General features: G+C 60.1%; 49 protein-coding genes and 1 pseudogene. 25 read left to right on the top strand and 25 right to left on the bottom strand.

All coding sequences use genetic code 11. The annotated features are described in order from the left end of the window. The first annotated feature begins 83 nt into the window (after nt 1–83). The 6 genes from hutI to mdoH all read left to right on the top strand — a co-directional run bounded on the left by hutI (nt 84) and on the right by mdoH (nt 8,399). Nucleotides 84–1,289 carry an imidazolonepropionase gene (hutI, locus tag K5E40_RS14260; protein ID WP_221731334.1) on the top strand — a complete coding sequence of 402 codons (1,206 nt, stop codon included), beginning with the start codon at nt 84–86 and terminating at the stop codon, nt 1,287–1,289. A gap of 10 nt (nt 1,290–1,299) precedes the next feature. Next, entirely contained in the window at nt 1,300–2,103 is an 804-nt protein-coding gene (gene hutG, locus K5E40_RS14255; protein ID WP_221731333.1) for an N-formylglutamate deformylase, read from the top strand. A gap of 235 nt (nt 2,104–2,338) precedes the next feature. Beyond that, complete coding sequence (gene pip, locus K5E40_RS14250; RefSeq protein ID WP_221731332.1) at nt 2,339–3,310, top strand: prolyl aminopeptidase; 972 nt, start codon at nt 2,339–2,341, stop codon at nt 3,308–3,310. Then, on the top strand, nt 3,307–3,744 hold the full coding sequence (gene dtd / locus K5E40_RS14245; protein ID WP_221731331.1) for a D-aminoacyl-tRNA deacylase: 438 nt from the start codon (nt 3,307–3,309) through the stop codon (nt 3,742–3,744). Before pip ends, dtd begins: the two co-directional genes overlap by 4 nt. A gap of 277 nt (nt 3,745–4,021) precedes the next feature. Beyond that, nucleotides 4,022–5,836, top strand: a complete 1,815-nt coding sequence (locus tag K5E40_RS14240; RefSeq protein WP_221731330.1) for a glucan biosynthesis protein G — start codon at nt 4,022–4,024, stop codon at nt 5,834–5,836. Continuing rightward, nucleotides 5,829–8,399: a glucans biosynthesis glucosyltransferase MdoH gene (gene mdoH / locus K5E40_RS14235; protein WP_221731329.1), complete on the top strand. Its 2,571-nt coding sequence runs from the start codon at nt 5,829–5,831 to the stop codon at nt 8,397–8,399. Before K5E40_RS14240 ends, mdoH begins: the two co-directional genes overlap by 8 nt. A 174-nt stretch (nt 8,400–8,573) precedes the next feature. Here the strand turns inward: mdoH and K5E40_RS35630 are convergent, their stop codons facing one another. The 11 genes and pseudogenes from K5E40_RS35630 to ubiE all read right to left on the bottom strand — a co-directional run bounded on the left by K5E40_RS35630 (nt 8,574) and on the right by ubiE (nt 16,654). Continuing rightward, entirely contained in the window at nt 8,574–9,287 is a 714-nt protein-coding gene (locus K5E40_RS35630; RefSeq protein WP_401138693.1) for a methyl-accepting chemotaxis protein, read from the bottom strand. A gap of 141 nt (nt 9,288–9,428) precedes the next feature. Next, a pseudogene (locus K5E40_RS35625) lies at nt 9,429–10,373 on the bottom strand (methyl-accepting chemotaxis protein); the annotation flags it as partial. Nucleotides 10,374–10,592: 219 nt separating this feature from the next. Further along, a complete protein-coding gene (locus tag K5E40_RS14225; RefSeq protein WP_221731327.1) occupies nt 10,593–11,300 on the bottom strand; it encodes a 16S rRNA (uracil(1498)-N(3))-methyltransferase in 708 nt (235 codons plus the stop codon). Beyond that, nucleotides 11,297–12,085 (bottom strand): twin-arginine translocase subunit TatC, encoded by a 789-nt coding sequence (tatC, locus tag K5E40_RS14220; protein ID WP_260455779.1) that lies wholly within the window; start codon nt 12,083–12,085, stop codon nt 11,297–11,299. The genes K5E40_RS14225 and tatC overlap by 4 nt, the downstream gene beginning before the upstream one ends. Next, the gene (tatB, locus tag K5E40_RS14215) at nt 12,082–12,534 is read right to left on the bottom strand and encodes a Sec-independent protein translocase protein TatB (protein ID WP_221731326.1); all 453 of its coding nucleotides are present in this window, start codon (nt 12,532–12,534) and stop codon (nt 12,082–12,084) included. Before tatB ends, tatC begins: the two co-directional genes overlap by 4 nt. Nucleotides 12,535–12,544: 10 nt before the next feature. Continuing rightward, nucleotides 12,545–12,826: a twin-arginine translocase TatA/TatE family subunit gene (locus tag K5E40_RS14210; RefSeq protein WP_221731325.1), complete on the bottom strand. Its 282-nt coding sequence runs from the start codon at nt 12,824–12,826 to the stop codon at nt 12,545–12,547. 25 nt (nt 12,827–12,851) lie between these two features. Next, a complete protein-coding gene (locus tag K5E40_RS14205) occupies nt 12,852–13,184 on the bottom strand; it encodes a phosphoribosyl-ATP diphosphatase (RefSeq protein WP_007909355.1) in 333 nt (110 codons plus the stop codon). Next, nucleotides 13,177–13,578, bottom strand: coding sequence for a phosphoribosyl-AMP cyclohydrolase (hisI, locus tag K5E40_RS14200; RefSeq protein WP_123470722.1), 402 nt, complete (start codon nt 13,576–13,578; stop codon nt 13,177–13,179). Before hisI ends, K5E40_RS14205 begins: the two co-directional genes overlap by 8 nt. An 81-nt stretch (nt 13,579–13,659) precedes the next feature. Next, entirely contained in the window at nt 13,660–15,264 is a 1,605-nt protein-coding gene (ubiB, locus tag K5E40_RS14195; protein WP_221731324.1) for a ubiquinone biosynthesis regulatory protein kinase UbiB, read from the bottom strand. Continuing rightward, complete coding sequence (locus tag K5E40_RS14190) at nt 15,261–15,884, bottom strand: SCP2 domain-containing protein (protein WP_095187467.1); 624 nt, start codon at nt 15,882–15,884, stop codon at nt 15,261–15,263. The genes ubiB and K5E40_RS14190 overlap by 4 nt, the downstream gene beginning before the upstream one ends. After that, on the bottom strand, nt 15,884–16,654 hold the full coding sequence (gene ubiE, locus K5E40_RS14185; protein WP_221731323.1) for a bifunctional demethylmenaquinone methyltransferase/2-methoxy-6-polyprenyl-1,4-benzoquinol methylase UbiE: 771 nt from the start codon (nt 16,652–16,654) through the stop codon (nt 15,884–15,886). Before ubiE ends, K5E40_RS14190 begins: the two co-directional genes overlap by 1 nt. 154 nt (nt 16,655–16,808) lie before the next feature. Between ubiE and K5E40_RS14180 the strand changes: the two genes are divergently transcribed. The 3 genes from K5E40_RS14180 to K5E40_RS14170 all read left to right on the top strand — a co-directional run bounded on the left by K5E40_RS14180 (nt 16,809) and on the right by K5E40_RS14170 (nt 18,615). Next, nucleotides 16,809–17,084, top strand: a complete 276-nt coding sequence (locus tag K5E40_RS14180; RefSeq protein WP_221731322.1) for a polyhydroxyalkanoic acid system family protein — start codon at nt 16,809–16,811, stop codon at nt 17,082–17,084. Nucleotides 17,085–17,324: 240 nt separating this feature from the next. After that, on the top strand, nt 17,325–17,747 hold the full coding sequence (locus tag K5E40_RS14175; protein ID WP_221731321.1) for a phasin family protein: 423 nt from the start codon (nt 17,325–17,327) through the stop codon (nt 17,745–17,747). A 10-nt stretch (nt 17,748–17,757) separates the two neighbouring features. After that, a complete protein-coding gene (locus K5E40_RS14170) occupies nt 17,758–18,615 on the top strand; it encodes a phasin family protein (protein ID WP_221731320.1) in 858 nt (285 codons plus the stop codon). A gap of 192 nt (nt 18,616–18,807) precedes the next feature. Here the strand turns inward: K5E40_RS14170 and K5E40_RS14165 are convergent, their stop codons facing one another. From K5E40_RS14165 to K5E40_RS14120, 10 genes are all read right to left on the bottom strand, one after another. Then, nucleotides 18,808–19,428, bottom strand: a complete 621-nt coding sequence (locus K5E40_RS14165; protein WP_221731319.1) for a TetR/AcrR family transcriptional regulator — start codon at nt 19,426–19,428, stop codon at nt 18,808–18,810. Between the two features lie 30 nt (nt 19,429–19,458). After that, nucleotides 19,459–21,141 (bottom strand): class II poly(R)-hydroxyalkanoic acid synthase, encoded by a 1,683-nt coding sequence (phaC, locus tag K5E40_RS14160; protein ID WP_221731318.1) that lies wholly within the window; start codon nt 21,139–21,141, stop codon nt 19,459–19,461. A gap of 138 nt (nt 21,142–21,279) precedes the next feature. Next, nucleotides 21,280–22,134, bottom strand: coding sequence for a poly(3-hydroxyalkanoate) depolymerase (gene phaZ / locus K5E40_RS14155; protein WP_221731317.1), 855 nt, complete (start codon nt 22,132–22,134; stop codon nt 21,280–21,282). Nucleotides 22,135–22,287: 153 nt separating this feature from the next. Next, complete coding sequence (phaC, locus tag K5E40_RS14150; protein ID WP_221731316.1) at nt 22,288–23,967, bottom strand: class II poly(R)-hydroxyalkanoic acid synthase; 1,680 nt, start codon at nt 23,965–23,967, stop codon at nt 22,288–22,290. Nucleotides 23,968–24,225: 258 nt separating this feature from the next. Further along, a complete protein-coding gene (locus tag K5E40_RS14145; RefSeq protein ID WP_221731315.1) occupies nt 24,226–24,603 on the bottom strand; it encodes a gamma-butyrobetaine hydroxylase-like domain-containing protein in 378 nt (125 codons plus the stop codon). Between the two features lie 153 nt (nt 24,604–24,756). Then, nucleotides 24,757–26,094 (bottom strand): ATP-dependent protease ATPase subunit HslU, encoded by a 1,338-nt coding sequence (hslU, locus tag K5E40_RS14140; protein ID WP_221731314.1) that lies wholly within the window; start codon nt 26,092–26,094, stop codon nt 24,757–24,759. 48 nt (nt 26,095–26,142) lie between these two features. Continuing rightward, nucleotides 26,143–26,679 (bottom strand): ATP-dependent protease subunit HslV, encoded by a 537-nt coding sequence (gene hslV / locus K5E40_RS14135; RefSeq protein ID WP_003220875.1) that lies wholly within the window; start codon nt 26,677–26,679, stop codon nt 26,143–26,145. A gap of 232 nt (nt 26,680–26,911) precedes the next feature. After that, entirely contained in the window at nt 26,912–27,625 is a 714-nt protein-coding gene (locus tag K5E40_RS14130; RefSeq protein WP_221731313.1) for an SPOR domain-containing protein, read from the bottom strand. A 1-nt stretch (nt 27,626) separates the two neighbouring features. Continuing rightward, complete coding sequence (gene argS, locus K5E40_RS14125) at nt 27,627–29,363, bottom strand: arginine--tRNA ligase (protein WP_221731312.1); 1,737 nt, start codon at nt 29,361–29,363, stop codon at nt 27,627–27,629. 239 nt (nt 29,364–29,602) lie between these two features. Continuing rightward, nucleotides 29,603–31,822 (bottom strand): primosomal protein N', encoded by a 2,220-nt coding sequence (locus tag K5E40_RS14120; protein ID WP_221731311.1) that lies wholly within the window; start codon nt 31,820–31,822, stop codon nt 29,603–29,605. A gap of 285 nt (nt 31,823–32,107) precedes the next feature. Between K5E40_RS14120 and rpmE the strand changes: the two genes are divergently transcribed. From rpmE to K5E40_RS14105, 3 genes are all read left to right on the top strand, one after another. Then, nucleotides 32,108–32,335 (top strand): 50S ribosomal protein L31, encoded by a 228-nt coding sequence (rpmE, locus tag K5E40_RS14115; protein ID WP_123530569.1) that lies wholly within the window; start codon nt 32,108–32,110, stop codon nt 32,333–32,335. A 14-nt stretch (nt 32,336–32,349) separates the two neighbouring features. Then, nucleotides 32,350–33,150, top strand: coding sequence for a thermonuclease family protein (locus tag K5E40_RS14110; RefSeq protein ID WP_221731310.1), 801 nt, complete (start codon nt 32,350–32,352; stop codon nt 33,148–33,150). Nucleotides 33,151–33,333: 183 nt separating this feature from the next. Next, nucleotides 33,334–34,602 (top strand): malic enzyme-like NAD(P)-binding protein, encoded by a 1,269-nt coding sequence (locus K5E40_RS14105; RefSeq protein ID WP_221731309.1) that lies wholly within the window; start codon nt 33,334–33,336, stop codon nt 34,600–34,602. A gap of 239 nt (nt 34,603–34,841) precedes the next feature. Here the strand turns inward: K5E40_RS14105 and K5E40_RS14100 are convergent, their stop codons facing one another. After that, nucleotides 34,842–37,286: a penicillin-binding protein 1A gene (locus K5E40_RS14100; protein WP_409339137.1), complete on the bottom strand. Its 2,445-nt coding sequence runs from the start codon at nt 37,284–37,286 to the stop codon at nt 34,842–34,844. 219 nt (nt 37,287–37,505) lie between these two features. Between K5E40_RS14100 and K5E40_RS14095 the strand changes: the two genes are divergently transcribed. The 11 genes from K5E40_RS14095 (at nt 37,506) to hemE (ending at nt 53,313) form a co-directional block, all read left to right on the top strand. Then, the gene (locus K5E40_RS14095; protein WP_221731307.1) at nt 37,506–38,570 is read left to right on the top strand and encodes a pilus assembly protein PilM; all 1,065 of its coding nucleotides are present in this window, start codon (nt 37,506–37,508) and stop codon (nt 38,568–38,570) included. Further along, nucleotides 38,570–39,136: a PilN domain-containing protein gene (locus tag K5E40_RS14090; protein WP_221731306.1), complete on the top strand. Its 567-nt coding sequence runs from the start codon at nt 38,570–38,572 to the stop codon at nt 39,134–39,136. The genes K5E40_RS14095 and K5E40_RS14090 overlap by 1 nt, the downstream gene beginning before the upstream one ends. Further along, a complete protein-coding gene (gene pilO, locus K5E40_RS14085) occupies nt 39,133–39,756 on the top strand; it encodes a type 4a pilus biogenesis protein PilO (RefSeq protein ID WP_221731305.1) in 624 nt (207 codons plus the stop codon). The genes K5E40_RS14090 and pilO overlap by 4 nt, the downstream gene beginning before the upstream one ends. After that, entirely contained in the window at nt 39,753–40,280 is a 528-nt protein-coding gene (locus K5E40_RS14080; protein WP_221731304.1) for a pilus assembly protein PilP, read from the top strand. The genes pilO and K5E40_RS14080 overlap by 4 nt, the downstream gene beginning before the upstream one ends. Nucleotides 40,281–40,293: 13 nt before the next feature. Beyond that, the gene (pilQ, locus tag K5E40_RS14075; RefSeq protein WP_221731303.1) at nt 40,294–42,375 is read left to right on the top strand and encodes a type IV pilus secretin PilQ; all 2,082 of its coding nucleotides are present in this window, start codon (nt 40,294–40,296) and stop codon (nt 42,373–42,375) included. A gap of 4 nt (nt 42,376–42,379) precedes the next feature. Continuing rightward, the gene (aroK, locus tag K5E40_RS14070) at nt 42,380–42,898 is read left to right on the top strand and encodes a shikimate kinase AroK (protein WP_221731302.1); all 519 of its coding nucleotides are present in this window, start codon (nt 42,380–42,382) and stop codon (nt 42,896–42,898) included. A 152-nt stretch (nt 42,899–43,050) separates the two neighbouring features. Beyond that, a complete protein-coding gene (gene aroB / locus K5E40_RS14065) occupies nt 43,051–44,151 on the top strand; it encodes a 3-dehydroquinate synthase (RefSeq protein ID WP_221731301.1) in 1,101 nt (366 codons plus the stop codon). A gap of 10 nt (nt 44,152–44,161) precedes the next feature. Further along, nucleotides 44,162–45,730, top strand: coding sequence for an AAA family ATPase (locus K5E40_RS14060; protein ID WP_221731300.1), 1,569 nt, complete (start codon nt 44,162–44,164; stop codon nt 45,728–45,730). Between the two features lie 349 nt (nt 45,731–46,079). After that, a complete protein-coding gene (gltB, locus tag K5E40_RS14055; RefSeq protein ID WP_221731299.1) occupies nt 46,080–50,525 on the top strand; it encodes a glutamate synthase large subunit in 4,446 nt (1,481 codons plus the stop codon). A 33-nt stretch (nt 50,526–50,558) separates the two neighbouring features. Beyond that, entirely contained in the window at nt 50,559–51,977 is a 1,419-nt protein-coding gene (locus K5E40_RS14050) for an FAD-dependent oxidoreductase (protein ID WP_169428512.1), read from the top strand. Nucleotides 51,978–52,245: 268 nt separating this feature from the next. Further along, entirely contained in the window at nt 52,246–53,313 is a 1,068-nt protein-coding gene (gene hemE, locus K5E40_RS14045; protein ID WP_221731298.1) for a uroporphyrinogen decarboxylase, read from the top strand. 130 nt (nt 53,314–53,443) lie between these two features. Here hemE and K5E40_RS14040 read toward each other — a convergent pair whose 3' ends face one another. Continuing rightward, on the bottom strand, nt 53,444–54,718 hold the full coding sequence (locus K5E40_RS14040) for an MFS transporter (protein ID WP_221731297.1): 1,275 nt from the start codon (nt 54,716–54,718) through the stop codon (nt 53,444–53,446). Nucleotides 54,719–54,836: 118 nt separating this feature from the next. On the opposite strand from K5E40_RS14040, the gene K5E40_RS14035 reads away from it, so the two are divergent. Further along, the gene (locus K5E40_RS14035) at nt 54,837–55,739 is read left to right on the top strand and encodes a LysR family transcriptional regulator (RefSeq protein WP_221731296.1); all 903 of its coding nucleotides are present in this window, start codon (nt 54,837–54,839) and stop codon (nt 55,737–55,739) included. Nucleotides 55,740–55,841: 102 nt separating this feature from the next. Here the strand turns inward: K5E40_RS14035 and K5E40_RS14030 are convergent, their stop codons facing one another. Then, nucleotides 55,842–56,279, bottom strand: a complete 438-nt coding sequence (locus tag K5E40_RS14030; protein ID WP_221731295.1) for an excinuclease — start codon at nt 56,277–56,279, stop codon at nt 55,842–55,844. Between the two features lie 147 nt (nt 56,280–56,426). Here K5E40_RS14030 and K5E40_RS14025 point away from each other — a divergent pair, with 147 nt between their 5' ends. Next, nucleotides 56,427–56,714, top strand: a complete 288-nt coding sequence (locus tag K5E40_RS14025) for an addiction module antidote protein (RefSeq protein ID WP_221731294.1) — start codon at nt 56,427–56,429, stop codon at nt 56,712–56,714. 228 nt (nt 56,715–56,942) lie between these two features. Here the strand turns inward: K5E40_RS14025 and K5E40_RS14020 are convergent, their stop codons facing one another. Next, nucleotides 56,943–57,386 carry an excinuclease gene (locus tag K5E40_RS14020; protein WP_221731293.1) on the bottom strand — a complete coding sequence of 148 codons (444 nt, stop codon included), beginning with the start codon at nt 57,384–57,386 and terminating at the stop codon, nt 56,943–56,945. Between the last annotated feature and the right edge of the window lie 15 nt (nt 57,387–57,401).

Raw genomic sequence — 57,401 nt, 5'->3', positions numbered from 1 at the left:
AGCCCGCTCCCACAGGGGAACGCATTCCAAATGTGGGAGCGGGCTTGCTCGCGAATCGATTTTGAACAAGACGAGGACTTGGGATGAAAACCCTCTGGCAACACTGCCACGTCGCAACCATGGCGCAAGGCGTCTACTCGATCATCGAGGATGCGGCCATCGTGACGTCCGGTGCGCACATCGAGTGGATCGGCCCGCGCAATCAATTGCCATCCGGCGAATACCCGGCGGTCAATGACTTGCAAGGCGCGTGGGTCACCCCCGGCCTGATCGACTGCCACACCCACACGGTGTTCGGTGGCAACCGCAGCGGCGAGTTCGAAAAACGCCTGCAAGGCGTTAGCTACGCCGAGATCGCCGCGGCCGGCGGCGGCATCGCCAGCACCGTGCGTGCGACGCGCGAAGCGAGCGAAGACGAATTGTTCGCCAGTGCCGCCAAACGCTTGAAAAGCCTGATGCGTGACGGCGTGACCACGGTCGAGATGAAATCTGGCTACGGCCTCGATCTGGCCAATGAGCGCAAGATCCTGCGCGTGATTCGGCGTCTGGCTGCCGAACTGCCGATCAGCGTGCGCAGCACCTGTCTGGCCGCACATGCGCTACCGCCGGAATACAAGGATCGCGCTGACGATTACATCGATCTGGTCTGCACCCAGATGCTGCCAGCGTTGGCCGCCGAAGGTTTGGTTGATGCCGTGGATGCGTTTTGCGAATACCTGGCGTTCTCGCCGGAACAGGTTGAACGCGTGTTCATCGCTGCCCACAAACTGGGTCTGCCGGTGAAGCTGCACGCCGAGCAATTGTCCTCGCTGCACGGCTCCAGCCTGGCGGCGTGCTACCACGCGTTGTCGGCCGATCATCTGGAGTTCATGGACGAAGCCGACGCCATCGCCATGGCCGAATCCGACACGGTCGCGGTGCTGCTGCCGGGCGCGTTCTACTTCCTGCGTGAAACCCAACTGCCGCCGATGGAAGCCCTGCGCAAGCACAAGGTGAAGATCGCCATCGCCAGCGACCTCAACCCCGGCACTTCGCCAGCGCTGTCGTTGCGCCTGATGCTCAACATGGCCTGCACCTGTTTTCGCATGACACCGGAAGAAGCGCTGGCCGGCGCGACGATTCATGCCGCGCAAGCGCTGGGCATGGCTGACACCCACGGTTCGCTGGAAGTCGGCAAGGTCGCGGATTTCGTCGCCTGGCACATTGATCGTCCGGCGGATCTGGCCTATTGGCTCGGTGGTGATCTGGACAAACGCGTCGTGCGTCACGGCGTCGAATCAAGTCTGTAGGAGAACGGTTGTGGATAAGGTTCTGAATTTCAAACAAGGTCGTGTGCCGCTGTTGATCAGCATGCCTCACGCCGGTCTGCGCCTGACGCCTGCGGTCGAGGCTGGCCTGATCCCGGATGCGCAAAGCCTGCCGGACACTGACTGGCACATTCCGCAGCTCTATGACTTCGCCGAAGAACTCGGCGCCAGCACCCTGGCGGCCGAGTACTCGCGTTTCGTCATCGACCTGAACCGGCCGTCCGACGACAAACCGCTGTACGCCGGCGCCACCACCGGGCTGTATCCCGCGACTTTGTTCGATGGCATCCCGTTGTTCAAGGAAGGCCAGGAGCCTTCGAAAGAAGAGCGCGCGACTTACCTGGAGCAGATCTGGACGCCGTACCACCGCACCTTGCAGGAAGAACTGGCGCGGCTGAAGGCCGAGTTCGGTTACGCGTTGCTGTTCGACGCGCATTCGATCCGCTCGATCATCCCGCACCTGTTCGACGGCAAACTGCCGGACTTCAACCTCGGCACCTTCAATGGCGCCAGTTGTGATCGGCAACTGGCCACGGAACTGGAAGCGATCTGCGCTCGCCACGGCGAGTACAGCCACGTCCTGAACGGACGCTTCAAGGGCGGCCACATCACCCGCCATTACGGCAACCCGGCCGAGAACATCCACGCCGTGCAACTGGAACTGTGCCAGTGCACCTACATGGAAGAGTTCGAGCCGTTCCGCTATCGCGCCGACTTGGCCGAGCCGACGCGGGTGGTCCTCAAGGCGCTGCTGCAGCACTTTATTGCCTGGGGCCAGAAACACGCTCTCAAGTAACAACACCATCCCCTGTGAGAGCGGGCTTGCTCGCGAAGGCGTCGGAACAGTCAATATTGATGTCGACTGATACGGCCTCTTCGCGAGCAAGCCCGCTCCCACATGTTTTATATGCAGCAGAAAAATCGCGGTAGTGCACAGGCATGCTTATTGACGTAAATCGGGTTTATGATGCCCAACGGCAGAATAATAGAAGTCCCCCCAGGGATGACCTCGACCCCTTACGGAGCGCGCAATGCAGACTTTGTTCCCGCAGATCAAACCTTACGCCCGGCACGATCTGGCTGTCGATGACACGCATACGTTGTATGTCGACGAGAGCGGTTCACCGCAAGGCTTGCCGGTCGTGTTCATCCACGGCGGCCCTGGCGCCGGTTGCGACGCTCAGAGCCGACGCTATTTCGATCCGAACCTGTACCGCATCGTCACTTTCGACCAGCGCGGTTGCGGACGCTCCACCCCGCACGCCAGCCTGGAAAACAACACCACTTGGGAACTGGTCGCCGACCTTGAGCGCATCCGCCAGCACCTGGGCATCGAAAAATGGGTGCTGTTCGGTGGTTCGTGGGGTTCGACCCTGGCGCTGGCCTATGCACAAACTCACCCGGAGCGCGTGCATGGCTTGATCCTGCGCGGGATCTTTCTCTGCCGCCCGCAGGAAATCGAGTGGTTCTATCAGGCTGGCGCCAGCCGCCTGTTCCCCGATTACTGGCAGGACTACATCGCGCCGATTCCGCTGGACGAGCGCGATGATCTGCTCAGCGCCTTCCACAAACGCCTCACGGGTAACGACCAGATCGCCCAGATGCACGCGGCCAAAGCCTGGTCGACCTGGGAAGGGCGCACCGCGACCCTGCGGCCGAACCCGCTGGTGGTCGATCGCTTCTGCGAACCGCAACGCGCCTTGTCGATTGCGCGCATCGAGTGCCACTACTTCACCAACAATGCTTTCCTCGAACCGAACCAACTGATTCGCGACATGGGCAAGATTGCTCACTTGCCGGGCGTGATCATTCACGGTCGTTACGATGTGATCTGCCCACTGGATAACGCCTGGGAACTGCATCAGGCGTGGCCGAACAGCGAGTTGCAGGTGATTCGCGACGCCGGTCATGCCGCGTCCGAACCGGGCATCACCGACGCGCTGGTGCGTGCCGCCGGTCAAATGGCGCAGCGCCTGCTCGACCTGTCGCCCGAAGAAGCATGAAGGGCCTGTTACAGCGAGTGCGTGGCGCTCGAGTAGAGGTGGCGGGCGAGGTAGTGGGTGCGGTCGATCAGGGGTTGCTGGTCCTGGTGGCGATCGAACCAGACGACACGCGTGTCAGCGCCGACAAACTTCTGCATAAGCTGCTTAACTATCGGGTATTCAGTGACGCCGAGGGCAAGATGAATTTGTCCTTGGCGGACGTGGGTGGCGGGTTGCTGCTGGTCTCTCAGTTCACCCTGGCCGCCGACACCAAAAGCGGGTTGCGGCCGAGCTTTTCAACGGCGGCGCCACCGGCTCTGGGCGAGGAATTGTTCGACTATCTATTAAGCAAAGCGAAACAGGTGCATGGCACTGTGGCATCAGGTAGATTCGGCGCTGATATGCAGGTGCATTTGGTCAACGATGGCCCGGTTACCTTTTTGTTACAGACCTAAAAGCACCTGAAACACCTTCTTTAGGAAATTTCGACTGTTTTTAGGGTGTTTTCGCGATAAATACTTTGTTACCCCTGATGCGTTGTCATGCGGGCTACTAGATAATCGCGCGCTATGGGGATCAGCGTTCGTTGGTCCATTTTTGACTTAGGTAGAGACTTGTCTGGATCCGATTGGGGAATCATTTTGCCCCAGCGGAGTCGGAACAATGCTCGCCAACCTGGCATATAGATAGCTGGCCGTTGGTTTTTTGATCTGTTTTCGGCGAGGGTTGCTCGTGATTGTTAGTCCCTGTAATGCAGCAAAATTGTCTGCCAAACGCGTTCGAAGTGCTTTGGTAGCGGGCTCCGCGCTCCTGTGCCTGCTCAGCGCCGGTCAGCTTTGGGCGTTCAATCTTGACGATGTATCGGCCAAGGCTAAAGAGCTGGCCGGACAGAAGTTCGAAGCCCCCCGCAGCAACCTGCCGAACGAATTCCGCGACATGAAATTCGCGGACTATCAGAAAATCCGCTTCCTCACCGAAAAGGCTGAGTGGGCTGATCAGAAGACCCCGTTCAAACTGTCCTTCTATCACCAGGGTATGCACTTCGATACACCGGTGAAAATCAACGAAATAACGGCTAACACCGTCGAAGAGATCAAATACGACCCTTCGCGTTTCGATTTCGGCGATCTGAAATTCGATCCTAAGGCCACCGATAAACTGGGTTATGCCGGTTTCCGTGTGCTGTACCCGATCAACAAGGCCGACAAGCAAGACGAAATCATGACCATGCTGGGCGCGAGCTACTTCCGCGTCGTCGGCAAGGGTCACACCTACGGTCTTTCGGCTCGTGGCCTGGCCATCGATACCGCGTTGCCGTCGGGCGAAGAGTTTCCGCGTTTTCGCGAGTTCTGGATTGAACAGCCGAAGCCGGCTGACAAGCATCTGGTGATCTACGCCCTGCTGGATTCGCCGCGTGCCACCGGTGCCTATCGTCTGATCCTGCGTCCGGGCAGCGACACCATTGTCGACGTCAAGGCGCAGATGTTCCTGCGTGACAAGGTCGGCAAACTGGGCATCGCCCCGTTGACCAGCATGTTCCTGTTCGGCGCGAACCAGCCGTCCAAAGTCCTCAACTACCGCCGTGAACTGCACGACTCCAGCGGTCTGTCGATCCATGCCGGTAACGGCGAGTGGATCTGGCGTCCGCTGAACAACCCTAAACACCTGGCCGTGAGCAATTTCAGCGTCGACAACCTGCGCGGTTTCGGTCTGCTGCAACGTGGCCGTGACTTCAGCCACTACGAAGACCTCGACGACCGCTACGACAAGCGCCCAAGCGCCTGGATCGAGCCGAAGGGCGACTGGGGCAAGGGCACCGTTGATCTGGTAGAGATTCCGACCGCCGACGAAACCAACGACAACATCGTTGCGTTCTGGAGCCCGGAAAAAATGCCGGAGCCGGGTCAGCCGCTGGACTTCGCCTACCGCATGCACTGGACCATGGATGAAGCCGCGATTCACGCGCCGGACAGCGCCTGGGTTGCGCAGACGCTGCGTTCGACCGGTGACGTCAAGCAATCGAACCTGATCCGTCAGCCCGATGGCAGCGTTGCCTACCTGGTCGACTTTGAAGGTCCATCGCTGGCGGCGCTGGCCCCGGACGCTGACGTTCGCAGCCAGGTCAGCGTCGGTGACAACGCCGAACTGGTTGAAAACAGCGTGCGCTACAACCCTGAAACCAAGGGCTGGCGCTTGACCCTGCGGATGAAAATCAAGGATGCGAGCAAGTCGACCGAGATGCGTGCCGCACTGGTGCAGCCAGTGGTAACCGCTGATCTGGCCAAGTCTGCGGTGCCGACGTCTAACTCGTCCGTTGCCAAGGCCGACAAGATTGCCGCCAAGCAACAAGCGAAAGCCGACAAGGAAGCCAAGGCAGCCGAGGCCAAACAGGCAGATGCCAAGCCAGACGCAGAGGCCAAGGACAAGGCCAACAAAGACGCCAAGCAGCCAGCCGCTGCGGACGCGGCCCCAGCCACACCGGAATCGGCACCGACTGAAGAAGTCCTGACCGAGACCTGGAGCTATCAGTTGCCTGCCGATGAGTAACTCTCAAGTACAGCCAGAGACTCTGTCCGAGTATCTGGCGCATCTGCCGATGACCGACGAGCAGCGCGCGGAACTCGCGGGCTGCCAGTCGTTCAGCGAGCTGCATGAACGCCTATCGTCCTCGACGTTCGGCGCGCCGACCGAAGCCGCCCAGGCTTCGGTCGGCAAGCGCCTGACCCTGAGCACGGCCGAAGCGCTGGAAGATGCGCAAATGCTGGTGCTCGACGCCAGCGGCCGGGTCAGTCTCAAGGCCACGCCGCCGATTCGTCGCACCAAAGTCGTGCCGGAGCCTTGGCGTACCAATGTTCTGGTGCGTGGCTGGCGCCGCCTGACCGGCCGCACCAACCCGCCGCAACCGCCCAAAGACGAAAACGTGCTGCCGGCCGCGCGCTGGCGCACCGTCGGTTCGATCCGTCGCTACATTCTGTTGCTGCTGATGCTCGGCCAGACCATCGTCGCCGGCTGGTACATGAAAGGCATCATGCCGTACCAGGGCTGGTCGTTCGTCGACCTCGACGAAGTCCTGCACCAGCCGCTGCTGCAAACCGCCACGCAAGTGCTGCCGTATGCGCTGCAAACCAGCATCCTGATTCTGTTCGGGATTCTGTTCTGCTGGGTGTCGGCCGGTTTCTGGACCGCGTTGATGGGCTTCCTCGAGTTGCTCACCGGTCACGATAAATACCGCATCTCCGGCAAAAGCGCCGGCAACGAGCCGATTGCCAAAGACGCCCGTACCGCGCTGGTGATGCCGATCTGCAACGAAGACGTGCCCCGGGTATTTGCCGGTCTGCGCGCCACCTTCGAATCGGTTGCCGCCACCGGTGATCTGGATCGTTTCGACTTCTTCGTGCTCAGTGACAGTAACGACACCGACATCTGCGTGGCCGAGCAACAAGCCTGGCTGGACGTCTGCCGCGAAGCCAAAGGCTTCGGCAAGATCTTCTATCGCCGCCGTCGCCGTCGTGTGAAACGCAAGAGCGGCAACCTCGACGACTTCTGCCGTCGCTGGGGCGGTGACTACAAGTACATGGTCGTGCTCGACGCCGACTCGGTCATGAGCGGCGAGTGCCTGACCAGTCTGGTGCGCTTGATGGAAGCCACGCCGGACGCCGGGATTATCCAGACCGCGCCTCGTGCGTCGGGCATGGACACCCTGTATGCGCGCATGCAGCAGTTCGCGACCCGCGTGTATGGCCCGTTGTTCACTGCCGGTCTGCACTTCTGGCAGTTGGGTGAATCCCATTACTGGGGTCACAACGCGATCATCCGCATGAAGCCGTTCATCGACCACTGCGCCTTGGCGCCGTTGCCGGGCAAAGGTGCGTTCTCTGGGGCAATCCTGTCTCACGACTTCGTTGAAGCGGCGCTGATGCGTCGTGCCGGCTGGGGCGTGTGGATTGCCTACGACCTGCCGGGCAGCTACGAAGAGTTACCGCCCAACCTGCTCGACGAACTCAAACGTGACCGTCGCTGGTGCCACGGCAACCTGATGAACTTCCGACTGTTCCTGGTCAAGGGCATGCACCCGGTGCACCGTGCGGTGTTCCTGACGGGCGTGATGTCGTACCTGTCGGCACCGTTGTGGTTCTTCTTCCTGGTGCTGTCGACCGCGCTGCTGGCGGTGAACACGCTGATGGAACCTCAGTACTTCCTTGAACCGCGTCAGCTCTATCCGCTGTGGCCGCAATGGCACCCGGAAAAGGCAATCGCGTTGTTCTCGACCACCATCGTGCTGCTGTTCCTGCCGAAGTTGTTGAGCATCATCCTGATCTGGGCCAAGGGCGCGAAAGAGTTCGGCGGCAAGTTCAAGGTGACGCTGTCGATGCTGCTGGAAATGCTGTTCTCCATGCTGCTGGCGCCGGTGCGGATGATTTTCCACACCCGTTTTGTTCTGGCCGCGTTCCTGGGCTGGGCCGCCACCTGGAACTCGCCACAGCGTGACGACGACTCCACGCCATGGAGCGAGGCGGTCAAGCGCCACGGGCCGCAAACGCTGCTGGGTTTCTGCTGGGCGCTGTTGGTGATCTGGCTGAACCCAAGCTTCCTGTGGTGGCTGGTGCCTATCGTCGGTTCGCTGATGCTGTCGATCCCGGTGTCGGTGATTTCCAGTCGTGTGGGTCTGGGCTTGAAGTCCCGTGACGAGAGCCTGTTCCTCATCCCTGAGGAATACAATCCGCCACAGGCGCTGCTGGCCACCGATCAGTACACCCACGAAAACCGCTGGCACGCACTGAACGACGGCTTTGTCCGCGCCGTGGTCGACCCGCAGCAGAACGCTCTGGCGTGCTCGCTGGCGACGGCCCGTCACGGCCAGGCCGAGCCGATCGAGTGGCTGCGTCAGGAGCGTGTGCGTCACGCACTGAAGGTTGGCCCGGCGGCGCTGAGTAACCATGATCGCCTGCAACTGCTGAGCGATCCGGTCGCTTTGGCGCGTCTGCATGAGCAGGTCTGGGCCGACGGTCACGCCGAGTGGCTCAATGCCTGGCGCGCATCGGTGAAAGCCGATCCGCACGCCCCGCTGCTGCCGCTGCGACCGGTGAGTCTTCAGGCTCAGCCGGCCTGATGAGAAAACCCCGCGAAAGCGGGGTTTTTTATGGCACTGAAAAGTCCCACAGCCTAGGTAAGCCACAGCGAATGAGTCGAACACAACCGTTGTGGTCGACTCATTCACCTGTGGGCCGGCTTGCTATCGATAACATTACCTCGGCCCGAAGCGAGCCGAGGCAGATCAGTGACCTCAAACCTTGAATCGGCCCACCAGCATCTGCAAATGCGTGCCCAACCGCGCCAGTTCAACGCTGGACGCTGCTGTCTCTTCACTCGCCGCCGAGGTCTGATCCGACACATCACGCACGTTCAGCACGCTACGGTTGATCTCTTCGGCCACGGCGCTCTGCTGCTCGGCTGCTGCCGCGATCTGCTGGTTCATCGCCTGAATCGCCGATACGGTGCGGGTGATGCTTTCCAGTGAGCCACCGGCGCGGCGGGTCAGCTCCACGCTGCTGTCAGTCAGGCTGCGGCTGTTGTCCATGATCGTCGCCACTTGCTGGGTGCCGTTTTGCAGGCCTACGATCAGTTCTTCGATCTCTTCGGTGGACTTCTGCGTGCGCTGGGCAAGGCTGCGCACTTCGTCAGCAACCACCGCGAAGCCACGGCCGGCCTCGCCCGCACGCGCCGCTTCGATTGCCGCGTTGAGCGCCAGCAGGTTGGTTTGCTGGGCCACGGATTTGATCACGTCGAGCACGCTGCCGATCTTGTCGCTTTCGCGTTTAAGTTCGCCCATGGCTTCGGTGGAGTGGCCCACTTCAACGGCCAGGCGTTCGATCTGGGTGATCGCCTCACCCACCACCTTATCGCCTTCGCGGGCCTGCTGGTCGGCGGCAACGGCGGCTTCGGAAGCCTCTTCGGCGTTGCGCGCGACTTCCTGCACGGTGGCGGCCATTTCGTTCATGGCGGTGGCGACCTGGTCGGTCTCGATCTTCTGATTGTTGACCCCGGCGCTGGTCTGCTCGGTCACGGCCGACAGTTCTTCGGCAGCGCTGGCGATCTGGGTGACGCCTTCGCTGATGCCACCGATCAACTCGCGCAGGCCTTGGGTCATGCTCTGCATCGAGCGTTGCAATTGGCCCAGTTCATCGCGACGCAGCGAGACGAGGTTGTGGGTCAGATCGCCGGCCGCCACGCGTTCGGCGACCTGCAGGGTCTGATTCAACGGAATGATGATCTGTCGGGTGATCGCCCACGCAGCCAGCAGGCCGAAAGCTACCGCCAGCAGGGTGGCGATGATCAGCATGTTCTTGGCGTGTGCGGCATCGGTGTCGCGCACGATGGTCTGGGATTCGGTGAGTTTTTTGCTCACGTCGAGGAGGATGTCGCCCTGAGCCGACATGATTGCCTTGGCCTTGGCGGTGTTGATCTGGGAGTCGCGGAACTGGGCGACCGCTGCGCGATAGGCCTTGATTGAGTCAGTGGCCTGCTGCAGGTTGGCGATGTGCTGCTCCGGCAGCTTCGATGGCAGGCTCTCGAGATTTTTCAGCGCATTGTCGATGGCGTCCAGCGCCGGCTGCTCAGCATCGGCCTTGCCGCTGTAGGTGTAGCCGCGCACCTGATAGCGCGCCTGCTGCAGCAGTTTGCTCAGTTCGATCACGCTGTTGAATTGGGCGACGCTGTCGCCCTGCAGCATGGATTTTTCAACTTCCGAAATCTTCGCCACGGCGTTGTCGGCATTGGCGCCAAGCTTGCTGCGGGCGTCTTCGCGCTGAACGGTGGCCTGGGTCATGTCGGCAAAGGCGCGTTTGTATTCGGCGACGGCGGCCAGTTGCTGATCGACCATTGCCGCATCGGAGGGTTGCTCGATCAGGGTGCGAGCGGTTTGCAGGCCGCTGTCGAGTTTGCCAAGCAGTTCGTTGACTGTGCCGGGACCTTGTTCGCCACGACGGGCTTCATAGTCCAGGCGCGCCAGGCGCAGATCCTTGGTCAGCTCGTTTAGGCCGGAGATGAAACCAAGCTTGTCGCCACGGCTGATGATGCCGCTCATGCCGGTCCAGCCGGTGAAAGTGATCAACAGCGTCAGCAACAGCACCAGGCCGAAACCGATTCCCAGCTTGCGTTTGACGCTGACGTTTCCAAGACTCTCGGCTAACCAACGGTACATGCGACGACTCCCTCAGACCACTCATTGGACTTATGGGAACTGTATCGGCTGGGTGATGGCAATCTGTAACGCCATTTGTCCGCCACAGGGGATGTGGCGAATTTAGAACAGGCGGGCGAGCAGGGCGGTCACGGCGGTTTCAACCCGCAAAATGCGCTCACCCAGTTGCACTGGTTGCAGGCCGGATTTGGCCAGCAGATCGATTTCGTAAGGGATCCAGCCACCTTCGGGACCGATCGCCAGGGTCACCGGTTCGTTGAGTGCGCGTGGGCACGGCGGGTAGTTGCCGGGATGGCCGACCAGGCCGAGAGTGCCGTTGGTGATGGCTGGCAGACGGTCTTCGACAAATGGTTTGAAGCGTTTCTCGATGATGATGTGCGGCAGGACGGTATCCCGGGCCTGTTCGAGGCCGAGGATCAATTGTTCGCGGATCGCTTGCGGTTCAAGAAACGGCGTCTGCCAGAAGCTCTTTTCGACGCGGTAGCTGTTGACCAGAATCACTTTCGACACGCCCATGGTCGCCACGGTCTGGAACACCCGACGGAGCATTTTCGGGCGGGGCAGGGCCAGCACCAATGTCAGTGGCAGCTTGGCCGGTGGCGGTTGGTCGAGGGTGACGCGCAACTCAGCTTCACCCGCTTCCAGGCGCAACAACTCGGCCGAACCCATCAACCCGTCTATACGCCCGACCCGCAGGCTGTCACCGACTTCCGAGCGGTGAACTTCCTGCATATGGGTCAGGCGACGATCACGCAGCACCACACGGTCGGGCGCAATGAAATCGGCCTCTTCGAGCAGCAGCAGGTTCATGCCTGGGTCGCTGGCGGCGGGTCGTTGTGATCGTCGGCTGCTTCTTCCGGGCGTTCGCGCTTGCTGACCAGGCTGCCGAACAGAATGCCGATTTCAAATAGCATCCACATCGGCACGGCCAGCAGGGTCTGGGAGAAAATGTCCGGCGGGGTGAGGATCATGCCGACCACGAAGCAGCCGATGATCACGTACGGGCGGATCTTCTTCAGGTATTTGACGTCGACCACGCCGATCCACACCAGCAGCACCACGGCCACCGGGATTTCGAACGCCACGCCGAAGGCGAAGAACAGCGTCATGACGAAATCGAGATAGCTGGCGATGTCGGTCATCATTTCCACGCCGGCCGGGGTGGCGGCGGCGAAGAATTTGAAAATCAGCGGGAACACGAAGTAATAGGCGAAGGCCATGCCGGTGTAGAACAGCAGGATGCTGGAAACCAGCAGCGGTACGGCAATGCGCTTCTCATGCTTGTACAGGCCTGGCGCGATGAAGCCCCAGATCTGATGCAGAATCACCGGAATCGCGAGGAATAGCGAAACCATCATCGTCAGCTTCAACGGCGTCAGGAACGGCGACGACACGTCGGTGGCAATCATCGTCGCGCCCACCGGCAGGTACTGGCGCAGCGGCGTCGAGACGAAGGTGTAGATCTGCTGGGTGAACGCGAACAACCCGGCGAAGATGATGAAGATCGCCGCCACGCAACGCAGCAGACGGGTGCGCAACTCGGTGAGGTGCGAAACCAGCGGCATGTGCTGGTCGTTTTCGGGAAGATCGCTCATGGGGCTCGCGGCGGCAATGTGGGGTCGTGAGGGGCCAGCGCTACGGGCGCGGCGGCTGGAGCAACGTGTTCAACCGAGGTTTCTGCTGCAGCGGGCACCGTTTCTGCCTGTGTGGCAACGGGTGCAGGTGTCAGCGGAGCGACTGCGGCAGGGCTGTGAATCGTCTGCTCGCCCACATGTTCAACCGGTGTCGGTTCCTGCTGAACCGGCGTGAAGATCTTCCGCGCCTCCTGCTCCAGCGACAGAATGTGCTCGTTGTGCAGTTGCCGACGGATTTCGTCAGCGCCGATTTCACGTTCAACTTCCTGTTTGATCGCGTTGAAGCTGCGCTTCAGTCGCCCGACCCACAGGCCGGCGGTGCGTGCAGCGCCCGGCAGTCGCTCGGGGCCCAGCACCAGCAGGGCAACGAGGCCGACGAGCAGCAGTTCAGTGAAGCTGATACCAAACATTAGTCAGTGCTCACACGTCTTTGCGGATCGGCTCTTCAACTTTCTGTGCCTGCACGTCGATGGTGTGCGGCGCATTGGTCTGAGCGGTGGCTTGCGGCTGCACTGGTGGCACCGGTTGCGCAGGCGTCACGGTTGGATCGGCGGCTGGCTTCTCGTCGTCGTTCATGGCTTTGCGAAAGCCCTTGATCGACTCACCCACGTCGGTGCCGAGGTTTTTCAGTTTCTTGGTGCCGAACACCAGCACCACGACTACCAGAATGACGATCCAGTGTTTCCAGTCAAAAATGCCCATGTTGCAGTTCCTCTCTCAAAGTTGTTCAGGCGGACGGACGCGAGGCTTTCTCGACGTGTCCGGACAGACCGAAGCGACGATCCAGTTCATCGAGCACAGCCTGCGGATGCTGCCCCAGTTGGGCGAGCATGACCATGCTGTGGAACCACAGGTCGGCGGTCTCGTAAATCACGTCGCTGCAATCACCGCTGATGGCGGCGTCCTTGGCGGCAATAATGGTTTCGACCGACTCTTCGCCGACTTTCTCCAGAATCTTGTTCAGACCCTTGTGATACAGACTAGCCACATACGAGCTGTCGGCAGCGGCGCCTTTGCGCTCTTCGAGCACTTCGGCCAGACGGGTCAGGGTGTCACTCATGTTTGTGTCCTGCGCAATAGATGGCGTGCGGGTCTTTGAGTACCGGGTCGACTGTTTTCCAGTCGCCGTTTTCGAAGACACGGTAAAAGCAGCTTTGACGGCCGGTATGGCAAGCAATATCGCCGATCTGTTCAACCATCAGGATGATCACGTCGGCGTCACAGTCCAGACGCATTTCATGCAGGGTCTGTACGTGGCCGGACTCTTCGCCCTTGCGCCACAGCTTGCCACGGGAACGTGACCAGTAGATGGCACGGTTTTCCGCGGCTGTCAGTTCCAGCGCTTCGCGGTTCATCCAGGCCATCATCAGCACGCGTCCGGTCTTGTGATCCTGGGCAATCGCCGGCACCAGGCCATCAGCGTCCCACTTGATCTCGTCCAGCCAGTTTTTCATCTTCGACTCCGACAGCGAACCCGCACTTCTAATAGTCGGGTTCAGGCGTTGAAACAGTGTGCCAGCCGATCATGGAACTGGCTATCGGCGAACGACCAGATACAAGCCGACAGCCACCATGATCCCCGCAGGCCAATGCCCCAGCTCGTTCAGTGGGCCACCGGCGGCGAGGACCGTACCGCCCGCCAGATGGGCACTGCCAAGCAGGCGCAGGAACCAGTCGTCCTTGCGTTTGTGCCACGGTGGCGGTGGGTCGTTGGCATGTGGCTGGGACATGCGTTCGAGCAGGTCGCGGGCCATATTGGCCAGGTGCGGCAACTGTTCGAACTGGCTCTGCACGTTGCCGATCAAGGTTTTCGGGCTGACGCGCTCGCGCATCCAGCGTTCTAGGAACGGCTGCGCGGTGTTCCACAGATCCAGATCCGGGTACAGCTGACGGCCGAGGCCTTCGATGTTCAATAACGTCTTTTGCAGCAGCACCAACTGCGGCTGCACTTCCATGTTGAAGCGCCGCGCCGTCTGGAACAGGCGCATCAGCACCTGGCCAAATGAAATATCTTTTAATGGTTTTTCGAAGATCGGCTCGCACACGGTACGGATCGCCGCTTCGAATTCGTTGAGTTTGGTTTCTGCCGGCACCCAGCCCGAATCAATGTGCAGTTGCGCCACGCGGCGGTAGTCACGCTTGAAGAAGGCGAACAGGTTGCGTGCCAGGTAATCCTGATCCTCGGGGGTCAGGCTGCCGACGATGCCGCAGTCGATCGCGATGTACTGCGGGCTCCACGGGTTGACCGTGCTGACGAAGATGTTGCCCGGGTGCATGTCGGCGTGGAAGAAACTGTCGCGGAATACTTGGGTGAAGAAGATCTCCACGCCGCGTTCGGCGAGCATTTTCATGTCGGTGCGCTGGTCGGCGAGGGTCGCCAAATCCGTCACCTGAATTCCGTAGATACGCTCCATCACCAGCACTTTCGGCCGGCACCAGTCCCAATAGACTTGCGGCACGTAGAGCAACGGCGAGCCTTCGAAGTTGCGCTTCAACTGGCTGGCGTTGGCCGCCTCGCGCAGCAGATCGAGTTCGTCGTAGATGGTTTTTTCGTAATCCTGAACCACGTCCACCGGGTGCAGCAGACGGGCATCCGCCGATACTTTTTCGGCGGCGCGGGCGAGGATGAACAGCCATGCCAGATCCTGCGCGATCACCCGCTTCAGGCCCGGGCGGATGACTTTGACCACCACTTCTTCGCCGGTTTTCAGTTGCGCGGCATGTACCTGTGCGACCGAGGCCGAGGCCAGTGGTTTGACGTCGAAGCGGCTGAAGACTTCGTCGATCTTTCTGCCCAGTTGCTCTTCGATCAGCTTGATTGAAACCTGCGAATCGAATGGCGGCACGCGATCCTGCAGCAGCATCAGTTCATCGGCGATGTCTTCCGGCAGCAGGTCGCGACGGGTCGAGAGAATCTGCCCGAACTTGATGAAAATCGGCCCCAGATCCTGCAATGCCAGGCGTAAACGCGCACCCCGGCTCAGATCCAGCGGCTTGCGCGCAAACCAGCGCCACGGCAGCACAAAGCGCAGCGCCAGGAGGAACCAGGGCAGCGGCAGATCGAACAGCAGGTCATCGAGGCGGTAGCGGATCACGACGCGCTGGATGCGCAACAGACGGCGGACGGCAAGCAGCTTCATGCGTTATCGCTTGGGTCGAGGGATCGGGAAAGGCGCTCGAAACGCGCCTCGAGACGTTCCAGATCAAGTTTGATCCGGTCCAGTTCGCTGAACCGCGCTTCGGCTTCGCGCTGCCCGACGAGGGTGCGTGATTCTTCGGCGAGGTATTCGGCGAGGTTCTGGTTGAGACTGGCAAATCCTTGTTGATACCAGCGTGCGCGGCTGCGCAGATGTCCACCGACCAGTTGTGTGGCGACCGGGCCGAGCCAGCGCGAGAGTTCGTACTCCCAGTCCAGCTCGAGATCCTGCAACACACCGGCCAGTTCCAGCAGCACACCGCTGTCGCCATCGAGCTCGACTTGCGGGGCATGCAGCACCGCGGTCTTGTCTTTGCTCAGGGCCAGTTTCACCAGGCTTGAAGCCGGAGCGCGCAAGGTGCAATCGACGCCGGTTTCCCAGTGGGAGGCCAGCATCAGACCTTCATCACTCGGCAGGATGAACAGTTGCAGCGCCGGGCTGCGGCAATCGACGGCAATCACTTTGCCAGTCAAATGCGCCAGCCGCGGCAGCGCCGTGCTGTCGAGACGCAGCACCCGGTTCAGGCCGAGTTCGACGCTGGCCAGCAGCCCGGTGAGCAGCATCAGGGCTTGATGCCGCGGTGCAGGGCGACGATGCCCGAGGTCATGTTGTGATAGGTCACGCGGTCGAAACCGGCGTCGACCATCATCGATTTCAGGGTTTCCTGATTCGGGTGCATGCGGATCGACTCGGCCAGGTAGCGATAGCTCTCCGAATCGTTGGTGATCAGCTTGCCCATCAGTGGCATGAAAGCGAACGAGTAGGCGTCGTAGGCTTTGGACATCAGCGCGTTGGTCGGCTTGGAGAATTCCAGCACCAGCAGACGGCCGCCGGGCTTGAGCACGCGCAGCATCGAGCGCAGGGCGTCTTCTTTATGCGTCACGTTGCGCAGGCCGAAAGCGATGGTCACGCAGTCGAAATGGTTGTCGGGGAACGGCAGTTTTTCAGCGTCCGCCTGAACGAATTCGACGTTGCCGGCCACACCCAGATCCAGCAGGCGGTCACGGCCGACCTTGAGCATGGATTCGTTGATGTCAGCCAGCACAACCTGGCCGGTCGGGCCGACCAGATGGGAGAATTTTTTGGTCAGGTCGCCAGTGCCGCCGGCGATGTCCAGCACGCGATTACCGCTGCGCACGCCCGACAATTCGATCGCGAAACGTTTCCACAGACGGTGCATGCCGCCCGACAGAAGGTCGTTCATCAAGTCGTACTTGGCGGCTACGGAGTGGAACACCTCAGCGACTTTTTCCGCTTTCTGGCTTTCCGGAACGTTTTTGAAGCCGAAGTGAGTGGTGGGTTCGGCATCGCTGCCTTTGCGCTGATCAGTCATATCGCTGTCACCAAAAGAGAATGCGCGACATTCTAATCCCCAAGCCATGCTTTGTCTTGGAATGGCTAAAGGTAAGATGGGCAACCTTCGGGACGATTTGCCGCAGATGCGGTCAAGATTTACCGACAAGCATTCATAAAGCAGGAGTCATTCAATGGCCCGTATTAGTGTTGAGCGTGCCCACAACCTGGGTAAGGAAGCGGCCCGCGAGAAGGCCGACAAGCTGGCGCAGAAACTGTCCGATCAATATGGCCTGGAGCCGCAATGGTCGGGCGACACCTTGAACCTCAAGCGTTCGGGCGTTAAAGGTGCGGTGCATGTCGCCGACGATTCGATCAGGGTCGACGTGGAGCTGGGTCTGATGATGTCGGCCATGAGTGGCATGATCAAAGCCGAGATCGAGAAGGCGCTGGACAAAGCGCTGGTTTGATTTCTGCCTGAAATGAAATCCCCCGGTGGGGGCTTGCTCGCGAAAGCGGTCTGTCAGTTGATGAGTCTGTTGACTGATAAGAGGCTTTCGCGAGCAAGCGCGCTCCCACATTTGTTTCGTGGTGCTCCTGCTGTTTATGTCAGTTGTTAGGGTGCCGTTTCTAATTTTTCTGCCTACTTTGTGCCTGAGCCCGACACTTTCGCGGGCAGTTCCTCAAACCTTCTGCGCGTGAGGTGCACCATGGCCAAAGTAATTTTGAAGAAAAAAATCGACGCTTCGACTTCTGCTCTGAGCGACGTGAAATCCTATGCCCGCAAGATCTGGCTGGCAGGCCTGGGTGCCTATGCCAAGGTCGGCCAAGAGGGCAGCGACTACTTTCAAGAGTTGATCAAGGCTGGTCAAACGGTTGAAAAGAAAGGCAAAAAAGCCGTCACCGAAAAACTCGAAGCAGCCAACACCGAGATCGATGAAGTCAAGGGTGAGGTCAGCTCTTTCAAAGGTCGCGTCGAAGTTCAACTCGACAAGGTCGAGAAGGCGTTCGACTCCCGTGTTGCAAGCGCCTTGAATCGTATCGGCATTCCGTCTAAACATGACGTTGAGACACTCTCTGCTAAGCTCGATGAGCTGACGGCATTGCTCGAACGCGTCGCGCGTAAATCTTAAGGAGAACGGGATGGCTGGTAAAAAGAACACCGATAAAGAAGGCAGCTCGTGGATTGGGAAAGTCGAAGACTACTCCCGCAAAATCTGGCTGGCTGGTTTAGGCGTGTACTCGAAGATCGACACTGACGGCAGCAAACTCTTCGATACATTGGTCAAAGACGGCGAGAAAGCCGAGAAGCTCACCAAGTCTGTGGTTGGCAAAAAGGTCGATGCCGCCAAGGATTCTGCTTCTTCGGCCAAGTCGCGCATCAGTGGCGTTAAAGATCGCGCACTGGGCAAGTGGGACGAGCTGGAAGGGGCTTTCGACAAGCGCCTGAACAGCGCGATTTCGCGCCTGGGTGTTCCGAGCCGCAATGAAGTGAAAGCGCTGCACAGCAAGGTGGAAACCTTGACCAAGCAGATCGAAAAACTTACCGGGGAGAAAGCTCGCCCGGTAGCGGCGAAAACCGCTGCAGCCAAGCCAGCAGCCAAAACGGCGGCGGCCAAACCAGCAGCGAAAACCGCGGCCAAGCCACTGGCTAAAGCGGCTGCAAAACCTGCGACCAAACCGGTTGCTGCCAAAGCCGCTGCCAAGCCTGCTGCAAAAGCTGCGGCCAAACCAGCAGCTAAACCTGCCGCCAAGCCAGCAGCGAAAACCGCAGCCGCCAAACCTGCTGCCAAGCCAGCGGCCAAACCGGCTGCGGCGAAGAAACCGGCAGTGAAAAAACCGGCCGCACCGAAAGCCGCTGCGCCGAAACCGGCCGCTCCAGCGGCCAAGCCTGCCACTTCGGCAACCCCGGTGAGCACGTCGAACTCCGCCGCTGCACCGACTCCGGCGGCAACCCCGACGGTTGCATCGACCCCGTCGACGCCAACCAGTCAGTCCTGATTTTTCAGGAAGCAAGAAAACGCCCGGCCTGCGAAGGTCGGGCGTTTTTGTTTGTGTAGATAATCTCAAGACCACTGCGAACCCCTGTGTGGGCTTGCTCGCGAAGGCGGCATTCCTGTCACACAAGATGTAGCGGATGTACTGGCCTCTTCGCGAGCAAGTCCGCTCCCACAGGGTTCTTGGTGTTTGCGATCAATCGTGATCTTCCAGGTATTGCAGCGCCATCCGCTCCGTCGCCACCTTCACCGGCGGCAGCAAGTGCGGCGCCACCAGCATCATGATCTGGTAAACAACCAATCTGACCTCACCTTCGCGATCAAGAATTCGCTGATAGTCCAGTGAAAACAGCAGTGTCATGGTGATCTGCTCCACCAATTGCCCCAGCGCCTGCGTATCGCTGACCAACTGCCCTGCCGCCTTCAACCGCGCCAGCAACGATGCCAGTGTGCGTTTCAAGGCATTGAGCAAATGACGAATCCCCTTCGCCAGTTTCGGCAGGCGTCCGGCCAGGTTCGACAGGTCCTGAAACAGGAACCGATACTGCGCCAGTCGCTCAACGATCAGATGCAAGAACAGCCAGTAATCCTCCGGCGCCAACTCCACCTCCGGCGGCGGATCCAGCAGCGGCGCCAGTTCATTCTGGAAACGTTCGAACAGTCCGAGAATCAGTGGCTCCTTGCCGTGGAAGTGGTAGTAGAGGTTGCCGGGGCTGATCCCCATTTCATTGGCAACTTCCATGGTGGAAACGTTCGGCTCGCCCTTTTCGTTGAACAGTTGCAGAGCACATTCGAGAATCCGGTCGCGGGTTTTCATCCAGTCTTCTTAGAAAAAGTCGGTTAAGCGTCAGCGCACATGCACGTAAGTGCCGGGTGCTGCCTCCATCGGTGGATAGTTCGGGTTGCCGAGGGTCATCTGGGTTTCGTGCTGGGCGCCGGAGCGTTGCTGAATCCATTCCAGCCACTGGGGCCACCAACTGCCGTCGACGTGTTTGCCGTCGTAGTACCAGGCGCGCGGATCGCTGCTCATCTTGCCGTTATCGATGTAGGCGGCTTTCGGGTTGGTCGGTGGGTTGAGAATGCTCTGTACATGGCCGCTGTTGGACAGCACAAAACGTCGATCACCCCCCAACAGCAAGGTTGAGCGATACACCGCATCCCATGGGGTGATGTGGTCGTTCATGCCGGCGACGCTGAAACTGTCGACAGTGACTTTCTGCAGATCGATCGGCGTACCGCAGACCTCAAGACCACCGGGGTGGGTCAGCGGGTTGTGCTTGAAGAAGTCCAGCAGGTCGCCGTGAAACGCGGCGGGCAGGCGTGTGTTGTCGTTGTTCCAGTAAAGAATGTCGAAGGCTGGCGGCTCTTTGCCCAACAGGTAGTTGTTGACGAAGTAGCTCCAGATCAAATCGTTGGGGCGCATCCAGGCGAAAACCTTGGACATGTCGCGACCCTCCAGCACGCCCTTCTGATAGGAACGGCGTTTGGCGGCTTCAAGGGTTTGCTCGTCGGCAAATAGCGTGGCCGGGGTTTCGATCTGGCTGTCGAGCAGGCTGACCAGATAGGTCGCGCTGGAGACCCGCCGCAGTTGCCGTTTGGCTTGCAAATGCCCTTGCAGAGCGGCGATGGTCAGCCCGCCGGCGCAGGCGCCCATCAGATTGATCTCGCGGGCGCCGGTGATCGCCCGGCACACGTTCATCGCTTCTTCCACCGCTTCAACGTAAGTCGAAAGGCCCCATTCGCGGTGGCGCACATCGGGGTTGCGCCAACTGATCATGAAGGTTTGCAAGCCGTTTTTCAGGGCGTATTGGACGAAGCTGTTTTGCGGACTGAGGTCAAAAATGTAGTACTTGTTGATTTGCGGCGGTACTACCAGCAGTGGCTTGGCGTACTGTTTTTCGCTCATCGGTCGATACTGGATCAGCTCCAGCATCTCGTTGCGAAACACCACTGAACCGGTGGTGGTGGCGACGGTTTTGCCGACTTCGAATGCTTGCTTGGTGACCTGTCGAGGCAGGCCGTCGTTGTGCAGCAAATCATCAAACAGATGACTGAGGCCGCGCACCAGACTGTGGCCGCCGGAGTTGAACAACTCCTTGATCGCCAGCGGGTTGAGCAATGTATTGGACGGTGCTACTGCGTCGTTGAGCAGGGTGAAGGCAAACTGCGCGCGCGCGCGATCGTCCGGGCTCATGTTGCTCTCGTCGATCCAGCTTTTGACCTGTTTCTGCCAAGCCAGATACGCCTGCAGACTGCGCCGGTAAAACGGATTCAGGCTCCATGCCGGGTCGGCGAAGCGGCTGTCCTGTGGATTGGTCGGGTGCAGGGTTTCGCCCAGCAGCACGCGGCCCAATTGGCCGCCGAGTTTCAACGCGTGCTTCGCACTGTGGATCGGGTTGCGCAAGCCATGGGCGGCCACACTGCGCAGGGTCGAGATCAGGTCTCGGCCTCGCAGCCCGGCGATCGCACTTTGTGCATTGATGAACACGGCGGAGCTGGGTACAACGCCCTTTGCTGGTTTTTCGCGCATGTATCAACACTCCTTCGTCTTCAGGCCAAAAACAAACTCACCGAACCAGAACACCATAGTCGCTGTTGCGGGTTGCTGCCTGCGCGGCGTCCTGCCACGCACTGTGTATAAAGCACTGCATAAAGCCTGCCGCTGCGGTCAGCCGCCCAGCGGTGTCGGGTGCGGGTGCATCACCGCGCGCTGACGTTCCTCCTCGAGGAATTTCATGATGATCGGCGCCACGGCTTCGGCGCGGGTAATCAGGAACAGGTGACCGTCATCGATGATGTGCAACTGCGCGTTGGGAATGCGCCAGGCGAGCATGCGCATGTTGACCAACGGGATCAGTGGATCGTCATCGCCGGCCAGCACCAGCGTCGGCTGGTGGATCTTGTGCAGCCAGTGAATGCTGGTCCAGCCCAGACCGGCGAATAGTTGCCAGTAGTAACCGAGCTTGCCCGCCGAGCGCACTTTTGCTGCGTGGCTGGCGGCCAGGGTCGGGTCACGGCGGAACGAACCGCCGTAGATCAACGGTGCGATACGGATGACATGGGACGGCTGAATGTAGCGCCGGGGGCTGGCCATCATCCACAGCACTTTCGGTTTGCCCGGCACCATCACCGCACCGGCAGCGGTTGCCGCCAGCACCAGTTTCTTGCAGCGCTCGGGGTAGTCGTAGGCGAACTGCTGCGCGAGCGCGCCGCCCCACGACACACCGATCACGTTGACCTGACCATAGTCGAGATAATCGAGCATCCGTGACGTCAGCTTGGCCAGGCCGGGAAAGCGATACGGTCGGTTCGGCGTCGAGGAGCCACCGACACCGGGCACGTCGAAGGCGATCACTTCCAGATCCGGGTCCAGCGCCGCGACAAACGGAAACACCAGCTCCAGGTTGGCGCCGATGCCGTTGAAAATCAGCAAGGGCGTCAAGTGAGGCTTGCCGGGGCGCACCGCCGTGCGAATGGTCTGGCCATCCAGATCGACGGTACGGAATATGAACGGTTGCGGCATGCTTCAGGCCCTGTGGGTCGATCTCAATATCACCCTGAACCCTTGTGGGAGCGGGCTTGCCCGCGAAGGCGTCATGTCAGTCAATATCGATACTGGCTGAACGATCGCTTTCGCGAGCAGGCTCGCTCCCACATTGGGGATGAGGTGTGTCAGTTACCGCTCATGTACATAAGTGCCCGGCGATGCTTCGCCTGCCGGATGTGCCTTGTTGCCCAGTTTCAGTGGAGCCTTTTTCAGATTGCCCGAGCGCTCGGCCTGCCACGCCTGCCAGTACAGCCACCAGGAATCAGTGTGCTTGGTCGAGTTCTCTTGCCAGTCATCGGCGTTGGCGGCCATCCCTTCGCTGGTCATGTAGCGCGATTTCGGATTACCCGGCGGGTTCAGAATGCTCTGGATGTGGCCGCTGCTCGACAATACGAATTCAACCTTGCCACCAAACAACTGCGCCGACTTGTAGCAGGACTTCCACGGGGTAATGTGGTCGTTGGTGCCGGCCAGCGAAAAGATATCGGCGGTGACTTGCTTGAGGTCGATCGGCGTGCCGCACACTTCCAGTGCATTGGGGCGGATCAGTGGATTGTTTTTGAACATCTCGATCAGGTCGCCGTGGAACGCGGCCGGCAACCTTGTGGTGTCGTTGTTCCAGAACAGAATGTCGAACACCGGCGGCTCATTGCCAAGCAGGTAGTTGTTGACCCAGTAGTTCCAGATCAAGTCGTTGGGACGCATCCACGCGAAAACCTTGGCCATGTCTTTGCCTTCGAGCACGCCGGCCTGATACGAGTGACGCTTGGCGGTCTCCAGGGTCTGCTCGTCGACGAACAGGGCAACGTCGCTGTCCAGGGTGGTATCGAGCACGCTGACCAGCAGTGTCAGGGCGTTGACCTTGTTCTGGCCAAGGGCTGCGTAGTGGCCGAGCAGGGCGGTGCAGGTGATGCCACCGGAGCAGGCGCCGAGCATGTTGATGTCTTTGCTGCCGGTGATCGCGGTCACCACATCGACCGCTTCTTTCAGCGCATCGATGTAGGTCGACAGACCCCACTCGCGCTGGGCCTTGGTCGGGTTGCGCCAGCTGACGATGAACGTCTGCACGTTATTGCGCAGGCAAAAACGCGCCAGGCTCTTGTCCGGGCTCAGATCGAATACGTAGAACTTGTTGATTTGCGGCGGCACGACGAGCAACGGACGCTCGTGGACTTGCTCGGTGATCGGCTTGTACTGGATCAGTTCCAGCACGTCGTTGCGAAACACCACCGCGCCTTCGGTCACGCCCAGGCTCTTGCCGACCTCGAATGCGCCCATGTTGACCTGGCTCGGCATACCGCCGTTGTGCACCAGATCCTTGGCCAGATGCGAGAGGCCGTCGAGCAGGCTTTTGCCGCCGGTCTCGAAGAAGCGTTTGACCGCCGCCGGGTTGGCTGCCGTGTTGGTCGGGGCCATGGCTTCGGTCATCAGATTGATCACGAAATGGCCGCGAGCGATGTCTTTGGGTGACAGGCTGCTGTCGTCGATCCAGGCGTGGAGTTCCTTGCGCCACGCCAGGTAAGTTTGCAGATAACGTTTGTAGAGCGGGTTCTGGCTCCACGCAGGATCGGCGAAACGACGGTCATCGCCTGCCGGTTGCAGTTCGGATTTGCCGAACAACACGTTCTTCAGTTCGAGACCGAAATGGGTGACGTGCTTGACGCTATGGATCGGTTGTCTGATGGCCTGTTTCAGCACCATACGAGCAGAGGCCAGCAGATCCTTTCCGCGCAGCCCAACGACGGGGTTAAGCCCCAGAGTGTTTTCCGAGGCTTGATACTTCAGGTCATCGTTATTCTTGTTACTCATCTACGACGCTCCATTGTCCTGAGACGAGTACCCGGTTTTCTGCTGTGCAGTTCCACAGCCAATGCCAGGTACTACTGCTCGGGTGACCGTTAATTCTGCATAGCTGCTTTACAGTCGTAGAGCACTGCAGGGAACTTGCCAGCTCCATTGGTTACCCGAGTTTAATTTTTTTCGCAAGCGGGCCGATCCTCGACGCCGCAGCAGAGCATTCAAACAGATGAATTTAGAAAATGCCCTCTAAAGAGCAAGACGCTGGGACTAGAGCATCAGCTTGACGATCGACTGATCCGGATCGCGGGTTTTTCCGGCCGCTTTGAGCTCAGCCAGATAATCGGCCCAGAGTGCGTCATGACGTCGCCCCAGCTCATAGAGATATTCCCAAGTGAACAAGCCGCTGTCGTGGCCGTCGTCGAAGGTCAGTTTCAGTGCGTAGTGACCGGCCGGTTCCAGCTTGCTCAAGCCAACGTTGAGCTTGCCGAATTGCAGGATGGGTTTGCCATGGCCCTGGACCTCGGCGGAGGGGGAATGCACACGCAGGAATTCGGCGGGCAGGGTGAATTCCTCGCCGGACGCGTAGGTGAGCGTCAGGGTTTTCGAGGCTTTGTGCAGTTTGATGTCGGTGGGAATTGAGGTCATGGTCTGGCGTCCGTTGTGTGGGCGACCCTGATTCAAATGTGGGAGCGGGCTTGCTCGCGAAAGCGGTGTGTCAGCCAATATTGATGTCGACTGCCACGGCCTCTTCTCGAGCAAGCCCGCTCCCACAGGGTCCGCTACCGCTGTAAGTATGGCTTACAGGATATAACGGGACAGGTCTTCGTTCTGCGCCAATTCGCCGAGGTGGCTGTTGACGTACGCCGCGTCGATCAGGATCGGCTTTTCATCATGGGTGCTGGCCATATCGCCGGCACTGAACGACACCTCTTCGAGCAGACGCTCAAGCAGCGTGTGCAGACGACGGGCACCGATGTTTTCGGTCTTCTCGTTGACCTGCCAGGCGATCTCGGCGATGCGCTTGATGCCTTCGGGCTGGAACTCGATGTTCAGGCCTTCGGTTTTCAGCAGCGCGCAGTATTGCTCGGTGAGCGAGGCATGCGGTTCGCTGAGGATGCGCTCGAAATCTTCCGGGCTCAGGGCCTTGAGTTCGACGCGGATCGGCAGACGACCTTGCAGCTCGGGCACCAGATCGCTCGGTTTGCTCAGGTGGAATGCGCCGGAGGCGATGAACAGGATGTGATCGGTCTTGACCATGCCCAGCTTGGTGTTGACGGTGCAGCCTTCGATCAGCGGCAGCAGGTCGCGCTGCACACCTTCACGGGAGACATCGGCGCCGCCGACATTGCCGCGCTTGGCCACCTTATCGATCTCGTCGATGAACACGATGCCGTGCTGCTCAACGGCTTCCAGAGCCTTGGCCTTCAACTCTTCTTCGTTGACCAGGCGCCCGGCTTCTTCGTCGCGTACCAGTTTCAGCGCTTCTTTGACCTTGAGCTTGCGGGACTTCTTCTTGCCCTTGCCCATGTTGGCGAACAGGGACTGCAACTGGTTGGTCATTTCTTCCATGCCTGGCGGCGTGGCGATCTCGATGCCGGCCACTTCGGCGACTTCGATTTCGATTTCCTTGTCATCCAGTTGGCCTTCGCGCAGACGCTTGCGGAACAGCTGACGGGTGTTGGAATCGGAGCTAGGCGCTTCTTCGTTGCTGAAGCCCATGCGCGCCGGTGGCAACAAGGCATCGAGGATGCGGTCCTCGGCGGCGTCTTCAGCGCGGTGGCGCACGCGGGTCATTTCCTGCTCGCGCAGCATCTTGATCGCCGCGTCAGCCAGGTCGCGGATGATCGATTCGACGTCGCGGCCGACATAGCCAACTTCGGTGAACTTGGTCGCTTCGACCTTGATGAACGGCGCGTTGGCCAGTTTCGCCAAGCGACGGGCGATCTCGGTTTTACCGACGCCGGTCGGGCCGATCATCAGGATGTTCTTCGGTGTCACTTCAACACGCAGCTCTTCAGGCAACTGCATCCGACGCCAGCGGTTGCGCAGGGCAATCGCGACGGCGCGCTTGGCATCGTCCTGGCCGATGATGTGGCGGTTGAGTTCGTGGACGATTTCGCGGGGAGTCATGGACATAATAATTGGCGGTCCTCAAGCAAAAAAAGCCGTGGCACAGGGGCCGTATCAGGCTTCTTCAGCGAGATCCTGCTCCTCAATGGTCTGAGTGTGGTTGGTGAATACACAGATGTCGGCGGCGATACCCAAAGCGGTTTCGACGATTTCACGGGCCGACAGGTCGGTCTTTTTCAGCAGCGCGCTGGCCGCAGCCTGGGCGTAACCGCCACCGGAACCCATGGCGATGAGGCCATTTTCAGGTTCGACCACGTCACCGTTACCGGTGATGATCAACGAGGCATCCTTGTTGGCGACCGCGAGCATGGCTTCGAGGCGGCTGAGGGAGCGGTCGGTGCGCCATTCTTTGGCAAGTTCGACGGCGGCGCGGATCAGGTGGCCCTGATGTTTCTCAAGCTGGCCTTCGAAACGTTCAAAGAGGGTAAAGGCGTCAGCGGTGGCACCGGCAAAACCGGCGATGACCTGGCCGTGGTACAGGCGACGAACTTTCTTGGCGTTGCCTTTCATCACGGTGTTGCCGAGAGAAACCTGGCCGTCGCCGCCCATGACGACTTTGCCGTGGCGGCGGACTGAAACGATGGTGGTCAAGGGAAGAGTCTCCACACTGCGGGGCGAAAATGCCTTATGCCCATTCATATGGGGGTGGTGAAGCGGATTTCAACCGGGGAGGGCGCAGGGGGACGAACGGCGAGGGCGTATCAGGATTATGGGGTGTCAGCCATGACACCTTCGCGAGCAAGCCCGCTCCCACAGGGTTAGCGCAGATCCTGTGGAAGCGGGCTTGCTCGCGAAGAGTGATGACGCGGTACCGCTGATGGGATCAGCGGTTCTGGCGTTGTTGTAACAACAGGTTGCTAAAGCCAGCGCCGGCCAGTTGCTTCTGGGCCGTGGTCAGTTGTTCGCGGTTGCTGAACGGACCGACCAATACGCGATACCAGGTTTCATCCTTCACGGTGCCGGACTCAACGGCCACCGACTGACCCAGCAGGATGATTTGCGCGCGCACCTTGTCCGCATCGGTTTCCTTGCGGAACGAACCGGCCTGCAGGAAGAACTTGGTCACCGGCGCCGCTTTGCTCACGGGGGGGGCTGGCGGCGGGGTAATCCCGGCCAGCGCTGCCTGAGCTCGTGCTGTGTCGATCTTCGCCGCTTCGGCAGGTGTTACCGGCGTCGTCGGGATGGTCGGCACTTGTGGCGTCGGCAGGGTTTTCTCCGGCACGGCGTCGGGCGGTACGATCACTTCCGATTCCGGCAGCAGGGTGTAGAAGTCGTACTTCGGCTTCACGGGCTGCGTCGGGCTCGGCGGGGTCTTGTTGGCCTCGGCGATTTTCGACGCTCTCTGCTGCTGTTGTTCGACCTTCTCACGCTTGACCGTGTCGCTGCCCTTGCCCGGTTCAAGTTTCATCAGGAACACGATGAACGCACCGACCGTCAGGCCGATGGCCATCCACAGCCAGCCCGGAATCGGTTGCTTCGCAGGGGCTTGGTAACGGCTGGCGCCACGCTTGGGTGCAGGTTTTTTCTTGGCAGCCAACTTACATACGCTCCAGAGTTTCCAGACCCAACAGCTCCAGGCCTTGCTTGAGGGTGCGGCCCGTCAGCGCGGCCAGACGCAGACGGCTCTGCATCTGTGCTGGCGTCTCGGCAGCGAGGATCGGGCAGTTCTCGTAGAAGCTGGAGAACAGGCCGGCAACGTCGTACAGGTAGGTGCAGAGAATGTGCGGCGTGCCTTTGTCGGACACGTTGTTCAGCACTTCGCCGAACTGCGCCAGCTTCGCCGCCAGCTCTTGCTCGTGCGCCGCTTCCAGAACGATCTGACCGTCGACTTCGCTGAAGTCCTTGCCCAGTTTGCGGAACACGCCGGCCACGCGGGTGTAGGCGTACAGCAGGTATGGCGCGGTGTTGCCTTCGAAATTGAGCATCAAGTCGAAGTTGAAGCTGTAGTCGCTGGTGCGGTGCTTCGACAGGTCGGCGTATTTCACCGCGCCGATGCCGACCACTTTGGCGATGTTGCGCAACTCGTCTTCGGCCAGCGTCGGGTTCTTCTCTTTGACCAGGCTGTAGGCGCGTTCCTGGGCTTCGGTCAGCAGATCGATCAGCTTCACGGTGCCGCCGTCACGGGTCTTGAACGGACGGCCATCGGCGCCGTTCATGGTGCCGAAGCCCATGTGTTCCATCTCCATCGGATGGGTCACGAAACCGGCCTTGCGCGCCACGGCAAACACTTGCTGGAAGTGCAGGGCCTGACGCTGGTCGACGAAGTACAGCGCGCGATCAGCCTTCAATTTGCCACTGCGGTAGCGCACGGCCGCCAGGTCAGTGGTGGCGTACAGGTAACCGCCGTCGGCCTTGACGATGATCACCGGCAGCGGCTCGCCGTCGGCGTTCTTGAATTCGTCGAGGAACACGCACTGAGCGCCGTTACTCTCGACCAGCATGCCGGCGGCTTTCAGGTCGTTGACCACGTTGATCAGGTCGTCGTTGTAGGCGCTTTCGCCCATCACGTCGGCCATGGTCAGTTTGACGTTGAGCAGTTCGTAGATCTTCTGGCAGTGCGACAGCGAGATGTCCTTGAACTTGGTCCACAGCGCCAGGCACTCGGCATCGCCGGCCTGCAACTTGACCACTAGGCCACGGGCGCGGTCGGCGAACGCTTCGGATTCATCGAAACGCTGCTTGGCGGCGCGGTAGAAGTTTTCCAGATCCGACAGCTCATCGCTGGTGATCGGGTTTTCTTGCAAGTAAGCCATCAGCATGCCGAACTGGGTGCCCCAGTCGCCTACGTGGTTCTGACGGATCACGTCGTCGCCAAGGAACTCAAGAACACGGGCCACACCGTCGCCGATGATGGTCGAGCGCAAGTGGCCGACGTGCATTTCCTTGGCGAGGTTGGGTGCCGACAGGTCGACCACGGTGCGCTGCGCAGTGCCGGCCTTGCGCACGCCAACATGGGCGTCAGCCAGCGCGGCGTCGAGGCGGTTGGCCAGGGCCTGAGTGTTCTGGAAGAAGTTGATGAAGCCGGGGCCGGCGATTTCCGCTTTGGTGACGTTCTCGTCGGCCGGCAGCGCGGCGATGATTTTTTCCGCCAGGTCGCGTGGCTTCATGCCCGCTGGCTTGGCCAGCATCATGGCGATGTTGCTGGCGAAGTCGCCGTGGGTCTTGTCGCGGGCGTTCTCCACCTGAATCGCCGGCGTCAGGCCTTCAGGCAACACACCTTCGTTGACGAGTTGGGTGAGGGCTTGTTGGATCAGCTGGCGGATGGTGTCTTTCATGGTCTTCTCTTTCGACCGCAAGCGCGGCGGCGCATCGATGCGCGGGTGGAAAAACTGGGCATTATCCGTTGCGAAGACGGGCTTGCCAACCTTAGCAGGCAGCTTATGGATATGTGGTGACAATTCGGGCCTTTTCGCGAGCAAGCCCGCTCCCGCAAGGGATCGGTGCCAGACACATAATGTATGAACGCCGCAGATCCAATGTGGGAGCGAGCCTGCTCGCGAAGGCGATCTTCAGGTCAATACAGATCCACGGGATCGACATCCAGCGACCAGCGCACCGCCCGCCCACTCGGCATCTGCTCCAGCACCAGCAACCAACTGGCGAGCAACCGATGCAGTGGCCCCCTCGCTGTCGCCTGTAAAAGTAGTTGCGCACGGTAGCGCCCCGCCCGCCGTTCCATCGGTGCCGGCACCGGCCCGAGCAATTCGATCCCGCTCAGATTCTGCTCAGCCAACAAACGTTCGGCCTCGCTGCATGCCTCATCGAGAAAGCCTTCGGCCTGCCCCGGCTTATGCGCTTCGGCGCGCAACAGCGCCAAATGCGCAAACGGCGGTAAGCCGGCGGCGCGGCGCTCGCTCAACGCCTGTTCGGCGAAAGCGAAGTAACCCTGCTCGGTCAGTTGCACTAATAAAGGATGGTCGGCCAAGTGCGTCTGGATGATCACTTTGCCTGGCTCTTCCGCTCGTCCGGCACGCCCGGCAACCTGAACGATCAACTGCGCCATTCGCTCGCTGGCGCGGAAGTCGCCGGAGAACAGCCCGCCGTCGGCATCGAGGATCGACACCAGCGTTACTCGCGGAAAGTGGTGCCCCTTGGCCAGCATCTGCGTGCCGACCAGAATGCACGGCTGGCCCTTCTGAATCGTCGCAAATAACTGATTCATCGCGTCCTTGCGCGAAGTGCTGTCGCGGTCAACGCGCAGCACCGGGTAATCGGGGAACAGAATCGCCAGCCGTTCTTCAGCACGCTCGGTACCGGCACCTACGGGGCGCAGATCAACCTTGTTGCACTTGGGGCACTGGCGCGGCACGCGTTCGACGTAACCGCAATGGTGGCAGCGCAGTTCGCCGTGACGCTGGTGCACGGTCATCCGCGCGTCGCACCGAGAACATTCGGACATCCAGCCGCAATCGTGACAGAGCAGCGTCGGCGCAAAACCTCGACGGTTGAGGAACACCAATACCTGCTGGCCATTGGCGAGCGTCTGGCCGATAGCTTGCTGCATCGGGCCGGAAATGCCGCTGTCCAGCGGACGACTTTTTACATCCAGGCGCAGGAAGCGTGGCTGCTTGGCACCGCCGGCGCGCTCATTCAGTCGTAGGAGGCCGTACCGACCGGTGTAGGCGTTGTGCAGACTTTCCAGCGAAGGCGTGGCCGAACCCAGGACGATCGGAATGTTTTCCTGTCGCGCGCGCACCAGCGCCAGGTCGCGGGCGTGATAGCGCAGGCCTTCCTGCTGTTTATAAGAACCGTCATGCTCCTCGTCGATGATGATCAGGCCCGGGTTTTTCATCGGGGTGAACAGCGCCGAACGGGTGCCGATAATAATGTCGGCCTCGCCATCGCGGGCGGCAAGCCAGGCGTCGAGGCGCTCGCGATCATTGACCGCCGAATGCAGCAGGGCGATGCGCGCATTGAAGCGCTGCTCGAACCGCGCCAGGGTTTGCGGGCCGAGGTTGATCTCCGGGATCAGCACCAGCGCCTGCTTGCCAGCTTCGAGGGTTTCGCGGATCAGTTGCAAATAGACTTCGGTCTTGCCGCTGCCGGTGACACCGGCCAGCAGAAACGCGTGATAACTGTCAAAACCTGCGCGAATCGCTTCATACGCGGCGCGTTGCTCAGTGTTGAGCGGTAATTCCGGCTGCGCGAGCCAGTGCTCGTGGCGTGCACCGGGTGCATGCCGGCGGATTTCGACTTGCACCAGATTCTTGTCCAGCAACAAATCGAGGCTGTCCTTGCTCAGCATCAGCTTGCTCAGCAACTGATGGGAAACGCCGTGCGGGTGTTGGGCCAGGGTGGCCAGTGCCTCACGTTGGCGCGGGGCGCGTGCGACACGCGGATCATCGAGGCTGGCGCCGGGGGTGATCGACCAGAAGCGTTCCTGTCGGGCTTCGGCCAGTTCGCCCTGACGCAACAGCACCGGCAACGCCCAGCTCAGAGTGTCGCCAAGGCTGTGCTGATAATACTGCGACGTCCACAGGCACAGCTTGAACAGCGCCGGTGGCAGTGGCGGCGTGGTATCGAGCAGGGCCAATGCCGGTTTGAGTTTTTCCACCGGTACTTCGCTGGTGTCAGTGACCTCGACCAGAATCCCGATCATCTCCCGCCGGCCGAACGGCACCCGCAGACGCATGCCCGGTTGTAACTGGGCGCGCAGCACGCCGGCCGGGGCTCGATAGTCGAACAGGCGGCGCAAGGGCGAAGGCAGGGCGAGGCGCAGAATGGCGTCGGGCACGCGGGGGGTCTCTATCAGCACAAAAGAAGGGCGAGCGCAGATCAATTGTGGGAGCGGGCTTGCTCGCGAAGGCGGTGTGTCAGGCGCCGTAATATTGGGTGAGACGCCGTCTTCGCGAGCAAGCCCGCTCCCGCAGGAGAATGTGTTCGAGGCCGGGAGCCTAGCAGACGGTCGGTCTAAGGGACAGCTTGCACGATTGACATTGTCTGTTAGAATCCGCGGCCTAATTACGTGCGGTATTCAACAATAGTGTTGGATGGCGGCACGCTAGCTGAGGAAGACACCATGAAAGCTGATATCCACCCGAACTACCCAGAAATCGCTGTTACCTGCAGCTGCGGCAACAAATTCGAAACTCGTTCGACCTTCGGCAAGGCCCTGTCGATCGACGTTTGCAACGAATGCCACCCGTTCTACACCGGTAAGCAAAAGACTCTGGACACTGGCGGCCGCGTTCAGCGCTTCGCCGACCGTTTCGGTGCTTTCGGCAAGAAACCTGCTGCTGCAGAGTAAGGTTGAAGAGCCCGGTGGGCTGTTCCTCACTGCTGAAAAAGGCGTCCCTCGCGGGCGCCTTTTTTGTGTCCGCGATTTGGCTGTCCGCAGCGCAAGCCTTCTGTCCTGCGCCCTCGGGGCTGACTACCGTGGCAGTGCAGCGCGTGGTCGATGGCGATACCGTGCGCCTGAGCGACGGGCGCAGCGTACGCATGATTGGTCTCAACACGCCTGAACTGGGTAGGCAGGGTCGCAGCGACGAACCGTTAGCCGTGGCGGCACGCAAGCGCCTCGAAGCGTTGGTGGCTGGCAGTGGCGGACGTGTCGGTTTGCTCCCCGGCAAGCAAGCGAAAGACCATTACGGTCGTACGCTCGCTCACCTCTATAGTGTCAGCGGCGCCAATCTTGAAGCGCAAATGCTCGCCGACGGCCTCGGTTTTCAGGTCGCCGTGGCACCGAATGTCGATCTGGTGGCCTGTCAGCAAGCCGCCGAGCGCAGCGCGCGACAGGCTGGGCGAGGCCTCTGGCGGCAATCACCTGTACTGAAAGCGGAGCAGATCCAGCGCTCGGGTTTCACGGTGGTCAGTGGTCGTGTGAGCAAGGTGCAACGCAATCGAGGCGGAATCTGGATCGAGTTGCAGGGCGCAGTTGTATTGCGCGTTGCACCCAATCTGGTCGGACAATTTGACAACGCTCGCCTGCAAGCGCTGAAGGGCAAGCAGATCGAAGCTCGTGGCTGGATGGTTGATCGTTCGCGTCGCGGTGGGTTGCAACCGGGTCAGCCGCGTTGGCTACTGCCACTGACCGATCCGTCGATGTTGCAACGCGTTCGCTGAGTAAAGTTGTAGACATTTTTTCTGCTGATTGTGAACAGTCAAGCCCTTGCCCGCCGTGGCTCTTGGCCCAAAGTCGTAGTGCCGGGCGCTTGACAGGGGTGACTGCTCAGTCTTGTGGGGACTTTGCGAGGCGCGTATCCTCGCTGACCAGTCTGTCCAACAGTAAAAAAGCGGAATGCCAAAATGTCTGATCTGAAAACTGCCGCTCTCGAATATCATGCCAATCCTCGTCCGGGGAAGCTGAGTGTCGAGCTCACCAAGGCCACTGCTACCGCCCGCGACCTGTCGCTGGCCTACAGCCCCGGCGTAGCTGAACCAGTGCGTGAGATCGCTCGCGATCCTGAACTGGCCTACAAGTACACCGGCAAGGGCAACCTGGTTGCAGTCATTTCCGATGGCACCGCGATTCTCGGCCTGGGCAACCTCGGCCCATTGGCTTCCAAGCCTGTAATGGAAGGTAAAGGCGTACTGTTCAAGCGCTTCGCTGGCATCGACGTTTTCGACATCGAAGTCGACTCCGAAAGCCCGCAAGCCTTCATCGACACCGTCAAGCGCATCTCCATCACCTTCGGTGGCATCAACCTGGAAGACATCAAGGCACCCGAGTGCTTTGAGATCGAACGCGCTCTGATCGAGCAGTGCGACATTCCGGTGTTCCACGATGACCAGCACGGCACTGCAATCGTGACCGCTGCAGGCATGATCAACGCCCTGGAAATCGCTGGCAAAACCCTGGCTGACGCCAAGATCGTCTGCCTGGGCGCTGGTGCTGCTGCCATCTCCTGCATGAAGTTGCTGGTGAGCATGGGCGCAAGCATCGAAAACATCTTCATGGTTGACCGTACTGGCGTGATTCACTCCGGCCGTGACGACCTGAACCAGTACAAAGCCGTGTTCGCCCACGCCACCGAGAAGCGCACCCTGGCTGACGCTCTGAAAGGCGCTGATGTGTTCGTTGGTCTGTCCGGCCCGAACCTGCTGAGCGCTGAAGGCCTGCTGTCGATGGCGGCCAACCCGATCGTGTTCGCGTGCTCGAACCCGGATCCGGAAATCTCCCCGGAACTGGCTCACGCCACCCGTAACGACGTGATCATGGCCACCGGCCGTTCGGACTACCCGAACCAGGTCAACAACGTACTGGGCTTCCCGTTCATCTTCCGTGGTGCCCTGGACGTTCGCGCCAAGCGCATCAACGAAGAAATGAAAGTGGCTGCTGCCAACGCCCTGCGTGAACTGGCCAAACTGCCAGTCCCTCAAGACGTGTGCGATGCCTACGGTGGTGCCCCGCTGACATTCGGTCGTGAGTACATCATTCCGAAGCCAATGGACCAGCGCCTGATCACCCTGATCTCCGATGCCGTGGCCAAAGCTGCCATCGAGACCGGTGTGGCAACCCTGCCGTATCCGAAGAACTACCCGCTGAAAAGCGTCGATGACGTGTTCAACGGCTAAGTCGTTGTAGCGCTTCAACCAAAAGCCCCGGCTCGTGAGAGTCGGGGCTTTTTTATGTCTGGCGGTTTTGTGATGTGGCTCAGTGCCTCTTCGCGAGCAGGCTCGTTCCCACCTTGAAATGCATTCCCCTGTGGGAGCGAGCCTGCTCGCGAAGGCGTCAGCGCAGCCAATATCTCAGATGGCAGGCAATAAAAAGCCCCGCATCTCAATCGAAGGCGGGGCTTTTTGGCAGATCAGGATCAGAACAGGTCGATCGGCGCCTGCTCATCCGCCGGCAACGGGCTGCCCGGCGCAGTGCCATTGCCCAGCTCATTCACCGACGGCGGTGTGTCTTCAGCCTTGAACAGCTCGAAGTACGCCCCAGGCGTGCTCGGCGTAGCCGCACGGCCGCTGACCGGATCAACCCGCAGGCTTAGAATGCCTTCCGGCTCAGGCTGCACATGCGGCGGCTTGTCCTTCAGCGCAGCTGACATGTAGTTCATCCAGATTGGCAGCGCCACCGTGCCACCGAATTCACGGCGGCCGAGGCTTTCCGGCTGATCGAAGCCTGTCCAGACCGTGGTCACGTAATCGGCGTTGTAGCCAGAGAACCAGGCATCTTTCGATTCGTTGGTCGTACCGGTTTTACCGGCGATGTCGCTGCGACCCATGGCCAGTGCGCGACGGCCGGTGCCGAGCTTGATCACGTCCTGCAACATGCTGTTGAGGATGTAAGTAGTACGACCATCGACGATCCGCTCGGCCACTGCCGGCACTTGCGGTGCTGCTGCGTTGTCTGCGGACTCGCCCGGAACCGGCGCCGTGTTGACGGTGAGCGGTTGAGTGGCCGGCGCCGCGATGCCGTCCGTGGCCGAGCCGCCCTGCGGCACGGTTGGCGGGTTGGCGACGAATAGCGTGTCGCCATTGCGGCTCTCAATCTTGTCGATGAGATACGGAGTGATCTTGTAGCCACCGTTGGCGAACGTGCTCCAACCGGTAGCGATCTCCATCGGCGTCAGGGTTGCGGTGCCCAGCGCCAGAGACAGGTTCGGCGGCAGATCCTGCTTGTTGAAGCCGAAGCGGGTGATGTAGTCAATGGTCTTGCCGACGCCCATCGCCTGCAGCAAACGGATCGACACGAGGTTGCGTGACTTGTACAACCCCTCGCGCAGACGGATCGGACCCAGGAACGTGTTGTTGTCGTTCTTTGGTCGCCAGACCTTGTCCATGTATTCGTCGACGAAAACGATCGGTGCGTCGTTCACCAGGCTGGCGGCGGTATAACCGCTATCCAGCGCCGCACTGTAGACGAACGGCTTGAAGCTTGACCCTGGCTGACGCTTGGCCTGCATAGCGCGGTTGTAGTTGCTCTGCTCGAAGGCGAAACCACCGACCAGGGAGCGAATCGCACCGTTCTGTGGATCCAGCGACACCAGCGCACCTTGCGCTTGCGGAATCTGGCTGAATTTCAGCGAATTGTCCTTCTGGCGCTGTACGCGAACCAGATCACCGACCTGCGCGACATCCGACGGCTGACGCGGGTTGGCGCCCATGCTGTTGGTGTTGAGGAACGGCCGCGCCCATTTCATGGTGTCCCAAGCGACATGTTCTTCACCGGTACGGGTCAGCACTTGCAGGCCATTCTTGTCGACCTGGGTGACGATCGCAGGTTCCAGGCTGCTGATGGTGCGCTGCTTGGTCAGTTCGTTGGCCCACGCCTCATGGGTCTTGCCCGGCAGGCGCGATTCAGGCCCGCGGTAACCATGACGCTGGTCGTAGGTCATCAAACCTTCGTGCAGCGCAGTATTGGCCATTTCCTGCAGGTTGCTTGGCACCGTGGTGGTGACGCGGAAGCCTTCGGTGTAGGCGTCGCTCCCATAGCGGCCGACCATTTCGGCGCGGGCCATTTCGGCGATGTACGGCGCGTTCACTTCTGGCGTCGGCACGTGATAGCTGGCGTTCAGCGGTTCATTGATCGCGGCGGTGTAGTCCGCCTCGCTGATCTTGCCGAGTTTGTACATGCGCCCCAGGATCCAGTCGCGGCGTTCTTTGCTGCGCACCGGGTTCGCCAGCGGGTTGAAGCGCGACGGGGCTTTCGGCAGGCCGGCGATCATTGCCATTTGCGCCAGGCTGATGTCGCGGATCGACTTGCCGTAATACACCTGCGCCGCCGCCTCGATGCCGTAGGCGCGGTTGCCCAGATAGATCTTGTTCACATACAGCTCAAGAATCTCGTCCTTGGTCAGCTGTCGTTCGATTTGCAGGGCCAGCAAGATCTCGGTGGTTTTGCGCGAGAAGCTGCGTTCGCTGCTCAGGAAGAAGTTCTTCGCCACCTGCATGGTGATGGTGCTGCCGCCGGACTGAATGTGGCCGCTTTTGACCAATTGCGTCGCGGCGCGCATCAGGCTGCTCGGATCGACACCGTAGTGATTGGCGAAATTGTCGTCTTCAGCACTTAGTAACGCATTAATGAAGTTGGGGGGAATGTCGGCGAAACGGATCGGAGTCCGGCGCATTTCGCCAAATTCTGCGATCAACTTGTTATCGCTGCTGTAGACCCGGAGTGGAATCTGCAACTGAATGCTTCTCAGCGCCTCCACAGATGGCAAACCCGGACTAAGGTAAAGATACGCGCCGCTGAGACCTAATAGCAGTCCGCAGAAAACGGCGACGATGGACCAACCGAAAAATTTCAGCAGACGAATCAAGGCTTTTGGACATCCAGGGCAAAGAATGAATTTGGCGACGGGGTTCCGGCTATACACAGAACGGCCCGCGCGGGCAGTAAAAAGCGGAAAAAATCGCTGGGCATTATAAGCACTTTTCTGCCGGAGGCGTCATTGGCGCTTCTGTCAAGACGGGGTGAAGGAACGCAATGCGTATTACAGAGTCCGTAACTCACGGAAAGTCATAGGGAATTGGTAGTGCTGGGACTCTTCAATAAAAAGGCCAATACGTTACTGGGGATCGACATCAGCTCCACGTCGGTGAAGCTGCTGGAATTGAGCCGTCAGGGTGACCGCTACCGGGTCGAGGCATACGCGGTGGAGCCGTTGCCAGCTAACGCTGTGGTCGAGAAAAACATCGCCGAGCTCGAAGGTGTCGGCCAGGCGCTGAGCCGAGTGCTGGTCAAGGCGCGCACCAGCAACAAGAGCGTGGCGGTGGCGGTGGCCGGTTCCGCGGTCATCACCAAAATCATCGAAATGGACGCCGGACTGTCAGACGACGAGCTGGAAAACCAGCTGAAGATCGAAGCTGACCAATACATTCCCTATCCGCTGGACGAGGTTGCTATCGACTTTGAAGTCCAGGGCGTGTCGCCGCGCAACCCCGAGCGAGTCAATGTGTTGCTCGCCGCCTGCCGAAAGGAGAACGTCGAAGTCCGTGAAGCAGCCCTCGCGCTCGCTGGGCTGACGGCTCGCGTGGTGGACGTCGAGGCGTATGCGTTGGAGCGCTCGTTCGGCCTGCTCGCGACGCAACTGGCCGTCTCTCAGGAGCGCCTGACCGTGGCGGTGGTCGACATCGGCGCAACCATGACCACCCTCAGCGTTCTGTACAACGGCAAGATCATCTACACCCGTGAGCAATTGTTCGGCGGTCGTCAACTGACCGAGGAAATCCAGCGTCGCTATGGCCTGACCGTCGAGCAGGCGGGGCTGGCGAAGAAACAGGGTGGCCTTCCCGACGACTATGTCAGCGAAGTGTTGCAGCCGTTTCGTGAAGCGCTGGTGCAGCAGGTTTCGCGTTCGTTGCAGTTCTTCTTCGCCTCAGGGCAGTACAACGCGGTCGATCACATTCTGCTGGCCGGCGGCACCGCATCGGTGTCGGGTCTGGATAGATTGATCGAGCAGCGCCTCGATACGCCGACTCAGGTGGCCAACCCGTTTTCCGACATGGCCTTGAGCAGCAAGGTCAACGCCGGGGCCCTGGCCAGTGACGCGCCGGCCCTGATGATTGCCTGCGGGCTCGCGCTCAGGAGTTTCGACTGATGGCGCGGATCAACCTTTTACCCTGGCGTGAGGAGCGCCGCGAAGCGCAGCGCAAACGTTTCCTGCTGGTGCTGACGGGCGTGTTGGTCGGCTCTGTGGGCGCAGTGTTTATCGCTGATCAGATCATCAATACTGCCATCGCCCGGCAAATGGCCCGTAACGACTACATCGGCAAACAGATTGCCTTAGTCGACGAGCGGATCAAGCAAATCAGCGAGCTTAAGGCCCATCGCCAGCAATTGCTCGAGCGCATGAACATCATCCAGGACTTGCAGGGCAATCGGCAGGTCATCGGGCGGATTTTCGATCAACTGGCGCGCACTTTGCCCGATGGCGTGTATTTCACTGACGTGAAAATGGCTGGTAAAACCCTGTCGATCAGTGGGGCGGCGGAGTCGAACAATCGTGTTTCCGAGTTGATGCGCAATCTGGAGGCGTCCGATTGGTTCGAAGCGCCGAGTCTGAACGAAGTGAAGGCAGCTTCAGCCGACCAGGTGGAACAGGCCAACGTCTTTCAACTGACAGTTCGTCAGACCCAGCCGAAGACGCTGGAGGGCGAGCAATGAAGCCGTCCGAATGGCTGGAGAGTCTGCGCAACGTCGATTTCAACGATCTGGACACCAGCAACATCGGTTCCTGGCCGGCCGCGGTGAAGGCTATCGCCGGCGCGCTGTTGATGGTTCTTGTATTGGCGTTTGGCTATAACTTTTTCATCAGCGACATGGAAAACCAACTCGAAGCCAAGCGCCTGGAGGAGGCCGCGCTCAAGGAGCAGTTCGCCAGCAAGGCGCATCTTTCGGCCAATCTCGAGTTGTACATCCAACAGATGAAGGAAATGGAAAACTCCTTCGGCGTGTTGTTGCGGCAATTGCCGAGTGACACTGAGGTGCCGGGTTTACTGGAAGACATCACCCGCACGGGATTGGGTAGCGGCCTGGAGTTCGAGGAGATCAAGCTGCTGCCGGAAGTCACTCAGCCGTTCTACATCGAACTGCCGATCCAGATTACCGTCACGGGCTCCTATCACGATCTTGCCACTTTCGTCAGCGGAGTGGCCGGGTTGCCGCGCATTGTCACTCTGCATGATTTCGAACTGGCGCCGGCCAATAAGGAAGGTGTGTCGAAGTTGCGCATGAGCATTCTCGCCAAGACTTACCGCTATAACGACAAGGGGCTGCAGAAATGACCCTGACTCGTTATCTCGCGCTGTCGGCGGCGCTGCTGGCATTGAGCGGGTGTGGCGGCAGCGAAGGTTTCAGTGACCTCGACGCCTATATGAATGAAGTGCGTCTGCGCCCGGCGGGCAAGATTGAACCCACGCCGACATTCCGCACTTACCCGAAATTCACGTATAGCGCTGCCAATCTGCGCAGTCCGTTCTCACGTCAGGTGCGTGTCGATCTGGCCGGCCAGAAGCACGGTTCGCGCAACGTCAAACCGGACCCGAACCGGGTCAGGCAATACCTCGAAGGCTTCAACATCGAGCAGTTTGAAATGGTCGGCACGATCTCCAATGCCAACCGCGCCTTTGCGCTATTGCGTGGGGCGGGCGGGGTGCATCGCTTGAAGGTCGGCGATTACCTGGGGCGCAACGACGGGCGCATCGTTGCCATCAGTGCCACTCAGGTCGATGTGATCGAAATCGTGCCCGACGGCGAAGGCGCCTGGCTGGAGCGTCCACGCACCATTCCTTTGAAAGAGCACTCATAGTGGAAGTCGAATAATGAACAGGATTTTCTCCACCGTCGGTTTTTCGCTATGGATAGCGCTGATGTCGCCGATGGTACTCGCGGCCAATCTGAAGACGCTGGACGTGGCGGCATTGCCGGGTGATCGCATCGAATTGAAGCTGTCGTTCGACGGCCCTCCACCGCAACCCAAGGGCTACACCACCGAATCCCCGGCGCGGATCGCCCTGGATTTGCCCGGTGTAGCCAGCCAGTTGGCCAAAAAGAATCTCGATCTGGGCCGCGGCAATGCGCGTACGGCCACGGTGGTTGAAGCCAAGGATCGCACGCGGCTGATCGTCAGCCTGACGCAGCTTTCGCCTTACAGTACGCGGGTCGAGGGTGACAATCTGTTCGTGCTGGTAGGTCAGGGTGCTCCAGCGGCCATGCCGCGTCCCGCAGCTGTTGCAGCGCCGCGTGTGACCACGGCGGCGCCTCCCGCCACGGCGTTCGTCGCCAAGGCCCGAGCCATTCGCGGGGTTGATTTCCAGCGCGGTACCGCAGGCGAGGGCAACGTGGTCATAGACCTGTCTGACCCGACCATCGCCCCGGATATTCAGGAGCATGATGGCAAAGTCATCCTCAGCTTCGCCCGCACCCAGTTACCCGACAAGTTGCGGGTGCGCCTCGACGTCAAGGATTTCGCCACGCCTGTGCAGTTCGTCAATGCTGTCGCGACCGGCGATCGCGCAATCATCACCATCGAGCCCAGCGGCACTTTCGATTACTCCACATTCCAGACCGACAACAAGCTGACCGTCAGCATTCGTCCGATGACGATGGACGATCTGCAAAAACGCAACGCCGACCGTCAGGCCTACACCGGCGAAAAACTCTCGCTGAATTTTCAGGACATCGATGTGCGTTCGGTGCTGCAACTGATCGCTGATTTCACCAACCTCAATCTCGTGGCCAGCGATACGGTGCAGGGCGGCATCACCTTGCGCCTGCAAAATGTGCCGTGGGACCAGGCACTGGATCTGGTGTTGAAAACCAAAGGGCTGGATAAACGCAAGATCGGCAATGTGCTGCTGGTGGCGCCGGCCGATGAGATCGCCGCCCGTGAGCGCCAAGAGCTGGAATCGCAGAGGCAGATCGCCGAATTGGCACCGTTGCGCCGTGAACTGCTACAGGTGAACTACGCCAAGGCCGCGGACATCGCCAAGCTGTTCCAGTCGGTGACCAGCGCCGAAGCGAAAATCGACGAGCGCGGTTCGATCACCGTCGATGAACGCACCAATAACATCATTGCCTACCAGACTCAGGATCGTCTTGATGAACTGCGGCGGATCGTGGCGCAACTGGATATTCCGGTGCGGCAGGTGATGATCGAGGCGCGAATCGTTGAGGCCAACGTCGATTACGACAAAAGCCTGGGCGTGCGCTGGGGCGGCTCCATCCAGAACAAGGGCAACTGGAACACGTCTGGTGTGAGCAACGGATCTTCCACCACCATCGGAACGCCGGGCAGCACCAGCACCAACTCGCCGTTCGTCGACATGGGCACCGTCAACAACACGTCCGGGATTGGTATCGCTTTTATTACTGACAACGTGTTGCTCGATCTTGAGCTGACGGCCATGGAAAAAACCGGCAACGGCGAAATCGTCTCGCAACCGAAAGTCGTCACCTCCGACAAGGAAACCGCCAAGATCCTCAAAGGCACCGAAATTCCCTACCAGGAAGCCAGCTCCAGCGGCGCTACCTCGGTGTCGTTCAAGGAGGCTTCGCTGTCGCTGGAGGTGACGCCACAGATCACGCCGGACAACCGCATCATCATGGAGGTCAAGGTCACCAAGGACGAACCGGACTACCTGAACAAAGTGCAGGATGTACCGCCAATCAAAAAGAACGAGGTCAACGCCAAAGTGCTGGTCAATGACGGCGAAACCATCGTGATTGGGGGCGTTTTCTCAAATACTCAAAGCAAGGTCGTAGATAAGGTGCCATTTCTTGGCGATGTGCCGTATCTTGGCCGCCTTTTCCGGCGTGATGTGGTTTCGGAGAAAAAATCCGAGCTGCTGGTATTTCTCACTCCGCGTATCATGAATAACCAGGCGATTGCTGTGAGTCGTTGATTCTGTGCGAAATTTGATTCTTGTAGGACCGATGGGCGCTGGAAAAAGCACCATCGGCCGGTTGCTGGCCAAAGAGCTGCGCCTGCCGTTCAAAGATTCCGACAAGGAAATTGAACTGCGCACGGGCGCCAATATCCCGTGGATCTTCGACAAGGAAGGCGAGCCGGGCTTTCGCGACCGTGAGCAGGCGATGATTGCCGAACTGTGCGGGTTCGATGGCGTGGTGTTGGCGACCGGCGGTGGCGCAGTCATGCGCGATGCCAATCGCAAGGCCCTCCATGACGGCGGGCGTGTGGTGTATTTGCACGCCTCTGTCGAACAGCAGGTTGGCCGCACCTCCCGCGATCGCAATCGGCCGTTGCTGCGCACCGCTGATCCGGCGAAAACCCTGCGAGACCTGCTCGCGATCCGTGATCCTCTTTATCGGGAAATCGCCGATCTGGTGGTGGAAACCGACGAACGGCCGCCACGCATGGTGGTGCTCGACATTCTCGATCGCCTGGCGCAGCTTCCACCCCGTTAAAGCATCGCCCGAAATGCGCTATCCTCGGCGTCCTGTCACAGCCCGTCGAGGTTGTGGCGGATGGCGTGCGAGCGGCGTCATACCCGCTATAGGCCGCAGACAACCAATAATTCAGGGCAGGACGCCTGCTTCCATCTTCACTGTGGGGACACATGCAGACACTCAAGGTCGATCTAGGCGAGCGCAGCTACCCGATTCATATTGGCGAAGGTTTGTTGGATCAGCCGCAACTGCTGGCTCCGCATATTCACGGGCGGCAGGTGGCAATCATCTCCAATGAGACCGTTGCGCCGCTCTATCTCGAACGTCTGACCCGCAGCCTGGCGCAGTTCTCGGTAATTTCCGTGGTGTTGCCCGACGGCGAAGCCTTCAAGAACTGGGAAACCCTGCAACTGATCTTCGACGGCCTGCTAACCGCCCGTCATGACCGCCGCACGACCGTTATCGCTCTTGGCGGCGGTGTGATCGGCGACATGGCCGGTTTCGCCGCTGCCTGCTATCAGCGCGGTGTCGATTTCATCCAGATTCCCACCACTTTGCTGTCCCAGGTCGATTCGTCGGTGGGCGGCAAGACCGGTATCAATCATCCGCTGGGCAAGAACATGGTTGGCGCGTTCTATCAGCCGAACGTGGTGCTGATCGATACCGCTTCCCTGAAGACGCTGCCCGAGCGCGAATTGTCGGCGGGGCTGGCGGAAGTCATCAAGTACGGCCTGATTTGCGACGAGCCGTTTCTGACCTGGCTCGAAGACAATGTAGACGCCCTGCGCGCGCTGGATCAAAAAGCCCTGACCTACGCTATCGAGCGTTCCTGCGCAGCCAAGGCTGCGGTGGTCGGCGCCGACGAGAAGGAAACCGGGGTGCGCGCCACGCTCAACCTCGGCCACACCTTCGGTCACGCTATCGAGACTCACATGGGCTATGGTGTCTGGCTGCATGGTGAGGCGGTCGCGGCTGGCACCGTGATGGCGCTGGAAATGTCCGCGCGTCTGGGCTGGATCAGCGAGCAGGAGCGTGATCGCGGTATTCGTCTGTTCCAGCGTTCAGGTCTGCCCGTGATCCCGCCTACTGAAATGACCGAAGCCGATTTTCTTCAACACATGGCAATCGACAAAAAAGTGATCGACGGTCGTCTGCGCCTGGTGTTGCTGCGCCGGATGGGCGAAGCGGTAGTGACCGACGATTATCCGAAAGAGGTTCTACAGGCCACGCTGAGAGCGGATTACCGCGCCTTGGCACAGCTTAAAGGTTAATAAGATTCCGATGACTAGTTTGCATGCCGACGAGGCGTTCCTCGGCCATTTTCAGTTAAGTCACGACCCCTTCGCCCCGCGGGTGCCGGGCTTCAAGTTCTTCCCCGCCCAGCGCAAACCGGTGCTGGGACAATTGCATCATCTGGCGCGTTACAGCCAGTTGCTGCTGGTGGTCACCGGCCCGGAAGGCAGCGGCAAGACCCTGCTGCGTCAGGCGCTGGTCGCCAGCACCAACAAACAATCTGTGCAGAGCGTGGTGGTTTCTGCCCGCGGTGCTGGTGATGCGGCTGGTGTGCTGCGCCAGGTGGCTCGGGCGCTGAACGTCGCTCAGGCCGATGTTGGTGCGATTCTGGATCAGGTGGTGCAACTCGCGCTGACCGGCCAGGAAGTCTATCTGCTGGTGGACGATGCCGAGCAACTCGACGAATCGGCCCTCGATGCGCTGATGGCACTGGGTGCCGGCGCGCCGGAAGGTCGCCCGCATGTATTCCTGTTCGGTGAATCGTCGCTGATCGCTCAACTCGAGGCCTTGCAGCTCGAGGAAGAACGCTTCCACGTCATCGAACTGCAGCCGTACACCGAAGAAGAGACCCGCGAGTATCTCGACCAACGGCTCGAAGGGGCAGGCCGGGGTGTCGAACTTTTCACCGCGGATCAGATCTCTGATATTCACGAAAGCGCCGAGGGTTGGCCGGGTAACATCAACCAGGTCGCTCGCGATGCTCTGATCGAAGTCATGATTGCCAGCCGCTCTGCGGTCAAGCGTCCAAGTATGGGGTTTAACATGCCGAAGAAACACGTATTGGCGATTTCTGCCGTCGTTGTGGTCGCGGTTGCCGCCGCCTGGTTGATGCCGGGTCGCAGCAAGGCACCAACCACAGGCGCGCCAGCCAATGAACAGGCACAACTGCCATTGGGTCAGGGCGCAGCGAATGGCGGTGCTCCAGCCGTCGAATTCGCCGGTAATACACAGCCGATGCCGTTGCCGCTGGTCGGCAACTCGCAACCCGTCATGCGCGGCCCATTGGCCGAAGCGGCTGGCGGTATCACCGAAGGCGACGACGGCGTGCCATTGGAAGGCTCCAGCGATACGCCGCCAACCGTGACCACTTCGGCGCCACCGGCGGGTGTTCCGGCCGGTCCTGCACCGACGCCGGCACCGGCACCGACGCAAGTGGCTACTGCCAAGCCTGCTCCGGCAGCGCCAGCAGCCAAACCGGCTCCAGCGCCTGCCAAGCCAGTCGCCGCCGCTAAACCGGCCGAGAAGCCGGTTACTGTCGCCAAAGCCGCCGGTGGTAGCTGGTACGCCGGTCAACCGACGGGCAACTACGTGGTGCAGATCCTCGGCACCAGCTCCGAAACGAGCGCACAGAACTTCGTCAAAGAGCAGGGCGGCGAGTACCGTTATTTCAAGAAAATGCTCAACGGCAAGCCTCTTTACGTGATCACCTACGGCAACTTCGCCAATCGTGACGCGGCTGTTTCTGCCATCAAGGCCTTGCCAGCGAAGGTTCAGGCTGGTAAACCTTGGCCTCGCACTGTCGCCAGCGTCCAACAGGAACTGGCAACAACTCGCTGAAGATTCGGCGGCCTTACCCAGGCCGCCTCTCCAAGCACCTCAAAATTTCTACGAGTGCGCGCGTCCTTCCAGGTCGCGTGCCTTGTGGTGTCTGCGTCACAGTAGTCTTTGAGTCGTTGCGGTCAAAATTAAAAAAGTTTTGACTAGCACAGCAGATCGCTTTAAACCTTTCACAAATGCGACATGAATTTGCGACATTTCGTCGTCAAATTTGTGAGCCTCTGTGTCGCTGTGTACAATGACCACCCTTTTGCCCCCGCTAAGCCGGCGTACGTTCGGCGCGGAACGCAAGTGGTTGAATTGAAAAGAAATTTGCCTCGAAAAGAGGCAGCCTGGTGAGAAAGTGTCTATGAAAGCAGGTCTGTACCAACCAGATGAATTCAAGGATAACTGCGGTTTCGGCCTGATAGCCCATATGCAGGGCGAGCCCAGTCATACCCTTTTGCAAACGGCCATTGAGGCCCTGACCTGCATGACCCACCGCGGTGGGATTAATGCCGACGGCAAGACCGGTGACGGTTGCGGTCTGCTGATTCAAAAGCCCGATACGTTCCTGCGTGCGATTGCCCAGGAAGCCTTCAGCGTTGAACTGCCCAAGCAATATGCCGTGGGCATGGTCTTCTTCAATCAGGATTCGGCCAAGGCCGAAGCTGCTCGCGAAAACATGAACCGCGAGATCCTCGCTGAAGGCCTGCAACTGATCGGCTGGCGCAAAGTGCCAATCGACACCAGCGTCCTTGGTCGCCTGGCCCTTGAGCGCCTGCCGCAGATCGAGCAGGTCTACATCGGCGGCGAAGGCCTGAGCGATCAGGACATGGCGGTCAAGTTGTTCAGCGCCCGCCGTCGTTCGTCGGTGGCCAATGCCGTCGACTCCGACCACTACATCTGCAGCTTTTCGCACAAGACCATCATTTATAAAGGCCTGATGATGCCGGCCGACCTGGCCGCGTTCTATCCAGACCTGAGCGATGAGCGCCTGCAAACCGCGATCTGCGTGTTCCACCAGCGCTTCTCCACCAACACCCTGCCGAAATGGCCGCTGGCCCAGCCATTCCGCTTCCTCGCCCACAACGGCGAGATCAACACCATCACCGGTAACCGCAACTGGGCCCAAGCCCGTCGGACCAAGTTCACCAACGATCTGATGGATCTGGAAGAACTCGGCCCGCTGGTCAACCGTGTCGGTTCCGACTCCTCGAGCATGGACAACATGCTCGAACTGATGGTCACCGGCGGCATCGACCTGTTCCGTGGCGTGCGGATGATCATTCCGCCTGCGTGGCAGAACGTCGAAACCATGGACCCGGATCTGCGTGCGTTCTACGAGTACAACTCGATGCACATGGAACCGTGGGACGGCCCGGCCGGCGTGGTCATGACCGACGGTCGCTACGCGGTGTGCCTGCTCGACCGTAACGGTCTGCGCCCGGCGCGCTGGGTCACCACCACCAACGGTTTCATCACCGTTGCCTCGGAAATCGGCGTCTGGAACTACCAGCCAGAAGACGTGATCGCCAAGGGCCGCGTAGGCCCGGGCCAGATCCTCGCCGTGGACACCGAAACCGGGCAGATCCTCGACACCGATGCGATCGACAACCGCTTGAAATCCCGTCATCCGTACAAGCAATGGCTGCGCAAGAATGCCCTGCGCATTCAGGCGACCATGGAAGACAACGATCACGGTTCGGCTTTCTACGACGTCGATCAGCTCAAGCAATACATGAAGATGTATCAGGTCACGTTCGAGGAGCGCGATCAGGTCCTGCGTCCGCTTGGCGAGCAAGGCTACGAAGCCGTGGGTTCGATGGGCGATGACACGCCGATGGCCGTGCTGTCGCAGCGCGTGCGCACGCCATACGACTATTTCCGCCAGCAGTTCGCGCAGGTCACCAACCCGCCGATCGACCCGCTGCGTGAAGCGATCGTGATGTCGCTGGAAATCTGCCTCGGTGCCGAGCGCAACATCTTCCAGGAATCGCCGGAACACGCCTCGCGCGTGATCCTCAGCTCACCGGTGATTTCCCCGGCCAAGTGGCGCTCGCTGATGAACCTCGACCGCCCGGGCTTCGAGCGGCAGATCATCGACCTCAACTACGACGAAAGCGTCGGCCTCGAAGCGGCCATCCGCAACGTGGCCGATCAGGCTGAAGAAGCCGCGCGCGCCGGTCGTACCCAGATCGTCCTGAGCGACCGCCATATCGCGCCGGGCAAGCTGCCGATTCACGCCTCGCTGGCCACCGGTGCGGTACATCACCGCCTGACCGAAAAAGGCCTGCGCTGCGACTCCAACATCCTCGTTGAAACCGCGACCGCACGCGATCCGCACCACTTCGCGGTGCTGATCGGTTTCGGCGCCTCGGCGGTCTATCCGTTCCTGGCTTACGAAGTGCTGGGCGACCTGATCCGTACCGGTGAAGTGCTGGGCGACCTCTACGAGGTGTTCAAGAACTACCGCAAAGGCATCACCAAAGGTCTGCTCAAGATCCTGTCGAAGATGGGCATCTCGACCATCGCTTCGTACCGCGGTGCGCAGTTGTTCGAAGCCATCGGTCTGGCCGAAGAAGTGTGCGAGCTGAGCTTCCGTGGCGTGCCGAGCCGCATCAAGGGCGCACGTTTCGTCGACATCGAAGCCGAGCAAAAAGCACTGGCCACCGAAGCCTGGAGCCCGCGCAAGCCGATCCAGCAGGGCGGTCTGCTGAAGTTCGTCCACGGTGGCGAATACCACGCCTACAACCCGGACGTGGTCAACACCCTGCAAGCCGCCGTGCAGCAGGGCGACTACGCCAAGTTCAAGGAATACACCTCGCTGGTGGATAACCGCCCGGTGTCGATGATTCGTGACCTGTTCAAGGTCAAGACCCTCGACACGCCGCTGGACATCAGTGAAATCGAACCGCTGGAATCGGTGCTCAAGCGCTTCGACTCCGCCGGCATCTCGCTGGGCGCCCTGTCGCCGGAAGCTCACGAAGCCTTGGCCGAAGCCATGAACCGCCTCGGTGCGCGTTCCAACTCCGGCGAAGGTGGTGAAGATCCGGCGCGTTACGGCACCATCAAGAGTTCGAAAATCAAGCAGGTCGCGACGGGCCGTTTCGGTGTGACTCCGGAATACCTGGTCAACGCCGAAGTGCTGCAGATCAAGGTCGCCCAAGGCGCCAAGCCAGGCGAGGGCGGGCAACTGCCGGGCGGTAAAGTGAACGGGCTGATCGCCAAGCTGCGTTATGCAGTGCCGGGCGTAACGCTGATTTCGCCACCGCCGCACCACGACATTTATTCGATCGAAGACTTGTCGCAGCTGATTTTTGACCTCAAGCAGGTCAACCCGAAGGCGCTGGTTTCGGTGAAACTCGTCGCCGAAGCGGGCGTTGGCACCATCGCTGCCGGTGTGGCCAAGGCCTACGCGGACTTGATCACCATCTCCGGCTACGACGGTGGCACCGGTGCTTCGCCGCTGACCTCGATCAAATACGCTGGCGCACCGTGGGAACTCGGCCTCGCCGAAACCCACCAGACCCTGCGCGGCAACGACCTGCGCGGCAAAGTCCGGGTGCAGACCGACGGTGGCCTGAAAACCGGCCTCGACGTGATCAAGGCAGCGATCCTCGGCGCCGAAAGCTTCGGCTTCGGTACCGCGCCAATGATCGCGCTGGGCTGCAAATACCTGCGTATCTGCCACCTGAACAACTGCGCCACTGGCGTTGCGACTCAGAACGAGAAGCTGCGCAAGGATCACTACATCGGCACCGTCGACATGGTGGTGAATTTCTTCACCTACGTCGCCGAAGAAACCCGTGAGTGGCTGGCCAAGCTCGGCGTGCGTTCCCTCGAAGAGCTGATCGGCCGCACCGATCTGCTGGAAATCCTCGAAGGCCAGACCGCCAAGCAAAACCACCTGGATCTGACCCCGCTGCTGGGCAGCGATCACATCCCGGCGGACAAGCCTCAGTTCTGTGGCGTTGAGCGCAACCCGCCGTTCGACCAAGGTCTGCTGGCCGAGAAAATGGTCGAGATGGCGACATCGGCGATCAACGACATGAGTGGCGCCGAGTTCGACCTGGACATCTGCAACTGCGACCGTTCGATCGGCGCGCGGATCTCCGGCGAAATCGCTCGCAAGCACGGCAACCAAGGCATGGCCAAGGCGCCGATCACCTTCCGCTTCAAGGGGACGGCCGGTCAGAGCTTTGGCGTGTGGAACGCCGGCGGTCTGAACATGTACCTGCAAGGCGATGCCAACGACTACGTCGGCAAAGGCATGACCGGTGGCAAACTGACCATCGTGCCGCCGAAGGGCAGCGTTTATAAGACTCAGGAAAGCGCCATCATCGGCAACACCTGCTTGTACGGCGCCACGGGCGGCAAGCTGTTCGCCGCCGGCACCGCAGGCGAGCGTTTCGCCGTGCGTAACTCCGGTGCTCACACAGTTGTGGAAGGCACTGGCGATCACTGTTGCGAGTACATGACCGGTGGTTTCGTCTGCGTCTTGGGCAAAACCGGTTACAACTTCGGTTCTGGCATGACCGGTGGTTTCGCCTACGTGCTTGATCAGGACAACTCTTTCGTTGACCGGGTCAATCACGAACTGGTGGAAATCCAGCGGATCAGCGGCGAGGCGATGGAGGCTTATCGCAGCCATCTGCAAAACGTGCTGAACGAGTACGTCGCCGAAACCGACAGCGAGTGGGGTCGTGAACTCGCCGAGAACCTCGATGACTACTTGCGCCGTTTCTGGCTGGTCAAGCCTAAGGCTGCCAACCTGAAATCGTTGCTTTCCAGCACTCGTGCCAACCCGCAGTGATATGCGCCTGAAGAGTTTGATGAGGTTTTAACAATGGCTGAACGTCTGAATAACGACTTCCAGTTCATCGATGTCGGGCGCAAAGATCCGAAGAAGAAACTGTTGCGTCAACGCAAGAAAGAGTTCGTCGAGATCTACGAACCGTTCAAACCCCAGCAGTCGGCCGACCAGGCCCACCGCTGCCTGGGTTGCGGCAACCCGTATTGCGAATGGAAGTGCCCGGTGCACAACTTCATTCCCAACTGGCTGAAGCTGGTGGCCGAGGGCAACATCCTCCAGGCCGCCGAGCTGTCGCACCAGACCAACACCCTGCCGGAAGTGTGCGGTCGGGTGTGCCCACAGGATCGTCTGTGCGAGGGTGCCTGCACCCTCAATGACGGCTTCGGCGCGGTGACCATCGGTTCGGTCGAAAAGTACATCACCGACACCGCGTTCGCCATGGGTTGGCGCCCGGACATGTCCAAGGTCAAACCGACCGGCAAACGTGTCGCGATCATCGGTGCTGGCCCGGCAGGTCTGGGCTGTGCCGACGTGCTGGTGCGTGGCGGTGTGACCCCGGTGGTGTTCGACAAGAACCCGGAAATCGGTGGTCTGCTGACCTTCGGTATCCCCGAGTTCAAGCTGGAAAAGACCGTGCTGAGCAATCGTCGCGAAGTCTTCACCGGCATGGGCATCGAGTTCCGCCTCAACACCGAGGTCGGCAAAGACGTGACCATGGAACAACTGCTCGCCGAATACGATGCAGTGTTCATGGGCATGGGTACTTACACCTACATGAAGGGCGGTTTTGCCGGTGAGGACCTGCCGGGCGTTTATGACGCGCTGGACTTCCTGATCGCCAACGTCAATCGCAACCTGGGCTTTGAAAAGTCGCCGGAAGATTTCGTCGACATGAAAGGCAAGAAGGTTGTGGTGCTCGGCGGCGGCGACACGGCGATGGACTGCAACCGCACGTCGATTCGTCAGGGCGCCAAGTCGGTAACCTGTGCCTATCGTCGTGACGAAGCGAACATGCCCGGCTCGCGCAAAGAGGTGAAGAACGCCAAGGAAGAAGGCGTGAAATTCCTCTACAACCGCCAGCCAATCGCCATCGTTGGCGAAGACCGCGTCGAAGGCGTGAAGGTGGTCGAGACCCGTCTCGGCGAACCGGATGCCCGTGGCCGTCGCAGCCCAGAGCCGATCCCGGGTTCCGAAGAGATCATCCCGGCCGATGCCGTGGTCATCGCTTTCGGTTTCCGTCCGAGCCCGGCGCCGTGGTTCGAACAGTTCGAAATCCAGACCGACAGTCAGGGCCGCGTCGTTGCGCCTGAGCAAGGTCAGTACAAGCACCAGACCAGCAACCCGAAAATTTTCGCCGGTGGCGACATGGTGCGCGGTTCCGACCTGGTCGTGACGGCGATCTTCGAAGGCCGTAATGCCGCCGAAGGGATTCTGGATTACCTGGGCGTCTGATCACTTTTCAACCTGAAATGCGATCAAATTGTGGGAGCGGGCATGCTCGCGAATGCTTTGTATCAGTCATCCGATGTATTGACTGACACGCCGCTTTCGCGAGCAAGTCGAATCGTCGCACCGCCGCTCCCACATTGGTTTCAGGGTGTTGCTGAAATCGCTGTAATCAGCGCGACAAATTGACCCGATAGACAAAAGGCTGACCTGCATCCGTGCCTTTTGCGTCGCGCTCTGAGAAAATGCCCGCACTTTTTTTCCGGATGCCGACATGACTGCCCTGAAGAACGACCGTTTCCTCCGCGCCCTGCTCAAGCAACCCGTTGACGTCACCCCGGTGTGGATGATGCGTCAGGCCGGTCGCTACCTGCCGGAATACCGCGCTAGCCGTGCCCACGCCGGTGACTTCATGAGCCTGTGCATGAATCCGGAATTCGCCTGCGAAGTCACGATGCAACCGCTCGACCGCTACCCACAACTGGACGCGGCGATCCTGTTTTCCGACATCCTCACCATTCCCGACGCGATGGGCCAAGGCCTGTACTTCGAGACCGGTGAAGGCCCGCGCTTCAAGAAAGTCGTCAGCACTCTCGCCGACATCGAAGCTCTGCCGATCCCTGATCCGCACAAAGACCTTGGCTACGTGATGGACGCGGTCAGCACCATCCGCCGCGAACTCAATGGCCGCGTGCCGTTGATCGGTTTTTCCGGCAGCCCCTGGACCCTGGCCACTTACATGGTCGAAGGCGGCTCGTCGAAAGACTTCCGCAAGACCAAAGCGATGCTCTACGACAACCCGCAAGCCATGCACCTGCTGCTGGATAAACTCGCGCAGTCGGTGACTTCGTACCTCAACGGCCAGATCATGGCCGGCGCGCAAGCGGTGCAGATCTTCGATACCTGGGGCGGCAACCTGTCGGCGGCGGCGTATCAGGAGTTCTCGCTGGCCTACATGAAGAAAATCGTCAGCGGCCTGATCCGCGAGCACGACGGGCGCAAAGTACCGGTGATCCTCTTCACCAAAAACGGCGGTCTGTGGCTGGAAAGCATCGCCGAAGCAGGCGCCGATGCACTGGGCCTGGACTGGACCTGCGACATCGGTAACGCCCGCGACCGCGTCGGCGACAAAGTTGCGCTGCAAGGCAACATGGACCCGACCGTGCTTTATGCAAAACCGGAAGCGATCCGCACCGAAGTCGGGCGCATTCTGGCCAGCTACGGCAAGGGCAGCGGCCACGTGTTCAACCTCGGCCACGGCATCACGCCTGAGGTTGATCCGGAACACGCGGGCGCCTTCCTGCGCGCCGTGCATGAGTTGTCGGCGCAGTATCACGAGTGATCGACGCCCAGCTCTAAGTTCAGCAAAGCAAAACGCCCGGCAAATGCCGGGCGTTTTTGTTTCCACGATCCGGAGCCGAAAACAGATCAACTGTGGGAGGGAGCAAGCCCCCTCCCACAGGGGATTTTTGTCAGGCTTTGACGCCGCCCAACGGCGGCAACTTCGCCAGCTTCAACGCCAACAACAACGCCACCAGCAACAGCGCGCCGATAAACAAACCAATCCCGTTCCACCCGCCCAAGTGCCAGAACACCCCACCCGCCGTCCCGGCAATGCTTGATCCGGCGTAATAGCTAAACAGGTAAAGCGAAGACGCCTGTCCTTTGGCTCTGGTCGCCCGCCGCCCGATCCAGCTACTCGCCACCGAGTGCGCCCCAAAGAAGCCAAAGGTGAAGATCAGCATGCCGATGATGATCAGCGGCACAGGGGTGAACATCGTCAGCGCCAAACCTGCAAACATCAGCGCAATCGTCGCCCACAACACTTTGCGCCGCCCCAGTTGGTCCGCCAGCGAACCGATCTTCGCCGAGCTGTAGATCCCCGACAGGTACACCACCGACAGCAGGCCCACGAACACCTGATCGAGGTTGTACGGCGCCGCCAGCAGGCGATAGCCGATGTAGTTGAACAGGGTGACAAACGCGCCCATCAGCAGGAACGCTTCAAGGAACAGCAACGGCAAACCGGCGTCGCGAAAGTGCATGGTGAAGCCGTCGAGCAGGCTGCGCGGGTGCAGCGAGCGCGAACGGAAGTTGCGCGACTCCGGCAGGATTTTCCAGAACACCGCCGCCGCAATCAGCGCCAGACCGCCAATCACCAGCATCGCCGTGTGCCAACTGACGAAGTCGATCAGCACCCCGGTGATCAATCGTCCGCTCATCCCGCCAATCGCGTTGCCGCCAATGTACAAGCCCATCGCCAGGCCGATGTGCTGCGGGTGAATTTCCTCGCTCAAATAGGTCATCGCCACCGCCGCCAGACCGCTCAACGACAGCCCGATCAGTGCGCGCATGATCAGCACACCGTGCCAGCTCGGCATCATTGAACTGGCGATGGTGCACAGCGCCGCCGCGAACAGTGCAGTGACCATCACCGGTTTACGCCCGACCCGATCGGAAATCGGCCCGGTAATCAGCAGGCCGATAGCGAGCATGCCCGTGGCCACTGACAGAATCAGGCTGCTCTGCGCCGCGTTGATCCCGTATTCGTGGGACAGCAACGGCATCATCGGCTGCACGCAGTACAGCAGGGCAAAGGTCGCAAACCCACCGCTGAACAGCGCCAGTACCGTACGCATGAACATCGGCGTGCCTTTTTCGATGTAGATCTCTTGCCGCTCGGCGACGACATCGTCCGCCGCTGTGGGCGGGACTTCATGAGCAAGAGGGGCAGCGGCGGTTTTCACATCAGACCTCGAAGGGCACGGCCAGGCAGGCAATGAAAAAATCATATAGCTGGCTAATGTTTCTATCCAATATATTGTTCGACATGTTTGATAGCTTTAACGACCTAATGGGGTTTTCATGGAACTGCGCCACCTTCGTTACTTCATTGCCGTCGCCGAAGAACTGCACTTCGGCCGTGCCGCACAGGCATTGGGCATCTCCCAACCGCCGCTGAGCCAGCAGATTCAGGCGCTGGAGCAAGAGGTTGGCGCGCGACTTTTCGAGCGTACCAATCGTCGGGTCGAGTTGAGCGAGGCCGGTCGGCTGTTCCTGGAAGAGGCGCGGTTGGTGCTGGCGCAGGTCGATAAGGCGGCGGACGTTGCCCGGCGTGCGCAACTCGGGGAGTTGGGGGAATTGAAGATTGGTTTCACCTCGTCGGCCCCGTTCAACTCGACCATTCCCCAGGCGATCTTTTCCTTTCGCCAGCGTTTCCCGGCGGTGCACCTGAACCTGCGGGAGATGAGCAGTACCCAAGTGGCTGAGGCGCTGGTCGATGAGTCGATCGAGGTCGGCATCATGCGCCCGCTGGGGTTGCCGGATTCGTTGAGCGTCGTCGAGTTGATGCGCGAACCGCTGGTGGCGGTGCTCAGTACCAAGCATCCGTTGGCCCAAGGCAGCGAGGAAGGCCTGTTCCTCTCGGCGCTGGCGCTGGAACCCTTCGTGTTCTTCCCGCGCAGCTATGGCAGCGGTCTCTACGCACAACTGCTCAGCCTGGCTCGTGACGCCGGCTTCAGTCCGCACTTTGCCCAAGAGGCCGGGGAGGCCATGACCATCATCGGACTGGTGGCGGCGGGGTTGGGCGTCTCGGTATTGCCTGCGTCCTACCAGCGGATGCGCATCGACGGCGTGGTCTACCGGCCGCTGCTGGATCCTGAAGCGGTTTCAGCGGTGTGGCTGGTGCAGCGCAAGGATCAGAAATCACCGATGGCCAAGGCGTTTGTCGACCTGCTCACGCGCAAGGTCGAGCCTTCAATTGGGTGATGGCTGCGGGCCTCTTCGCGAGCAAGCCCGCTCCCACAGGGGGCCGCATTCCAGAGTGGGGCGGGCTTGTTCGCGAAGGCCTTCGCACCAGCACCACCTCTTTTATGGCAACCGCACCAGATCCCCCTTCAACGCTACCCGCGTGACAAAAATCCCCGCCCGACACTCATACGTATTCAAATCCTTGCGCACATGCTGGTCGTAATAACTGACGATATTGACCACCGCATTCGCCCCGACCCGCTTGGCCTCGGCCTGCAACCTGATCAGGTTCGACTGCAACACCCACTCGCAGGAATCGTGATCGCTCTTGTTGAAACCGTTGGTCTTCAAATCACTGATCACATCGCGTTGCAGCAACTGCTGAGTGCCCTGCGGCCCATTTCCGGCCAGATAAAACTTCACACTGCCATCCAGCCGCCCGGCACGAATCGCGTGCGACAACACCGTTTCGAAGGGCATGTACATCAGATTGGTGGCATGGCTGGCGCTGGGGAGCAGACTGAAGAGCATCGCGGCGATCAGGGCTTTCACTTGCATGGTCATCTCCTTGACTCAGTGAGCGAAACTCAACGATTTAACGAGTGTAGAACTAGTCATCCTCCTTTGTGGTGGAGATAAGAGCGGCCAACCCCGAGACATCAAGCAAGCCAGGCTCATCGCGGAGTCCTGGCAGGAGAACAATCCATGACCGAACAATTCGCTCGTTGGGACTCAGCCGAGTACCTCAAGACAGAAGAGGACATGGCTAACTATCTCGATGCCTGTATGGAGGAGGCTGGAGACGATCCGGCCTTCATCGCCAAGGCGCTTGGCACCCTTGCGAGAGCGCGAGGCATGACTCAAGTCGCACGTGACGCTGGGCTTTCCCGGGAGAGCCTCTACCGCGCATTGTCAGGTGAAGGAAACCCCGAGTTCGGGACAATCGTGAAAGTAGTGAAAGCTTTAGGACTGAAGTTACATGCCAGCACTTGAGTTGAGTCGAACGACAAAGGGCGCCAATTCAGGCGCCCTTTGTCGTTTCTACAGTCCCACCAATCCACGTACGCCAAATCCCCACGCAACGCCACGCTCGACACCAACATCCCAGCGCTGCACTGGAATTTCCGGTGTCTTTGTAAAGGTCACGCTGGTCGACGCTGGCGATGTTGATTACGGCATTGGCGTCGGGAGCAAGCTCCATGACGACAATGCATCACCGTCTTACTGAACCTTCGCCAGATCGCCCTTCAACGCAACCCCCGCCAGAATCGCGCCCGCGTGGCATTCGTACGTCTGTGCATCCTTGCGCTCGTTGCTCTTGTAGAAGCTGACGATATTGGTCACTGCATTGGCCCCGGCATTTTTCGCCGCTTGATGCAGGCTGATGATTGCCGATTGAACGACCCACTCGCAGGCGACGGTGTCGGATTTGTTGAAAGCGTTGGTTTTCTTGTTGGTCACGGCGCCGGGGCTGAGTACGGTGACTTTGCCGGCCGGGGTGTTGCCGGCCAGATAGAACTTCACGCTGCCATCGATTTTGCCCGAGCGGGTCGCTTCGGCGACGGCCTTGTCGAACGGCAGGTAAACCGCCGTGTCACGGGCCTGGCTGACGGCCGGCAAGGCGCAGAGCATCAGAGTGAAGGCAGCGAGTTTCTTGAAGTGCATGGAGGTCTCCTTGAC

This window comes from Pseudomonas baetica, assembly GCF_019733355.1.
Taxonomy (GTDB): domain Bacteria; phylum Pseudomonadota; class Gammaproteobacteria; order Pseudomonadales; family Pseudomonadaceae; genus Aquipseudomonas; species Aquipseudomonas baetica_A.
The sequence above is the reverse complement of the archived record's forward strand: the minus strand, read 5'-3'. Positions and strand labels throughout refer to the sequence as shown.

Excerpts from the sequence above, each read along its gene's own strand:
- K5E40_RS14025 (WP_221731294.1), top strand. The coding sequence starts at position 56,427 with ATGACCGAACAATTCGCTCGTTGGGACTCAGCCGAGTACCTCAAGACA.
- phaZ (WP_221731317.1), bottom strand. The coding sequence starts at position 22,134 with ATGCCGCAACCGTTCATATTCCGTACCGTCGATCTGGATGGCCAGACC.
- K5E40_RS14080 (WP_221731304.1), top strand. The coding sequence starts at position 39,753 with ATGACCCTGACTCGTTATCTCGCGCTGTCGGCGGCGCTGCTGGCATTG.
- K5E40_RS14170 (WP_221731320.1), top strand. The coding sequence starts at position 17,758 with ATGGCTGGTAAAAAGAACACCGATAAAGAAGGCAGCTCGTGGATTGGG.
- pilQ (WP_221731303.1), top strand. The coding sequence starts at position 40,294 with ATGAACAGGATTTTCTCCACCGTCGGTTTTTCGCTATGGATAGCGCTG.
- K5E40_RS14020 (WP_221731293.1), bottom strand. The coding sequence starts at position 57,386 with ATGCACTTCAAGAAACTCGCTGCCTTCACTCTGATGCTCTGCGCCTTG.
- dtd (WP_221731331.1), top strand. The coding sequence starts at position 3,307 with ATGAAGGGCCTGTTACAGCGAGTGCGTGGCGCTCGAGTAGAGGTGGCG.
- K5E40_RS14225 (WP_221731327.1), bottom strand. The coding sequence starts at position 11,300 with ATGAACCTGCTGCTGCTCGAAGAGGCCGATTTCATTGCGCCCGACCGT.
- phaC (WP_221731318.1), bottom strand. The coding sequence starts at position 21,141 with ATGCGCGAAAAACCAGCAAAGGGCGTTGTACCCAGCTCCGCCGTGTTC.
- mdoH (WP_221731329.1), top strand. The coding sequence starts at position 5,829 with ATGAGTAACTCTCAAGTACAGCCAGAGACTCTGTCCGAGTATCTGGCG.
- K5E40_RS14180 (WP_221731322.1), top strand. The coding sequence starts at position 16,809 with ATGGCCCGTATTAGTGTTGAGCGTGCCCACAACCTGGGTAAGGAAGCG.
- K5E40_RS14210 (WP_221731325.1), bottom strand. The coding sequence starts at position 12,826 with ATGGGCATTTTTGACTGGAAACACTGGATCGTCATTCTGGTAGTCGTG.
- K5E40_RS14030 (WP_221731295.1), bottom strand. The coding sequence starts at position 56,279 with ATGCAAGTGAAAGCCCTGATCGCCGCGATGCTCTTCAGTCTGCTCCCC.
- K5E40_RS14105 (WP_221731309.1), top strand. The coding sequence starts at position 33,334 with ATGTCTGATCTGAAAACTGCCGCTCTCGAATATCATGCCAATCCTCGT.
- rpmE (WP_123530569.1), top strand. The coding sequence starts at position 32,108 with ATGAAAGCTGATATCCACCCGAACTACCCAGAAATCGCTGTTACCTGC.
- phaC (WP_221731316.1), bottom strand. The coding sequence starts at position 23,967 with ATGAGTAACAAGAATAACGATGACCTGAAGTATCAAGCCTCGGAAAAC.
- ubiE (WP_221731323.1), bottom strand. The coding sequence starts at position 16,654 with ATGACTGATCAGCGCAAAGGCAGCGATGCCGAACCCACCACTCACTTC.
- gltB (WP_221731299.1), top strand. The coding sequence starts at position 46,080 with ATGAAAGCAGGTCTGTACCAACCAGATGAATTCAAGGATAACTGCGGT.
- hutI (WP_221731334.1), top strand. The coding sequence starts at position 84 with ATGAAAACCCTCTGGCAACACTGCCACGTCGCAACCATGGCGCAAGGC.
- K5E40_RS14175 (WP_221731321.1), top strand. The coding sequence starts at position 17,325 with ATGGCCAAAGTAATTTTGAAGAAAAAAATCGACGCTTCGACTTCTGCT.
- hisI (WP_123470722.1), bottom strand. The coding sequence starts at position 13,578 with ATGAAAAACTGGCTGGACGAGATCAAGTGGGACGCTGATGGCCTGGTG.
- K5E40_RS14060 (WP_221731300.1), top strand. The coding sequence starts at position 44,162 with ATGACTAGTTTGCATGCCGACGAGGCGTTCCTCGGCCATTTTCAGTTA.
- hemE (WP_221731298.1), top strand. The coding sequence starts at position 52,246 with ATGACTGCCCTGAAGAACGACCGTTTCCTCCGCGCCCTGCTCAAGCAA.
- K5E40_RS14190 (WP_095187467.1), bottom strand. The coding sequence starts at position 15,884 with ATGCTGCTCACCGGGCTGCTGGCCAGCGTCGAACTCGGCCTGAACCGG.
- hslU (WP_221731314.1), bottom strand. The coding sequence starts at position 26,094 with ATGTCCATGACTCCCCGCGAAATCGTCCACGAACTCAACCGCCACATC.
- pilO (WP_221731305.1), top strand. The coding sequence starts at position 39,133 with ATGAAGCCGTCCGAATGGCTGGAGAGTCTGCGCAACGTCGATTTCAAC.
- ubiB (WP_221731324.1), bottom strand. The coding sequence starts at position 15,264 with ATGAAGCTGCTTGCCGTCCGCCGTCTGTTGCGCATCCAGCGCGTCGTG.
- K5E40_RS14205 (WP_007909355.1), bottom strand. The coding sequence starts at position 13,184 with ATGAGTGACACCCTGACCCGTCTGGCCGAAGTGCTCGAAGAGCGCAAA.
- argS (WP_221731312.1), bottom strand. The coding sequence starts at position 29,363 with ATGAAAGACACCATCCGCCAGCTGATCCAACAAGCCCTCACCCAACTC.
- tatC (WP_260455779.1), bottom strand. The coding sequence starts at position 12,085 with ATGAGCGATCTTCCCGAAAACGACCAGCACATGCCGCTGGTTTCGCAC.
- pip (WP_221731332.1), top strand. The coding sequence starts at position 2,339 with ATGCAGACTTTGTTCCCGCAGATCAAACCTTACGCCCGGCACGATCTG.
- K5E40_RS14145 (WP_221731315.1), bottom strand. The coding sequence starts at position 24,603 with ATGACCTCAATTCCCACCGACATCAAACTGCACAAAGCCTCGAAAACC.
- K5E40_RS14035 (WP_221731296.1), top strand. The coding sequence starts at position 54,837 with ATGGAACTGCGCCACCTTCGTTACTTCATTGCCGTCGCCGAAGAACTG.
- tatB (WP_221731326.1), bottom strand. The coding sequence starts at position 12,534 with ATGTTTGGTATCAGCTTCACTGAACTGCTGCTCGTCGGCCTCGTTGCC.
- aroB (WP_221731301.1), top strand. The coding sequence starts at position 43,051 with ATGCAGACACTCAAGGTCGATCTAGGCGAGCGCAGCTACCCGATTCAT.
- K5E40_RS14090 (WP_221731306.1), top strand. The coding sequence starts at position 38,570 with ATGGCGCGGATCAACCTTTTACCCTGGCGTGAGGAGCGCCGCGAAGCG.
- K5E40_RS14050 (WP_169428512.1), top strand. The coding sequence starts at position 50,559 with ATGGCTGAACGTCTGAATAACGACTTCCAGTTCATCGATGTCGGGCGC.
- K5E40_RS14165 (WP_221731319.1), bottom strand. The coding sequence starts at position 19,428 with ATGAAAACCCGCGACCGGATTCTCGAATGTGCTCTGCAACTGTTCAAC.
- K5E40_RS35630 (WP_401138693.1), bottom strand. The coding sequence starts at position 9,287 with ATGAACGAAATGGCCGCCACCGTGCAGGAAGTCGCGCGCAACGCCGAA.